This window comes from Halobiforma nitratireducens JCM 10879, from assembly GCF_000337895.1.
Taxonomy (GTDB): Archaea; Halobacteriota; Halobacteria; order Halobacteriales; family Natrialbaceae; genus Natronobacterium; species Natronobacterium nitratireducens.
Map to the genome: position 1 here is coordinate 1 of NZ_AOMA01000183.1, position 47,406 is coordinate 47,406.

At 64.8% G+C, this 47,406-nt stretch carries 44 protein-coding genes, 1 tRNA gene and 2 pseudogenes; 20 read left to right on the plus strand and 27 right to left on the minus strand.

The features are described from left to right. The 4 genes and pseudogenes from C446_RS16580 to C446_RS16595 all read right to left on the minus strand — a co-directional run. Positions 1 to 509, minus strand: a pseudogene (locus C446_RS16580) (minichromosome maintenance protein MCM); the annotation flags it as partial. 279 nt (positions 510 to 788) lie between these two features. Next, the gene (locus C446_RS16585) at positions 789 to 1,331 is read right to left on the minus strand and encodes a hypothetical protein (protein WP_006674283.1); all 543 of its coding nucleotides are present in this window, start codon (positions 1,329 to 1,331) and stop codon (positions 789 to 791) included. A 265-nt stretch (positions 1,332 to 1,596) separates the two neighbouring features. Next, positions 1,597 to 1,670 (minus strand) — tRNA-Thr (locus C446_RS16590). 22 nt (positions 1,671 to 1,692) lie between these two features. Next, positions 1,693 to 2,205 (minus strand): GNAT family N-acetyltransferase, encoded by a 513-nt coding sequence (locus tag C446_RS16595; RefSeq protein WP_006674284.1) that lies wholly within the window; start codon positions 2,203 to 2,205, stop codon positions 1,693 to 1,695. A gap of 742 nt (positions 2,206 to 2,947) precedes the next feature. On the opposite strand from C446_RS16595, the gene C446_RS16600 reads away from it, so the two are divergent. Both C446_RS16600 and C446_RS16605 read left to right on the plus strand, forming a co-directional pair. After that, positions 2,948 to 3,193, plus strand: a complete 246-nt coding sequence (locus tag C446_RS16600) for an AbrB/MazE/SpoVT family DNA-binding domain-containing protein (protein WP_049920317.1) — start codon at positions 2,948 to 2,950, stop codon at positions 3,191 to 3,193. Beyond that, positions 3,190 to 3,572 (plus strand): annotated as a pseudogene (locus C446_RS16605) (PIN domain-containing protein). The gene C446_RS16600 and the pseudogene C446_RS16605 overlap by 4 nt, the downstream one beginning before the upstream one ends. A 23-nt stretch (positions 3,573 to 3,595) precedes the next feature. Here the strand turns inward: C446_RS16605 and C446_RS16610 are convergent. Beyond that, the gene (locus C446_RS16610) at positions 3,596 to 3,922 is read right to left on the minus strand and encodes a chorismate mutase (RefSeq protein WP_006674287.1); all 327 of its coding nucleotides are present in this window, start codon (positions 3,920 to 3,922) and stop codon (positions 3,596 to 3,598) included. Further along, positions 3,919 to 4,815 (minus strand): shikimate kinase, encoded by an 897-nt coding sequence (locus C446_RS16615; protein WP_006674288.1) that lies wholly within the window; start codon positions 4,813 to 4,815, stop codon positions 3,919 to 3,921. Before C446_RS16615 ends, C446_RS16610 begins: the two co-directional genes overlap by 4 nt. Positions 4,816 to 4,960: 145 nt before the next feature. Between C446_RS16615 and C446_RS16620 the strand changes: the two genes are divergently transcribed. Then, complete coding sequence (locus tag C446_RS16620) at positions 4,961 to 5,482, plus strand: DUF5796 family protein (protein ID WP_006674289.1); 522 nt, start codon at positions 4,961 to 4,963, stop codon at positions 5,480 to 5,482. 2 nt (positions 5,483 to 5,484) lie between these two features. Further along, entirely contained in the window at positions 5,485 to 5,730 is a 246-nt protein-coding gene (locus tag C446_RS16625; RefSeq protein ID WP_049920319.1) for a DUF7508 domain-containing protein, read from the plus strand. Between the two features lie 54 nt (positions 5,731 to 5,784). Here the strand turns inward: C446_RS16625 and C446_RS20330 are convergent, their stop codons facing one another. Next, complete coding sequence (locus C446_RS20330; protein ID WP_006674291.1) at positions 5,785 to 5,919, minus strand: DUF7128 family protein; 135 nt, start codon at positions 5,917 to 5,919, stop codon at positions 5,785 to 5,787. 125 nt (positions 5,920 to 6,044) lie between these two features. Between C446_RS20330 and C446_RS16635 the strand changes: the two genes are divergently transcribed. Then, positions 6,045 to 8,336: an AAA family ATPase gene (locus C446_RS16635; protein WP_006674292.1), complete on the plus strand. Its 2,292-nt coding sequence runs from the start codon at positions 6,045 to 6,047 to the stop codon at positions 8,334 to 8,336. A gap of 174 nt (positions 8,337 to 8,510) precedes the next feature. Here C446_RS16635 and C446_RS16640 read toward each other — a convergent pair whose 3' ends face one another. The 5 genes from C446_RS16640 to C446_RS16660 form a co-directional block, all read right to left on the minus strand. Next, positions 8,511 to 9,200, minus strand: coding sequence for a protein sorting system archaetidylserine decarboxylase (locus tag C446_RS16640; RefSeq protein WP_006674293.1), 690 nt, complete (start codon positions 9,198 to 9,200; stop codon positions 8,511 to 8,513). 84 nt (positions 9,201 to 9,284) lie between these two features. Then, positions 9,285 to 9,677 carry a response regulator gene (locus C446_RS16645; protein ID WP_006674294.1) on the minus strand — a complete coding sequence of 131 codons (393 nt, stop codon included), beginning with the start codon at positions 9,675 to 9,677 and terminating at the stop codon, positions 9,285 to 9,287. Between the two features lie 129 nt (positions 9,678 to 9,806). Continuing rightward, positions 9,807 to 11,894, minus strand: a complete 2,088-nt coding sequence (locus tag C446_RS16650; RefSeq protein ID WP_006674295.1) for a PAS domain-containing sensor histidine kinase — start codon at positions 11,892 to 11,894, stop codon at positions 9,807 to 9,809. A gap of 155 nt (positions 11,895 to 12,049) precedes the next feature. Further along, positions 12,050 to 14,899: a DEAD/DEAH box helicase gene (locus tag C446_RS16655; RefSeq protein ID WP_006674296.1), complete on the minus strand. Its 2,850-nt coding sequence runs from the start codon at positions 14,897 to 14,899 to the stop codon at positions 12,050 to 12,052. A gap of 107 nt (positions 14,900 to 15,006) precedes the next feature. Next, entirely contained in the window at positions 15,007 to 15,600 is a 594-nt protein-coding gene (locus C446_RS16660) for a hypothetical protein (protein ID WP_006674297.1), read from the minus strand. Positions 15,601 to 15,867: 267 nt separating this feature from the next. Here C446_RS16660 and C446_RS16665 point away from each other — a divergent pair, with 267 nt between their 5' ends. Further along, entirely contained in the window at positions 15,868 to 16,908 is a 1,041-nt protein-coding gene (locus C446_RS16665) for a hypothetical protein (RefSeq protein WP_006674298.1), read from the plus strand. A gap of 95 nt (positions 16,909 to 17,003) precedes the next feature. Beyond that, positions 17,004 to 17,237, plus strand: a complete 234-nt coding sequence (locus C446_RS16670) for a hypothetical protein (protein ID WP_006674299.1) — start codon at positions 17,004 to 17,006, stop codon at positions 17,235 to 17,237. Positions 17,238 to 17,261: 24 nt separating this feature from the next. Here C446_RS16670 and C446_RS19170 read toward each other — a convergent pair whose 3' ends face one another. Further along, on the minus strand, positions 17,262 to 17,405 hold the full coding sequence (locus C446_RS19170) for a hypothetical protein (RefSeq protein WP_160162984.1): 144 nt from the start codon (positions 17,403 to 17,405) through the stop codon (positions 17,262 to 17,264). 118 nt (positions 17,406 to 17,523) lie between these two features. Between C446_RS19170 and C446_RS19425 the strand changes: the two genes are divergently transcribed. Together C446_RS19425 and C446_RS16675 are read left to right on the plus strand one after the other, a co-directional pair. After that, positions 17,524 to 17,688: a hypothetical protein gene (locus C446_RS19425; protein WP_169331375.1), complete on the plus strand. Its 165-nt coding sequence runs from the start codon at positions 17,524 to 17,526 to the stop codon at positions 17,686 to 17,688. Positions 17,689 to 17,742: 54 nt separating this feature from the next. Continuing rightward, positions 17,743 to 18,114, plus strand: a complete 372-nt coding sequence (locus tag C446_RS16675; RefSeq protein ID WP_006674300.1) for a hypothetical protein — start codon at positions 17,743 to 17,745, stop codon at positions 18,112 to 18,114. Positions 18,115 to 18,229: 115 nt separating this feature from the next. Here C446_RS16675 and C446_RS16680 read toward each other — a convergent pair whose 3' ends face one another. The 3 genes from C446_RS16680 to C446_RS16690 are packed head-to-tail and all read right to left on the minus strand — an operon-like array spanning position 18,230 to position 22,657. After that, positions 18,230 to 20,701, minus strand: coding sequence for a DEAD/DEAH box helicase (locus C446_RS16680; RefSeq protein WP_006674301.1), 2,472 nt, complete (start codon positions 20,699 to 20,701; stop codon positions 18,230 to 18,232). 10 nt (positions 20,702 to 20,711) lie between these two features. Further along, the gene (locus tag C446_RS16685; protein WP_006674302.1) at positions 20,712 to 22,220 is read right to left on the minus strand and encodes a ribonuclease H-like domain-containing protein; all 1,509 of its coding nucleotides are present in this window, start codon (positions 22,218 to 22,220) and stop codon (positions 20,712 to 20,714) included. Positions 22,221 to 22,273: 53 nt separating this feature from the next. Continuing rightward, positions 22,274 to 22,657, minus strand: coding sequence for a thioredoxin family protein (locus C446_RS16690; protein ID WP_006674303.1), 384 nt, complete (start codon positions 22,655 to 22,657; stop codon positions 22,274 to 22,276). A gap of 189 nt (positions 22,658 to 22,846) precedes the next feature. Here C446_RS16690 and C446_RS16695 point away from each other — a divergent pair, with 189 nt between their 5' ends. Next, entirely contained in the window at positions 22,847 to 23,095 is a 249-nt protein-coding gene (locus C446_RS16695) for a hypothetical protein (RefSeq protein WP_006674304.1), read from the plus strand. Positions 23,096 to 23,289: 194 nt separating this feature from the next. Continuing rightward, complete coding sequence (gene glnA / locus C446_RS16700) at positions 23,290 to 24,645, plus strand: type I glutamate--ammonia ligase (protein WP_006674305.1); 1,356 nt, start codon at positions 23,290 to 23,292, stop codon at positions 24,643 to 24,645. A gap of 125 nt (positions 24,646 to 24,770) precedes the next feature. Here glnA and C446_RS16705 read toward each other — a convergent pair whose 3' ends face one another. After that, positions 24,771 to 25,004, minus strand: coding sequence for a hypothetical protein (locus tag C446_RS16705; RefSeq protein ID WP_006674306.1), 234 nt, complete (start codon positions 25,002 to 25,004; stop codon positions 24,771 to 24,773). A 231-nt stretch (positions 25,005 to 25,235) separates the two neighbouring features. On the opposite strand from C446_RS16705, the gene C446_RS16710 reads away from it, so the two are divergent. Both C446_RS16710 and C446_RS16715 read left to right on the plus strand, forming a co-directional pair. Then, the gene (locus tag C446_RS16710) at positions 25,236 to 25,526 is read left to right on the plus strand and encodes a hypothetical protein (RefSeq protein WP_006674307.1); all 291 of its coding nucleotides are present in this window, start codon (positions 25,236 to 25,238) and stop codon (positions 25,524 to 25,526) included. Positions 25,527 to 25,656: 130 nt separating this feature from the next. Beyond that, on the plus strand, positions 25,657 to 26,028 hold the full coding sequence (locus tag C446_RS16715; protein WP_006674308.1) for a hypothetical protein: 372 nt from the start codon (positions 25,657 to 25,659) through the stop codon (positions 26,026 to 26,028). 208 nt (positions 26,029 to 26,236) lie between these two features. On the opposite strand, the gene C446_RS16720 is transcribed toward C446_RS16715, so the two are convergent. Next, a complete protein-coding gene (locus C446_RS16720) occupies positions 26,237 to 26,956 on the minus strand; it encodes an SDR family oxidoreductase (protein WP_049920320.1) in 720 nt (239 codons plus the stop codon). A 127-nt stretch (positions 26,957 to 27,083) separates the two neighbouring features. Continuing rightward, positions 27,084 to 27,536, minus strand: a complete 453-nt coding sequence (locus tag C446_RS16725) for a response regulator (RefSeq protein ID WP_049920318.1) — start codon at positions 27,534 to 27,536, stop codon at positions 27,084 to 27,086. Positions 27,537 to 27,759: 223 nt separating this feature from the next. On the opposite strand from C446_RS16725, the gene C446_RS16730 reads away from it, so the two are divergent. Continuing rightward, positions 27,760 to 28,425, plus strand: a complete 666-nt coding sequence (locus C446_RS16730; protein WP_006674311.1) for a glycerophosphodiester phosphodiesterase — start codon at positions 27,760 to 27,762, stop codon at positions 28,423 to 28,425. Between the two features lie 146 nt (positions 28,426 to 28,571). Here the strand turns inward: C446_RS16730 and C446_RS16735 are convergent, their stop codons facing one another. The 6 genes from C446_RS16735 to C446_RS16760 all read right to left on the minus strand — a co-directional run bounded on the left by C446_RS16735 (position 28,572) and on the right by C446_RS16760 (position 37,900). Beyond that, the gene (locus C446_RS16735; RefSeq protein WP_006674312.1) at positions 28,572 to 28,991 is read right to left on the minus strand and encodes a secondary thiamine-phosphate synthase enzyme YjbQ; all 420 of its coding nucleotides are present in this window, start codon (positions 28,989 to 28,991) and stop codon (positions 28,572 to 28,574) included. A gap of 124 nt (positions 28,992 to 29,115) precedes the next feature. Further along, positions 29,116 to 30,063 carry a HEAT repeat domain-containing protein gene (locus C446_RS16740; protein ID WP_006674313.1) on the minus strand — a complete coding sequence of 316 codons (948 nt, stop codon included), beginning with the start codon at positions 30,061 to 30,063 and terminating at the stop codon, positions 29,116 to 29,118. 76 nt (positions 30,064 to 30,139) lie between these two features. Then, the gene (locus C446_RS16745) at positions 30,140 to 32,167 is read right to left on the minus strand and encodes a SpoVR family protein (protein WP_006674314.1); all 2,028 of its coding nucleotides are present in this window, start codon (positions 32,165 to 32,167) and stop codon (positions 30,140 to 30,142) included. Then, positions 32,160 to 33,491, minus strand: coding sequence for a DUF444 family protein (locus C446_RS16750; RefSeq protein ID WP_006674315.1), 1,332 nt, complete (start codon positions 33,489 to 33,491; stop codon positions 32,160 to 32,162). Before C446_RS16750 ends, C446_RS16745 begins: the two co-directional genes overlap by 8 nt. A 49-nt stretch (positions 33,492 to 33,540) precedes the next feature. Further along, positions 33,541 to 35,826 (minus strand): PrkA family serine protein kinase, encoded by a 2,286-nt coding sequence (locus C446_RS16755; protein WP_006674316.1) that lies wholly within the window; start codon positions 35,824 to 35,826, stop codon positions 33,541 to 33,543. Between the two features lies 1 nt (position 35,827). After that, entirely contained in the window at positions 35,828 to 37,900 is a 2,073-nt protein-coding gene (locus tag C446_RS16760) for a PrkA family serine protein kinase (RefSeq protein ID WP_006674317.1), read from the minus strand. A 706-nt stretch (positions 37,901 to 38,606) separates the two neighbouring features. Between C446_RS16760 and C446_RS16770 the strand changes: the two genes are divergently transcribed. After that, a complete protein-coding gene (locus C446_RS16770) occupies positions 38,607 to 39,020 on the plus strand; it encodes a DUF5820 family protein (RefSeq protein ID WP_006674319.1) in 414 nt (137 codons plus the stop codon). A gap of 68 nt (positions 39,021 to 39,088) precedes the next feature. Continuing rightward, the gene (locus tag C446_RS16775; protein WP_006674320.1) at positions 39,089 to 39,535 is read left to right on the plus strand and encodes a UPF0179 family protein; all 447 of its coding nucleotides are present in this window, start codon (positions 39,089 to 39,091) and stop codon (positions 39,533 to 39,535) included. Positions 39,536 to 39,575: 40 nt separating this feature from the next. Here C446_RS16775 and C446_RS16780 read toward each other — a convergent pair whose 3' ends face one another. Both C446_RS16780 and C446_RS16785 read right to left on the minus strand, forming a co-directional pair. Further along, the gene (locus C446_RS16780) at positions 39,576 to 39,959 is read right to left on the minus strand and encodes a winged helix-turn-helix transcriptional regulator (RefSeq protein ID WP_006674321.1); all 384 of its coding nucleotides are present in this window, start codon (positions 39,957 to 39,959) and stop codon (positions 39,576 to 39,578) included. Positions 39,960 to 40,034: 75 nt separating this feature from the next. Then, complete coding sequence (locus C446_RS16785; protein ID WP_006674322.1) at positions 40,035 to 40,484, minus strand: SRPBCC family protein; 450 nt, start codon at positions 40,482 to 40,484, stop codon at positions 40,035 to 40,037. Between the two features lie 140 nt (positions 40,485 to 40,624). Here C446_RS16785 and C446_RS16790 point away from each other — a divergent pair, with 140 nt between their 5' ends. The 4 genes from C446_RS16790 to C446_RS16805 all read left to right on the plus strand — a co-directional run. Continuing rightward, a complete protein-coding gene (locus C446_RS16790; protein ID WP_006674323.1) occupies positions 40,625 to 41,650 on the plus strand; it encodes an ABC transporter ATP-binding protein in 1,026 nt (341 codons plus the stop codon). After that, the gene (locus C446_RS16795; RefSeq protein ID WP_006674324.1) at positions 41,647 to 43,629 is read left to right on the plus strand and encodes an ABC transporter permease family protein; all 1,983 of its coding nucleotides are present in this window, start codon (positions 41,647 to 41,649) and stop codon (positions 43,627 to 43,629) included. Before C446_RS16790 ends, C446_RS16795 begins: the two co-directional genes overlap by 4 nt. Further along, complete coding sequence (locus tag C446_RS16800; RefSeq protein ID WP_006674325.1) at positions 43,619 to 44,812, plus strand: ABC transporter permease; 1,194 nt, start codon at positions 43,619 to 43,621, stop codon at positions 44,810 to 44,812. Before C446_RS16795 ends, C446_RS16800 begins: the two co-directional genes overlap by 11 nt. A gap of 142 nt (positions 44,813 to 44,954) precedes the next feature. Beyond that, positions 44,955 to 47,406: penicillin acylase family protein (locus C446_RS16805; RefSeq protein ID WP_006674326.1), on the plus strand; the 2,452-nt coding region annotated here is incomplete at its 3' end.

A 47,406-nucleotide genomic window follows, 5' to 3' on the forward strand; every position in this document is an offset into this window, starting at 1 on the left:
CCCTGCCGCTCGCAACCCTTGCACTCGTGCGGCTCGTCGAACCCGTTCGCGGCCGGGACGCGGTTGATCGTCCCGCACAGCTGGCACTCGTAGGCGATCTCGGTCGGGATCGGGGCGACCTTCGTCTTCTTCGCGATCTGGCCCTGAAGGGCGATCAGGTTGCCATCTTTCCGGGACGGGGAGAGCTCCCCGATGTTGTAGCTCTCCGCGTCGGGGAGGTTCGTGAACCGGACGTGTGCGTTCTCGAGGCTGATGTCGATCGGGAGATAGTACTGCCGGAGCGCTTCCTCGAAGTACCGCTGCATCTGCTCGGGATTCTCGAGGATGTCTTCGGCGAGCGTGTTGATGTCGCGCTCGCGGTCGTTGTACTGGTAGATGTCGTCCCAGTCGACATACAACGACCGTTGCTCGTTTGGATACTTCTGGGCAAGCTGCTTGATCTCCTTGTCGTAGTACCGACGAAGGAACTTGCCGATCGAGTCGACGAGTTCGGCGGTACTGGCGCTCATCAGGACCACCCCGACCGAGCGGCTGTTTCCGTGACCGGTGTAAGATTCTTACAACACCAATCTTGCAGTGTTTCGGCAGCGACAGCCGAGCGAGACGAGCGATTGACGAACGCACTCCACGCTAATCGTACAATTGCTTTCATTATCTTCTGTTTCGTTATTTTGTTGAGTCCGTGTGTGGTTGGAGTCAGTACAACCGAGCTTTCACACACGGCCGTCGTGGAGGGGGCTTCCCCGCAACCCGGTGTTGTAAGAATCTTACACCCGATCGGCCGGTGTTCATCGTGACCCCTTCTGTTCGTAGGTTGGACAGCGGATGTCGTAGCCAGCGATCGTCGACGGGAGGTCGCCTACCTCGAGGTCGAGGATCAGCCGCGACTTCTTCGGCGACGAGCGGTCCTCCTTGCGGTACTCGAGGACATCGTCGTCGCCAACAAGCTCGACTGCGCGGTCGAACGTGGGGTAGATCGTCGGCCGGCTGACATCACCGCCGAGGCACTTCATCGCCTCACGGGCGGTCATCGTTGCGTGCTCCTCCTGGCCAGCCTGGCCGTTCGTGACCGCTTCGTTGTTGAGTGTCTGGATCAACCGAACGGCACGCTTGGTCGGCGTGTCGGCGGCGTTCCGGTGAACCTCCTGCATGAGGCGATCGCGGTCCTCGAGCGACTCGACGGTCTGCTTGAGTTCGCGGATGCGCTGGTCCTTCTCGGTGAGTTCCTCCTCGAGCTCGTCGACGCGATCGCCGAGGTGATCGATCAGGAACCGGGCATCGTCAATGGACGCCTCGAGGTCTTTCACCTTCCCCTCGAGGTCTTCAGACATGGTTGACCACCACGTAGCCGCCGGTGCAGCCGTCGCAGACGACGAGATACCCGTGTTTAGGATGGCGGACCACGAGATCGGCATCCTCGGTGCACCCGGGCGCTCCGCATGTCGGTCCGGACTTGGTTGTCACGGAGCTCACGCTGAACACCCCTGTTGACCGCTGGTAGAATAAGCTTTGAACGTGAGGTTCGGTGAACTACCACCGTCTGAATTGATGGCTATTCGGATACCTGCTGGTAGAGGCTTTGAACCTAAGGATTTAAGCCAGGGGTGGGATTTGAACCCACGAAGTCTCGATTACAAGTCGAGTGCATGAACCGCCCATGCTCCCCTGGCACGCGAACCAGGCAGGCGGTAGTTAGCCGTCCTCCTTTGAATGTGTGTCGTTTTCCGACCGGTCCTCGAGCGGCCGGCGCATCGTCACGCGGAACGGATTGTAGCCACGTTCCCGGTAGAACCTGCGTGCAGCGTCGTTTGCGGCCATCACTTCGAGCATCAGCACGTCGATGCCCCGCTCGGCGAGCGTTCGCTCCGCGGCCTCGAGCAACGCCGTGCCGACCCCCCGATCGCGACGTGCGGGGTCGACGTAGAGGTTCGACAGCGTTCCGCGAGTGGTATCGAGCTCGAGGGCACCGCGTTCGATCGAAAACGAGGCGAACCCGACCAGATCACCGTCGACGCGGGCGACGAGCAGCCCGCCACCGGCACAGTGGGCCGCGAGCGTCTCCCGCATCGCGTCGCGGTTTGGCTCGGGCAACACCGCGGAGTCGTGGCTGCGCTGGTCGCGTGCGAGCCGCACCCACAGCTCCGTGATCGCGTCGATTTCGTCGGTCGTCGCAGGCTCGATGTCGATCGTCGGTGTCTCGGTCATCGTAGTCGAACGGCAAGGAGGGCGGACCCAGGAGCGGGCCTCGATTCACTCGCTGGCAGCGGTGCTGTCGTCCTCAAGGAGGAGTACCGACGACGCCCGTCGTGGGGACCCGACCACCCGGGCTCGCCTCGAGGGCGCTCTGTGTCGGGGCGACCGAGACGAGGCCGGCTCGAGCGCGTCGCCGGACCGGCAGCGAGGTCGCCGCTCTCGTTCGAGCCGGTGACGGTGGGCCGGACGCCAGTATCGATCCCGTCGATGTCCAGTGCCTCGAGAGCGTCGGGCATTGTGATCTGAATCCACCGTCGCACCGATAGCTCTTTTCATCGGATCGGGCGTGTTCGGTGGCCTCGGCGCTTTCGGATCGGGAGTACGTGTTCCGCGAGGGAACGTCCGTGCACAGCAGTAGAAACGACCGAAAGAGGGAGAGCGCGTCGGTGAAGTGGTCAGTCCTCGTTCGAGATATTTTGGATGACACAGACGCACACTGCTCCCGCTATCGTCGAAAAAGAGCCACGACCACAAAACATGTCTTCGGTGGCGGTTTTGGAACGCTGCGAGGGTGGTCCTCGGTCTCGAACACCGGAGACGAACGACATCGATCGTGTGAGTGTTACCTGTTCTCTCGCTGTTTGATCTTGTTCAGTAGACGATATCCAATATGCGGACAGATGAAAAGTGATGTCTTACCATCAATTCCTTACTGGTGGTAAGATTCTCTGTCTATGGTACCGTAGCCGTATCTGTGTCAGCAGAAACGGACGGGCAGGGGCGGTTGTACATTCCCAAAGACGTACGAGAAAAATACGGCGAGAAGTATCACATCGTCACGTACGAGGACAGAATCGAACTCGTTCCGGTTGCGGACGACCACTTCGCTGCAGTCCGTGAAGCGGCAGGCGAGTTACGTGATGCGTCTGTCGACGATATTGGGGCGGACATCGAAGCAGAAGCGAAAGCTGCGGCCCGTGAGAACGGAGACGATAGATGACGGTCTACGTCGAAACCGACTTTTTACTCGCGCTCGCCAGAGATTCGGACTGGTTGCAACAATCAGCAGAAAAAGCACTCGACGAATACGACGTAGAAACGTCGGTCTTCTCCTATCTCGAACTCCTTCTCGCCCGAGAACGGTACGAGCTTGAGTATGTCCCACTCGTGGCAAATCTGCTCGAACTCGTCCCTGTCCGAGACGAGGAAGAACGACAAATCGTTCTGAAGGCGGTGAACTACTACGACGAGGGAATGACGGTGTTCGATGCGTTCCACGCCGCGACTGCAGAAACACGGACACTAAACGTGCTCTCATCGGAGAAAGATACGAGGACATCGAGGTGAAACGAGTTCCGCTAGAACCGGCCGATGAATGACGTAGCAATACCGCTGCCGCGTGCTACCGGTTCTCGCGCTGCTCTACCTTGTTCAGTTCGATCAGCAGCCGAAAGATCGCCTTCACGAGGTTCGCGTCCACGTCGAACCGCTGTGCGTTTTCCCCTGCCCGGTCCATCACCTGCTGTTCTTGTTCCTCGTCGGTCGTCGGCAACCCCTTCTCGTCTTTGACCTGTGCGATCGTGTCTGCGACGTAGGTCCGTTGGGCGATCAGCTCGACGATCTCGCGGTCGATGGTCTCGATCTCCTCGCGGAGTTCGTCGAGACTCATCTCTTCGGGCGTTCGCCGTGCTGTTTCGTCGTTCTCGTCCGCAGTAGCATCTCGAGTCATGGGTGATCGTTCGTCGGTCGCGTACGCGTTCCGTCCGTCCGCGTCGCCAGTAACCGTGTCGTTCCGTCGCGCTCGTTCCACCTGTCCCGGACCGCCTCGAGCGTCGGTCGCTCGCCGAGGGCGACGTAACTCGGTCCCGTGCCGGACAGCGAGACGCCAGCGACGTCCGGCAGGGCATCGACCAGCGGTCCGGTCGGGAACTCGAGTGCACCACAGAACGCGAAGCCGTTGGCGGTCATCGCCTCGCCGTAGCGGCCCTCGAGTGCGAGTTCCGCGACGAGTTCGGCCATCGGCGCGATTCGTTCGCAGGCGTCGGTGTCGGCGTCCGCGCTGAACGACTGCTCCGGTGGCGTGTACACCAGCGCGTCCCAGTCGGGGTCGAGCTCGTCTCGAGCGAGCAGTTCGTCGGTCGCGTTGTCCGTGACGGTGACGCCTCCGAGCATACTGGCGCTGGCGTCGTCGAACGCGCCTGTCACGGTAACTCCCGCGTCGCGGGCGGCCCGGACACCGAGTCGACAGGCGTCGATCCGTTCGACGGAGTCGGCGACGCCGAGCGCATCGAGCGTCGCGAGCACCGTCGCGTTGGCCGCGGCGCTCGAACTCTTGAGCCCGGACGCCATCGGGACCTCGCTTTCCGTGCGGACGCGAGCGCCGACGTCGGCGTCGGAAAGGCCTGCCTGGGTCCCGAACTCGTCGACCGTCAGCGCAACGCAACGTTCGATGAGCGTGGCGTCTGCCTCGGGCCGGCCGTCGATCTCGCCGACGATATCACCGTCGTCGATGAGTTCGACCGTCGCTGTCGTCTCGAGGTCGATCGCGAACGCGGAACCGACTCCGGTCGCGAGCGCGTTGAGTACCGTCCCAGCTGCAGGCGCAACGGCGCGGCCGTCCATATCCGTACACTGGTGGACGGATACTTACGGCTGACGATCCGAGTGAGCACTGCACACGGTGGTTCGACCGCACGTTCCGAGAACCACGACAGCGAGGCGGGCGAGAACGTACCCCTTTTCCCCGCTGCAGCCGAATCCTCGTGCAATGACCACGCCCACGCGCAGCAACGTCGCTCCGAGCACGATCGGCGTCGACTTCGTCGACGGCGGCGTCGTCGTCCAGTATCTCGACGATCGCGAGGTGTTCTACCACGGGCCGCCGAAACCCGTCGAGAGTGCGATCACTACGCCGCCGGGGAAAGACGTGCACGTCCTCGTGACCGACCCCGACGGCATCGAGGGCGTTATGACCTACGTCAACGATCGTGACACCCACGACGAAATCCTCGAGACGACCGGCGTCGGCCGGGTCATGCTCGAGAGCGACGACGAGGAGGTCCTGTTTCCGGGAGTGACGGTGTCGACCGAAGCGTACTCGATCCGCGTCGAGGCGGATCTCTCGGCGGTCGACGGCCGGGTCTTCGTCTTCGCGGAGGACGAGTTGAGCGAGCACGCCTACGAGATCGTCGGCGAAGAGTACGATGGCGCAAGCGGAGACCGAACGGACGAGGAGGCCGCCGAGCGGACGGAAGACACCGACGACGGAGACGACGCTTCGGAGGAGTGAACGTGCCCCTGCAAAAACCCTGGAACGACCTCGACCGCGAGACCGTCTCGAGTGCACCCGATCGGCCCGGCGTCTACGAGCTCGGGGACGCCGACGGGACCGTCCACTCGGTCGATCACGGCGTGTTGCGGGACGAGCTCAAGACCGCGCTGGCCTACGGCGACGCCGAACGGGTCCGCTGGAGCGAAGCCCACACGCTCGAGCGCGCCCGCGAACTCGCCGAAGAGCACCGTGACCGTCTCGAGTGAGTTGGTTTCGGGCTCTCGAGGGGTGTCTTCGCCGGCCGCTACCGACTGTCCTGGTCACTGGATGTAGGACGGGTCCGTATCGTCACAGTGTCTCTCGTGTTCCGACGCGTCGGACTGCTCGTCGAAGAGCAGCCCGCAGTTTTCGCATTCGTACCACGTCGCGTCGTCCCGCTCGGTCTGGACGACCATACCTGGGCCACCACACGGATACGCAAAGGCGTTTCTCCGGATCGAGATCGATCCGGACTCGACCCTGAACGCGAGCGCGAACGGCAGGGCAATCCTCAAGGCAGCCCGGACGGAACGTACGCCCCATGAGTGGGTCGGACCCGGACCCGGAGCCGAGTGCGAACGCGAGCGACGATGGTGTGCAGCTGACGGTACGGGCCGCCGAGAAACGGGACGCCGGCCGCGGCGTTGCGCGGATTCCCGAGTTCGCGCGGCGACAACTGGGCGTCTTGAGCGGTGACACGGTCGTTATCGGCGGCAAGTCCCGAACCGTCGCGAAGATGTGGCCGGCCGATCCGTCGGTTCCCGAAAACGTCGTCCAGATCGACGGCGATACCCGTGCGAACGCGGGCGTCCACGTCGGCGATACGGTCACCGTCCGTGCGAAAGACAAGTCGGCGATCCGCGAGGCCGACCGCGTGACACTCGTCGCGCCGCCGTCGGTGTCCGACGGCCAACGGCAGGTCGCCGAGCGCAAGGCGACCAAGAAGCTTCGAAATCGGCCGGTCCGGGCCGGCGAACAGATCCGCGTCGAGGGGTTCGGCCAGGAGCCGTTCACCGTCGCCGACACGGACCCGGACGGCGACGTGCGTATCTCGAGTACGACGACGATCCGGATCGTCGACGCGGACGGGAGTTCGTCACAATCGAAACGGAAACCGGGGACTTCGGCGTCGGAAACCGGGTCCGGGGGCCGATCCCCGACCTCCTCGGAAGCAGGCACCGACGACGCCGGCCTCGAGACCGAACTCGAGGGCACCGAGAGCGGCGACACCGCCGGCGGATCGGGACCGAGCTCCGGCGTCACCTACGAGGACATCGGCGGTTTAGACGAGGAACTCGAGTTGGTTCGGGAGATGATCGAGCTTCCCTTGTCGGAGCCGGAGCTGTTCCAGCGACTCGGCGTCGAGCCGCCGTCGGGGGTTTTGCTGTACGGACCGCCGGGCACTGGGAAGACGTTGATCGCCCGTGCGGTCGCCAACGAGGTCGACGCTCACTTCGAGACGATCTCCGGCCCGGAGATCATGTCGAAGTACAAGGGCGAAAGCGAGGAGCAACTGCGCCGGACGTTCGAACGGGCCCGTGAGGAAGCGCCGACGATCGTCTTCTTCGACGAAATCGACTCCATTGCGGGTGCACGAGACGACGAAGGCGACGCCGAGAACCGGATCGTCGGCCAGTTGCTGACGCTGATGGACGGCCTCGACGCCCGTGGCGAAGTGATCGTCATCGGTGCGACAAACCGGGTCGACACGATCGATCCCGCGCTCCGGCGGGGCGGTCGTTTCGACCGCGAGATTCAGATCGGCGTCCCCGACGAGAAAGGGCGCAAGGAAATCCTCGAGGTCCACACCCGCGGGATGCCCCTGGCCGACGACGTCAGCGTCGACGCGATCGCCCGCCGCACGCACGGGTTCGTCGGCGCGGACCTCGATGCGGTCGCCAGCGAAGCCGCGATGGCGGCGATCCGCGGTCGGCCGACCGACGCCGACGGTCGCACCGAGTGGAACCGCGACCCGGTCGTCGAGAAGCACCACTTCGATCAGGCGCTCGCGTCGGTCGAACCCTCCGCGATGCGGGAGTACGTCGCCGAGTCGCCCGACACCGACTTCACGGACGTGGGCGGCCTCGAGGATGCGAAAGGAACTCTGCGGGAGTCCGTCGAGTGGCCCCTGACGTACGACCGACTCTTCGAGGAGACGAACACCGATCCTCCGTCGGGAGTTCTGCTGTACGGGCCGCCGGGAACGGGGAAAACGCTTCTCGCACGCGCGCTTGCAGGGGAGACCGACGTCAACTTCGTCCGCGTCGACGGGCCGGAGATCGTCGACCGCTACGTCGGCGAGAGCGAGAAAGCGATCCGCGAGGTGTTCGAGCGGGCTCGCCAGGCCGCGCCGTCGATCGTCTTCTTCGACGAGATCGACGCCATCACGGCCGCCCGAGGCGAGGGCCACGAGGTCACCGAGCGGGTGGTCTCACAACTGCTGACGGAACTGGACGGAATGCGGGAGAATCCAAACCTCGTCGTGTTGGCCGCGACGAACCGCAAGGACCAGATCGATCCCGCACTCCTCCGGCCAGGGCGGCTCGATACACACGTTCTCGTCGGCGAACCCGGTCGCGAGGCCCGCGAGAAAATCCTCGAGGTCCACACGCGCGGGAAGCCACTGGGAGAAGACGTCGACCTTCGGGACCTCGCCGCCGAACTCGAGGGATATACGGGTGCTGATCTCGAGGCGCTGGTCCGGGACGCATCGATGAAGGCGATCCGGGAGGTCGCAACGGCGTACGATCCCGACGAGGCCAACGACCGGGCCGACGAGGTCGTCATCGAGCGCCGGCATCTCGAGGAGGCGCGAGAGGCTGTCGACCTCTAAGCTACGTTCGAGCGCCGACACGTTTGCGTTCCCGGTCGTGCTCGTGCTACCCCGGACACCCAGGACAGATATTTTATATTGACCTGTCGGGCTGTCTGGCCGGGGAACACCGACGGGTTGGCTGTCGACCGGACCGACTGCTCTGTCGCAACCGCTTCACTCGCATCGGAGCGGTCACTCACGCACCGGGTGTGAGTCGAAAACTACCGTCTCGCCGGCGGTCACCGAATCGCCGGGTTCGACCGCGATATCGTCGGGATCGACCGACGGCGGAAAGACCAGATCGACCCGGCTCCCGAAGGCGATGTGACCGAGTCGATCGCCTCGCTCGAGGTCGTCGCCGGGTTCGACGTAGGGGAAGATACGCCGGGCGAAGGCACCGGCCACGAGGGTGACGGTGGCGTCGGAGTCCCGTTCGGGCTGTGGGTCCTGCGTCTCGTCTCTCTCGGCAGCCTGGAGTGGATCGATCGACGACACCGCCGACGAGTCGGTCTCGAGACGGAGGTGAACGCGTTCGTTCCGATCGGACTCCTTGGAGAACGCGGGACGGTTCGCGCCGGAGACGTGCTCGAGGCCGTCGACTGTGGCCGAAAACGGCGAGCGAACGACGTGGACGTGCCAGACGTTCATGAAGACGCCGAGACGAACGCGGTCACCTTCGGTCCGGAGCACCGAGACCGTCCCGTCGGCCGGCGAGACGACGCCGGTCGGCGGTGGCGTACGGTCGGGATCGCGGAAAAAAGCGAGCGTTCCGACGCCGACGGCCAGCGCGAGTAGGCTGGCAGCGACGCTGTACAGGAGTGCAAACGGGGCGGCGAGCAGCGGGATGATCGCGTACTTCCAGCCGCCCGGCGCGACGTTCATGTGGGAGACGACGAGGGCGATTCGTATGGTCGTTACGGACCCGTTCCCCCGACCACCGTCGTCACCGGTTTCTGTCCGTGACTGTCACTGTGCGGCCTTGATCGCCAGCCGAATCCGGTTCGCGAAGACGTTCATGTCCCCCGTCGCGTGATTGCTCTTGCTGACGAACGCGGAGACGCCCGCCTCGAGAGCTTCCTCGACCAGTGGCTCGAGCGGGTTCCCGGTAAAGAGAATAAACGGGACGTTGGCCTCGTCGGCCGCCTCTTCGAGGGACGCGGCGAGTTCGATTCCGCTCTCGTTGAGCAGCTCGTAACTCGAGATAACACAGTCGAACGTCGACGCGTCGAAGACGGCGCGGGCCTCGTCGGCCGTCGCGACGGCCTCGACCTCGAACCCGTGTTCCGACTCCAGCGTGTGGCTGACGTGCTGGGTCATGAAGTGACTGTCTTCGACGAAGAGGACGGAGTACGATGGCATTGCAAAGATAACTCTGCCGATATCTCATAAATCGTATGGCGGATCGGTTTTCGGTCCGACGGCACGCCAGCGGACGACGTACCAGTCGTTCCGTGTGTGATGACGAAGCCGGCGGCCGACTTCGACTGATCACTCCGCCCGTTGACATCCTGACTCGAGTTGCTCCGACTCGGTCGCTGGCAGCGTCACGGTAAACGCCGTCCACTCGCCGGGGTCCGAGTCGACGGCGATATCGCCGCCGTGACGACGAGCGATGCGCCGACAGATCGCGAGCCCGATTCCGACCCCGTCCGGGTCGACGTCGTGGCCGCGTTGAAACATCTGGAACAGTCGCTCCTGGGTATCCAGGTCGATCCCGAGCCCGTCGTCGCGGACGGTGATCGCCCAGCGGTCGGCCTCACGGTCGGCCGTCACCTCGATCGAGGGAGGGTCGTCACCACTGTACTTGATCGCGTTGCTCACTAGATTCTGGAACAGTTGCCGGAGTTGTCCGGCGTCGCCCTCGACGACCGGCAGGTCCCCGACGACGACCCTGGCGTTGCTGTCCTCGATCGAGACCTGGAGATCGGTCGTCACGTCTTCGAGGACGGCCCCGAGATCGACTGGTTCGAACGGCTGGCCCTGCGTGTCGATTCGCGAGTACGCGAGCAACCCGTCGATCATCTGTCGCAGACGCCGGGCTCCGTCGACGGCGTACTCGATGAACTCCCGGCCGTCCTCGTCGAGATCGTCACCGTACCGGTTCTCGACGAGTTGCAGGTAACTCGAGATCATCCGCAGCGGTTCCTGCAGGTCGTGAGACACCGCGTACGCGAACTGTTCGAGGCGTTCGTTCGACGCCTCGAGTTCGTCGACGGTCTCGCTGAGTCGCCGCTCGTACTCCTGGCGTTGGATGCCGGTCGCCAGGATAGACGAGACGCTCTCGAGAAAGTCCAGGTCGTGATCCTGGAACTTGCGGGGCTCGGTAGCGTAGGTTTCGAGGACGCCCCACGGGTCGGACGAGGGACCGATCGCGACGGCGACGGCCTCGTGAATCGACACACCGTCCGCTGTCGCGACCCCCTCCTCGAAGTCGTCGACCACGGCGTCGGTTGCCTCGAGTGCATCCGACACGAGCGAGGATCGGATGTCGCCCGCGTCAGTGTCGTCGCCCGTCCGGCCGTCCGACCCGTCGACCGATGCGGTACCGAACACCGTCTCGCAACCGATGCTCGCTCGCGTGTCGATCCGCCGGCCTCCGCCCGCGTCCCTTTCGGAGACGCGTTCCGAGACCGCACAACAGTCTACGTCCAGCCCCGCCGCGACGAGCGCCGTCGTCTTCTCGAGGAGGTCGTCGGCGTCGGTGGAATCTAGCGCGTGCTCGCCGAGATAGGCTACCGACTGGAGTTGAGCGACGTTCTCCGTGAGCGTCCGTTCGGCTTCCTTACGTGGCGTGATATCCCGGAAGAGGCCGACGAAGTACCGGTCGCCGTCGTGGACGAAGTCGTTGAGCGACACGCCCAGCGGAACCTCGTGACCGTCGCTGTGTTGGCCCGGTAACTCGACGTAGGTCCAGTTGAGGTTCCGGTCGCCCGTCTCGAGGTACCGCTGCAGGGCGTCGAGGTGGGCCTGTCGCAGCCGCGGCGGAATGATCCGAACTTTGCTCGAGCCGACGAGCTCTTCGGGTTGGTGACCGAGGATACGCTCGACGGCGGGATTGGCGTACCGAACGTCGCTGTCCGTATCGAGCACGATGATCCCGTCGGGCAACGCGTCGGCCAGCGCGCGGAACGTCCGTCCGTACGAGAGGTCGGCGTCGGCCGCCGCGTTCGCTTCGGCGTCCGACTTGTGATCGAGGAGGCCACCGACCCATGGATCGCCGTCGCCGCGACGGAACACCTCGAGGTGGACGTCGCAGGCGACCGTCGTCCCCGCCACCGTGTGCACCGAGAGCGGTCGCGACGTGGGCGGGTTACAGTCGTCGTGCTCGAGCAGCGCCGACAGCGCGAGGTCACCCTCCGCGACGATCGAATCGATCGGCTCCCCGACGAGAGTGGATCGGTCGTCTCCAATCAGGGACGCGAAGGCGTCGTTGACACCCAGAATCGTCCCGTCCGGGTCGACGCGGAACCCGGCGATGTCAGCCGCCGAGAGCAAGCCCCCGAGTCGGGAGAGGCGATCCAGCTCGGCTCGGTCGCTCGCCGAATCCGTTCGTCTCGAGGGAGGTCCGGAACCCATTCGGGCGCTGTTGGGAGTCGACGGGGGAAAAGAACAGGTGTGATATAGCGGGGTATGTGATCCGTCTCCCGTGTCTTCGAGAGGACCGATCCGAAGCGGGTCGATCGTGGCCAAAGAAAGGTGGTCCTCGCGTTCGAAGCCGGGGGCCAGCGGTTTCAGTCCCAGAACGACTGGGTCCGCGCGTACTCCCGTTCTTTCGAGAGGATGTCCCGGTAGAACGCCGACTCGTCCTCGCGGAGTTTGTTGATGATCCGCGCGGCGTTGTGCGGCCCGACGCCGCGGGCGGCCATCGCGATCACTGCCTGCTTGCCGTGGCTCTGGACCAGACTCGCGGCCCGGTAGGCACGTTCGGTCATCTCCTCCTGTTCCTCGTCTTTTTCCGCCGCCCGAACCGCCTGGACGACCTCGTCGGCCCACGGGTTCAGGGATGCGATGCGAGTCGACCCACACTCGGGACACTCCGGCTGGTCACGGACGCGTTTGACCTTCGTCTTCACCTTCCAGTCTTTGCAGTGGGTACACAGGAGGATGACCCGGTCGCTTCGAATCCGTTCCCGGACCGTTTCGATGACGCTCGCGTCGGCGTTTTCGGGCGCGAGCAGCTCTTTGCCGCCCGAAGAGCGGCCGCCCTGACCGACCGGGGTCCGACCGCGATGGGTCACGAGATCGATCTCGCCGGACTGAATCCCCGACAGCACCGCGCTCGCACGCTCGGCGTCCAGGTCCTCGTGGAACACCTCGCGGATCGCCTCGTCGTACATCGGGGTGTCCTCGAGCGCCGCCAGTAGCCGTTCGTTGGAGAGCCGACCCGATCCCTGGCCCTGGCCCTGCCAGCGTTTGAGCGCACCGAACTTCGCAGAGACCTGCGCGAGCCGAAAGGCCAGCGCGTCCGAGTTCTTCAGCCCGAGTTCGACGATCGTCTCGACGTGATCGGGATCGGTCTCTTCCAGAATCTCCACCACGTCGCTGGTCGCAACCGAGGTGGGAACCTCGAGTTCGATCCGGTACGGGTCCGTCTCGAGGCCGACCGACGACCCCGACTGCTGGCCCAGCAGCGACGAGAGGACACGGCCCAGCGTCTCGTTTGCCGTGTGGCCGTACGGGGCATTTACGACGATCGTCCGCCCCTGGCGCTCGAGGACGATCCGCTCTGCCGTCGGCATCGGTGACCCGCTTTCGACCTGTCGCTCGAGTTGCTCGCAGGCCTCGGCGAGCGTGTACTCGTCGGCCGGATACCGACCCGACAGTTCGCGACCCACGGCGGCCGCGTCCGCACCGACTTCGAACTGCGGCCGTGTGACCTCGCGGATCTCGCCGACTTCGCCCGCGACGGGGGCGGGAACCGGAATCTCCTGGCCGATCCAGGAGGGGACTTCTCCCGCAGGGTCTTCGATCGGACTGACCTTCACCCGCCCTTCCTCGTCGTCGATCTCGCTGATCCGCCACATCTCGCCGCGCTGGACGAAGATTTCGCCCGGCTCTGCGAAGTTGACCACGAACCGCTCGTCCAAGGTACCGATCTGTCCCCCGGAGGCGATGTCGTGAACGTCGTAGGTCTCCTCGTCCGGGATCATCGAGAGGTTCGCGTAGACGTACTGCCAGGTGCCACCGGTCGTCTCGATGCGGTCCTCGCCCTCGTCGAACCAGACGATCCGGTTGCGGTCGAGTTCGGAGACGACCTCGCGGAACGTCTCCGCCCGGAGGTCACGGAACGGGTACGCCCGGGAGACGGTATCGTAGGCCTCTCGAACGTGCGTATCCCCGCGGCTCTGGACGATACCCGGCACCTGATTGGCGACCACGTCGAGGCTGCCCTCGTGAATCGCCGCCGGCTCGACCTCGCCTTCGCGGGCACGGCGCGCGATCGACAGCGCCTCGAAGGTGTCGTCCGGTCGGGTCGTGACGACGGTCCCGCTCGAGACCTCGTCCTGACGGTGGCCGGCACGTCCGATCCGCTGGAGGAGCCGCGTGACCTGCCGTGGGCTCTTGTACTGGATCACGTGATCGACGCTCCCGACGTCGATTCCCAGCTCCATCGAGGACGTACACAGCAACCCGTCCAGGGCCCCCGATTTGAATCTGTCTTCCACGTCGATGCGGGCCTCCTTCGAGAGCGACCCGTGGTGGACGCCGATCGGCAGGTCGAGTTCTTTAAATCGCGAGCCGAGCGCCTCCGCTGTCTGACGTGTGTTGACGAAGATCAGCGTCGATTCGTGGTCCGCGACCAGGTCCCGGATCAGCCGGACGTGGCTCGCCGTGTCGGGCTCGGTCATCAACTTCCCGGCGAGTTCCTCGTCCTCGTCGGTGATTTCGGGTTTGCGAACTGTCACGTCGACGTTGCTCCCGACGTCGATCTCCCTGATCTCGCATGGTCGACCGCCGGTGAGAAAGCCAGCCACGTCTTCGGGATCGCCGACCGTCGCCGAGAGCCCGATACGTTGCATCTCGCCTGCGAGATTCCGCAGGCGCTCGAGCCCGATCGCCAACTGCGCGCCGCGTTTCGAGGCCGCGAGTTCGTGGACTTCGTCGATCACGACGTGGGAAACGTCTTGCAGCCCCTCGCGTAGCCGTTCGCCCGTCAGCATCGCCTGCAGCGTTTCGGGGGTCGTGATGAGGACGTCCGGCGGGTCCTCGGCCTGCTTGCTCCGCTGGTAGTCGGTCGTATCGCCGTGGCGGACATCGACCTCGAGATCGAGGTACTCGCCCCACCACTCGAGACGCTCGAGCATGTCGCGGTTCAGGGCCCGCAGCGGCGTGATGTAGAGCGCCCCGAACCCGTCCGGTCGGCCCCCGTCTTCGGCGACGAGATGGTCGAAGACGGGGAGCATGGCGGTTTCGGTCTTGCCGCTCCCGGTGGGCGCGATCACGAGCGTGTTCTGTCCAGCGGCAAGCGGCGGGATCGCTAGCCGCTGTGGTGCCGTCGGCGTCGAGAAGCCGCGTTCGGAGAGCGCCCCGCGAACCGTCGCTCCGAGATGGGTAAAGGCCGCGACGTCCCCGTCAGTCATCGATTTCGGCTAGGGACGAGCGGCGCATAAGGGCCACGCTCTCTGAACCGTTCGGAGTCGGCCCGATACGCGGGAGAGGTATCGGGGGTGTGTACGAGCGTTGCCGATTACGTCTCGTCACCGTCGTTGTCGTCGTTGTCGTCGTCGTCATCGTCGTCGTCGTCGTTGGCCGTCCCCGACTCCGTCTCGTCGTCGGCCCCTTCTTCGTCGCGGATTTCGTCCTCGAGTTCCTCGCCGACCGCCATCTCTCCGGGATCGGGTACCCCTTCGTCTGCACGCTCGGCGATCTCCTCCGCCGATCGCGCCTCGTCCGTCAGATCGACGTTCGTCTCCGCATCCTCGATCACCTCGCTGACCGCTTCGGTCGTTTCGCTCCCGGTTTCGACTTCGTCTCCGTCTCTGTCTTCGTCTTCGCCCCCGCCGTCTCCGCTCCGGCCACCGATCGGAATCGGCTGGAAGTCGCTGGGAACCGCGTCGGTCGTTCGCTCACGGACCGACTCCGTCGAGGGGGCTCGTTCCTCCAGCGTTTCGACCGTCGGTATCCCCACCTTTTCGGTCCAGCCGTAGCGTCGAACGAGATACAGGACCGCGAGGACGACGCCCGCGAGGACGGCCAGCTTTCCGATGGGGCCCGTTCGCGACGTCGAGCCTGCGTCGGTCGTCTCCCGGTTTCGCTTCCGTCTCGTGGATCGAATGTGCATCGGGCCCCGTACACCCTCGAGCGGGAAGTCGGTTCGCGTGGGTACGCAAGCGCTGTCTCGTACTCCCGTCGGTTCGGGGAGGTATGGGGCCCTTACCCCGAGTTACGGAGGTCATATATACAACCGGATACGTCCGATGGTCGACTGTATGACAGGTACGAACCGACGACTGTCACGATTGCCGAACGATCAGCGGCCCCTCGCCAGGACCGCGACGCCGTTCGGCGAGGTCTCGCGATCGGCCGTCTGCTCGGAGGTGAGCCGAACGTGAGTTCGTCCGGCCGCTCGCGACCGGCCGTCGAGACGCTGTGTCTGATCGGACTAATCGCGGTCGTCTTCGCCGGCGTCGTCGCGGCCGGGGCCGCGGCGAACGCATCTGCGACTGGCGGTACTGCTGGGTCGGGGATCGCGACGGAATCGGTCGATCCGATCGACTCGAGCAGCGACGGACCGTCGCCGGTCGGCGCGACGATCCCGGCTCGAGCCGAACGTGGGGTCAGCGAAGAGGAGTACGTCCAGGAGGTTCCCGGAGAAGACGACCCGTTTTTCGAAGCCGCAGCCGACGACGGCAGCTGGATCAGCTACGTGAACCCCCGTGACGCGTACCGTACGCCGTATCTCGGCGACGGCTCCGGAAAGCTCTGTGTCACGCTGTTGAACGAGAACGGCGACCCCGTCGTCGGCGAGAGCGTCCCGAACACGACGGTGACGGTCCCGACCGGCGACGAACTCGAGTGGCACACCGACGCAGACCCCTTCGTCGTCGAGTATCCAGTGACTGAACACTACGACCGGCCGCTCGACGCCGACCAGTTCGGCACGACCGACGACCTGCCCCAGGGCGACGGCTACCTCGATTCCCACTGCCTCGAGTGGCACGGGCTCCCCGAGGACGAGACGGTCGATTACGGCGAGGCCCAGATCGCAGGCGACGACGCAGACGACGTCGAACTCGTCGGCTACGTCCAGCAGGCCCACGATAGCTGGGACTCCGATGTCGACCCACTCGAGGCTGCAGTCCCCTACGAATCGGCGGGCGGCTGGACCTACCACGAGGACGGATCGCACGGCCAGGCGGTCGTGGTGTTGCAACTCGACGGTGACGGCGACGCCGGCTCGGGTGGTGACTCTGACTCTGACTCTGACTCTGACTCTGACTCCGACTCCGGACCAACCAGCCAGAATGGAGCCGACTCGAGTGACGATGCGGACCGTGACGACACCGACAGTACGCCCGGGTTCGGTCCGATCGTCGCGTTCGTTGGACTGGCCGTGGCCGTCCTCGGACGGCGGCTACGAGCGGGCTGACCGACGTGACCTCGAGTTGCGGGCCGACCGCCGTGCCGTTCTCCGACCAGCCCGGACCAATTAGATTTTGATCGTCGCCGTGAGATATCCGCCGAATGCCTCCCACAGATTCCGACGGGGACGACCCCCGCGTCCCGATCGTCTGTCCCGAGTGCGAGACGACCTCCCGCGTCCCGCTCTCGGACCTGGCCGAGTCGATCGAGCGACACAACGACCAACTGCACGACGGCGAGGACATCGCAGAGGTCGACCCCGACATCGCCGACAGCATCGCCGACCTGATCGCGACCGATCTCGGGTTGCTCGAGGAGTCGGACCGACCGGACTGAGCCCGAAGCCGAACGAAACGGTCGCTACTCCCGGCGCAGGACGGACGCGAGCCGCGAGAACAGCGCCCGAACCCGTCCGCCGTCCTCTCGGTTCCGGTCGCGGCCGGTGACGACCCCGTCCTCGTCCGGCTTGTCCTCCATTCTGACATCGGGGCGTTTCGGGTCCATACACTCGCTTCCTCGAGCAGGCTGGACAAGCGTGTGCTTGCAGACGCGTGCGGGGACCGTCGGGTCGGTCGCTACACCACGGGGACATATTTATCGGCTCGCGACCGTACCGCCTGATATGGCCCGTTCGACCCACCGCTGTGTCTGCGGTGCCGTCCTCCAGTTCAGGCAAGACATGGAGAAAGAGCGGGGGACGGTCTCCCCGACGTGGAAGTGCAAGGACTGTGGCACGCCGGTCCCCGGAACCGTTGCGGAGAAGATCAGCCACCAACACCCTAGCTGAAGACGGCCGCGCCGATCCCGACCCTTCTTGACTGGCCGTCGCCAACGAAGGCGTATGAACCCGGACGCGAACGATCACGACTCGGACGCTCCCGTCGATTCGGGAGCCGACGCGTCGGACCCCACGGGAACCGCCACCCCGACCGGCTTCCTGAGCTTCGAGGAGGACACGCCGGGCCCCGACTGGTTCGAGCCCGACGACGAGGAGATTCTCGCGGTGCTCCGGGAGAACCACAACTTCGCCCCGAGTCACGTCGACGAACACGGCGTCCGTCGGGGTCGCGACGCCGCCCACCGCTGTCGCGTACTGGCTGACCACGGCCTCCTGACGAAACTGATGGATGGCATGTACGAGATCACTGACCTGGGCGAACGGCTGCTCGAGGGCGAGATTTCGCCAGAGGAGTTGCCCGAGGAAGCCGAGTGAACGGGTCATACTGCCGGACAAACGACTGCACACACCGACCCGTCTCGAGACGCCGTCGCCTTCCGCGACGGGCCTCGAGACGGATCGGGTGTGTCCTGACTGCTGTCCAGTCGTCTCAGGAGACCGATGCCGGCGGTCGACGCCGCTCCGGTTCGGTCTCGTCGCCAGCGTCGTCGCTTCCCTGACTCTGACTCTGACTCTGACTCGAGTTGACCGTCCGAACCACGCGCTCACTCGTGTCCTCTCCCTCACCGAGTAGCGCGTCGATCACGTCGGTCGCCGCGGGACCGTACAGCGGCCGGTTGTCGTTGCCACAGCGATCGCTCATGAGACAGGCCGGACACCCTTCGTCGCGACCGCAGTCACAGTCGACGATCAGCTCCCTGGCACGACGGGCGACGGCCTCGTACTCCTCGTAGATTCGCCGGGAGAAGCCGACGCCACCCTCGACGCCGTCGTAGATGAACCAGCCGCTCGTCTCCGGAGCGTCGGGAAGCCGGTTCGTCGCCAGCCCGCCGAGGTCGTCCGAGTCGACGGTCAACTCCAGCGGGGCGACGCCGATCATCGCGTGTTCGATGGCGTGGATGCCGCCCAGGTAGCCGTGGAGCCGCGGCGGCAGGTCCACACACTCCTCGTTGCGGTAGTCGGCGTGGGCGTCGGTCACGGCGCGTTCGATCGCCGTCGGAACTTCCGCCCAGCAGAGCTGCGTTCGCATCTCGACCGGTGGCACGCCGGTCTCGAGTCCGGTCTCGAGCACCTCGCCCGTCTCGACGTCGCGTTTCGTGTAGGTGGGATACCGAACCGTCACGGTACCATACCCCCAGTTCAGTCGGAACCCTGCCCCGTCCTCGACCTCCCGGGACCTGCGGACCTCGGTGTCGTGAATCGCCACCTGGCGCTGGGACTGGGTGTAGTAGTCAACGTCTGCCGGCTCGAGTTCGACGAACGGTTGCGGTCGGTCGTCCCGGAGTGCCCGTACTTCGTACCGATCTCCCTGGTAGAGCACCGTCGCGCCCTCGTGGTAGTCCCGAAACGCCCGGGCCTCGCCGATCGGTTCGTGGTCGATCGACTCGTCGCCGGCCACGCGCACGTCGAAACCCCGCCCGCCGGCCGCGTAGATGCTGTCTCTTATACACATCTCTGAGCGGGCTGGCAANAGACGCTCGCGTCCGCCGAATCTGTCGGCGTCCTCGCGGGTCACCGGCAACTCCTGGGCCGCACAGCGGAGATGCTGCAGGAAGACCGGCTGGTTCTCGAGGTCGACGACCGCGTCTTCGGGGTCCTGCTCGAGGAGGTACTCCGGGTGCTGGCTGACGTACCCGTCGAGGGTCGCGTGATCGGGGACGAAAACCGAGAGCGATTCGCGTGTTCCACGCCCAGCGCGGCCGAGCCGCTGCCAGAACGAACTCCGCGAGCCGGGGTACCCCACGAGGACGGTGCCATCGATCCCGCCGACGTCGATCCCGACCTCGAGGGCGCTGGTGGTCGCGACGCCGTCGAGATCGCCAGCTTTGAGCCGCGATTCGGTCTCGCGGCGCGAGCGTTTGCCGTGGCCGGCGTTGTACGGCTCGAGGGCGACGCTACCCTGATAGGGCGACGCCGCACTGGTGACAAACGCCGTCGCGCGGTCCACCGCGAGTTCAGTGCCTTTCCGCGAGTCACAAAACAGCAGCGAGGGGACGCCGTGATAACAGCAGTGTGCCCACAGTTCCGGAGCCTCGACGGTCGCGGGGCGCTTGCTGGGACGGGCGTCGCCGTCGCTTCCCTCGTCTTCCGGCGGCTCCCAGAACACGAGGTGTCGACGACCACTCGGGGAGCCGTCGTCGTCGATCACGGTCGCCGGCTCGCCGGTCAACGCTTGCGCGTGCTCCCCAGGGTTGCCGATCGTCGCGCTCGTCAGGACGTACTGGGGATCGCCGCCGTACCAGTCGATCACGCGACGGGCCCGCCGGAGGACCCAGGCCGCGTGCATACCGCTGATACCCGTCCACGAGTGGGCTTCGTCGACGACGACCAGCTCACAGTTCGCGTGAACGTCGGCCCAGCGGTGGTGTCCCTCGAGGTACTGATTCAGCCCCGCGACGTTCGTGATGACGACGTTGGCCTCCTCGCGGATTCGAGCCTTGTCACTGGGGTCGGTGTCGCCGTCGTAGACGCCGACGGTCAGGTCGAGCCCGAGGTCCGCGAACAGCTCCGCGAGCTCCCGCTCCTGGTCGCGGCTGAGTGCCTTGGTGGGATAGACCAGTAGCGCACGAACCTCGTCTGTACGTTCGGAGCGACCGAGCGCCCTGCGTGCGATCTCGAGCCCGTAGACGTAGGTCTTCCCCGAGGACGTCGAGGTGGAGACACAGACGTTCTCGCCGTCGGCGAGGGCCTCGAGAGCCGCGGCCTGGTGGCTCCAGAGGTCAACGGGGAGCCTCGAGGCGAGTTTCGCCGGCAGGACCTCTCCCGGAGGGACATAGTCCGCCGACTGCGCGGGGAGTGTGATCCGTTCGCGGAGCTGGCCGTGGTAGCGATTGGTCGGGTAGCTGTCCCGAAGTTCGTCGGGGGTGAGCGAGAGGTCGTCGGTAGGCCTGTCTTCGTCCATGCGTGTCCACTCAGAAGTCGGTGAGGCCGGTCTGTGTCGTCGGCTGTTCGTCGCTCGGTTCCGCCGTCGTTCCCGTCGGCTCGGGAGCCGACGCGAGCGCGTCGTAGACCGCCGCTACCTCCCGCACGTCGGCCTCGCAGTAGCGACGGGCTCGCTCCCAGTCCACGCCGGCGGGGACGGCGTCGTCGGTCGGCATCTCACGTTCACACTCGTCTTCGCCGTCGGAACGCTCGAGCAGTCGCCGCACCCGAGTGGCGAACGTCCGTCCGTCCATCGCCGCGGCGTCGGGACCGCGTTCGCAGCCAAGCGCGGCGGCGATGTCCGCGAGGCGGTTCGTCCGTCCGGGGAGGATGGCGTTGTCCTGCCGGACCGCCCAGTCGTAGGGATCGTACCGGGAGACGTGCTCGCGCCAGTAGTCGTGGTACGCGGGCGCGTGCGCTGTGACGAATCGCTCGAGGTGGACGTAGTCGAACTCCCGGCCGTTCCAGGCGACCAGGGCGGGCCGATCGTACTCGGCGGCGAGCCAGTCGACGAACGCTCGAGTCGCGCGGCCGGCGTCGTTCCGGGTCGGTTCCTCGTCGACGAAGTCGACGTACGCGTCGCGGCCGGGATCGTAGACGCCGATCAACGGGATCACAGTCGGGTGGAGGCCGTCGGTCTCGATATCGACGAACAGCAGCGATCCGTCCACGGGTGGGACTGGGGCATCGGTTCGGCGAACGACTCGCCCCTCGGCAATGGCACGTGCGCTCCCGCGGATCGTCTCGGCGGTAGCAGTTCCGATCCCACGCACCGAGCGCAGCGCCTCGAGGGAGGCGTCGGCGACCGCGGCCCGGTCGTCGAACCCGGCCGCGCGGAGCCTGTCGGCCGTCTCGGGACCGACCCCTTCAAGGGCCGCGAGACCGAACCGATCCGCAGGAACCGAAGTGACGGCGATCGAGCCGTCGGGAGCGCAGGTGAGACAGGGAAGTTCGTCGGCTCCCGGCCGTCGACGCGGGCCGCAGCCGCGAATGGGGAGGCGAACGCGGGTCCCGTCGGCCATCGCCGTCCAGACGTAGTCGTAGCCCGCCTCGAGCGCGCCGGTGAGAAACGTCGGGCCGGTGTCGCCGCTCCGTGCCCGGAGCCGATAGTCAGCGATCGCCGCTCGGCCAGCGAGGTCGACCTCAAGCGAGACGGCGTCGGTTCTCGTCTCGAGGCCATCACAGACGACGTAGTCGATGTCCGTCCGCGGAGCATCGCCTGCATCGGCTCCCAACGCGTCGGGTGTGTCGACGAACAGGAACCGAACGCCGGCGGCCGTCACCACCTGTGGGCCGTCGCGGGTCGGATCGACGGCCCTGACGACCGGCCCGTCGAATGCACGCCGAAGCCGGCTCGCGATTCTGGGGTCGAAGCCGTCCCGAGTAACGTAGACGAGGTCCGGATCGAAGTACTCGAGGAGATCGGCCGTCGCGGGATCGCCTCGCTCGGCGAGGGTCTCACAGTGTACGGCAAGCAGGGTCGCACCCTCGGTCGTCACGTCCGATGGGTACGACCGATCGGTCTTAAGCGTTCGTAGACCGGACGGCGCGTCTACGTGCCACCGGTGGACACACTGGACACAGCGCCGTCGTCGATCGCGTCAGGTGCGTGCTCCTCGAGGAACGAGACGAGGTCGTCGCCGCCGACGAAGCCATCGGCGAGGCCTGCAACGCGCTCGCCGTCGCGGAAGAGAACGAGGGCGGGAACCGACTGGACCTCGAACCGCTCGATCAGCCGCGGATCGTCCCCGAGGTCGACCAGTCCGACGGGAACGCCCGTCGACCTGGCGACGTTTCCCAGCACCGGTTCCATCGCCTGGCACGTCGGACAGCCGGTCGTGAACAGGTCGACGAGCGCGAGGTCGCGCTCGGCGACGAACGCCTCGAGGTCGTCGGCGTCCTCGAGGCGCTCCGGTTTCGGTGAGGAATCGGCCATGCAGTGGGTACGGTTTGAGGGCTGATACAGTTGATGGGCCGATAGTAGCGACTGCTAGTCAGTGCGCACCTGACAGACGGATCGGCGATCAGTGTGCAAATCGTTGCAGTTGGTACTGTAGCGGCGAGCGTCGCTCCGAATTAACCGTTATAAAAAGGCCCTATACTCTTGGAGCCCCTACCGCATTCGATGACCCGTTTCGACCCCACCACCGGCGACGAACGCGACGAACGCGTCGACGCGTCGATTCGTCGGAAATCTCTCCTCTACTGTTGGTCGTGTTCCCACACGAGCCCAGCCGACGAGGACGGGGACTGGACCCGTCACACTCGAGCGAACGCGGTCGCGTACGTCTGTCCCGACTGTGGGACGACGATCGCGAAGCGTCCTCGATGGGACGGCTCCGCTTCGTCGCGCCGTCCCGTCGTTTCCCGGTAGACGATCACCCCACTCGGATCGCCCCTTCGAAAACGTTTCTCGAATATCGCCCTCCGTTTCCGAACGCATCTCAACTCGACTCGCAGATATTGCGAGGCACAGATACAATCGTCCACTATTGAGACAGAGAGCGCATATTCGCCCAGAACAGTAGAGCTTTAATAGTGGAAGTTGATGGATTAGTCGAGCAAAAGATGGCAAACGGAAAGCTGACTTCCGCAGAACAGGACGTGCTGGACGAGATCGAAGAACGCGACGTCGACTTCCTGCGCCTGCAGTTCACCGACATCCTGGGAACTGTCAAGAACGTCGCCGTTCCCGCCCGTCAGGCGGAGAAAGCGTTCACCGAGGGAATCTACTTCGACGGGTCGTCGATCGAGGGCTTCGTCCGTATTCAGGAATCGGACATGCGTTTGGTTCCGGACCCCGAGACGTTCGCCGTCCTCCCGTGGCGCAAGGACGACGAGACCGCGGCGGCCCGGATGATCTGTGACGTCTACGACACCTCGACGGGCGAGCCGTTCGAGGGCGACCCCCGGCACGTGCTGAAACAGGCCCTCGACCGCGCCAAGGAGATGGGATACGAGGTCAACTTCGCTCCCGAACCCGAGTTCTTCATGTTCGAGGAAGACGAGGACGGCCGTGCGACGACCGAAACCGCCGATCACGGCGGTTACTTCGACCTCGCTCCGAAAGACCTCGCCAGCGACGTTCGCCGTGACATCATCTACGGGCTCGAGGACATGGGCTTCGAGATCGAAGCCAGCCACCACGAAGTCGCCCGCGGCCAGTACGAGATCAACTTCGAGTACGACGACGCGCTCGCGACGGCCGACAACGTCGCTACCTTCCGTACCGTCGTCAGGGCGATCGCCGCCCAGCACGACCTCCATGCAACCTTCATGCCAAAGCCGATCCCGAAGATCAACGGCTCGGGGATGCACACCCACATGTCGCTGATGGAGGAAAGCGGCGAGAACGCCTTCCACGACGAGGACGACGAGTTCAACCTCTCGGATACCGCGCGATCGTACCTCGCGGGCATTCTCGAGCACGCCCCCGCGATCACGGCGGTCGCGAACCCGACGGTCAACAGCTACAAGCGCCTGGTGCCCGGTTACGAAGCACCGGTCTACGTCGCCTGGTCCGACCGGAACCGTTCCGCACTGGTTCGTAAGCCGGCAGCCCGCGTGCCCGCCGCGAGCCGAATCGAACTCCGTTCGCCCGATCCGTCGTGTAACCCCTATCTCGCGTTCGCGGTCATGATCCACGCCGGTCTCGACGGCATCGAGAACGACCTCGAGTGTCCCGAGCCGATCCGTGAGAACATCTACGAGTTCGACGAAGCGACTCGCGAAGAGTACGGCATCGAGACGCTGCCGTCGAACCTCGGTCAGGCGGTACGCGCGCTCGAGGAAGACGAAATCATCTACGAGGCGCTGGGCGATCACGTCGCACCGAAGTTCGTCGAAGCGAAGAGCCAGGAGTTCGAGGAGTACCTCGTCGACGTCTCCGAGTGGGAGATCGACCGCTACCTCGAGACGTTCTAGGTCGGCTCTCGTTCACTCTCCGCGGGTATTTTGGCGGTGACCGTACCGCCACACGCTTCTTTCGACACACCAACTGCTACCGAGTGGCTCCGACGGGACTGCATCGACGGCATCGAGCAGGGGCCCTACGGGACGACGGCGTACTCCTCGCCGCGTTTCTCGACGAGACCGCGACTCGAGAGTGAGTGCAACACGCTCAGAATATCGATCTTCTTCATCGCCAGTGCGTCGCCGAGATCGTCGACGGTCGCTCCGTCGGTCGCCTCGAGATAGAGGTACACGAGTTTCGCCTGTGCGGACTCGAGGTGACCGGGAACCGACACGACTCGTTCCGTTGAACGGTGTTTCTGTGAGTCCATTGTCATTCTACCGGACCACGTTCTGATACAAAAAGGATGCTCCGATCGTGGTTATATCAGCCGCGGGGCCGTATAGTAGCCACTGCACGTCAGTGCGCACCTGATCGCCAGACAGACCGGCGATTAGTGTGCAAATGGGTGCAGTTGTTACTATCGTATGCGTACCGTCCCCAGCCACCGCGACCGTCGAGAGACGGCTTTACGGTCGTCGCCGTGCGACGGCACACACGAATGACCGACTCCGGTAGTGAGAGACCGACGCCGCCAGCGGGCCTCGACGACGACCTCCGGGAGACGCTCGAGGGGCTTTCGGAGCGTGATCCGGAGACGATCGACGCGGTCGCGACCTACGCCGCCGAACTGGCCGACTGGGTCGAGTCGACCGAACGCGACACCGTGTCTCCCGAGGGCGTCCCGGAGCGAGCGACCGTCTCGGAGACCGAAATCGCGGGGACGGCCTACCGCTACTACCAGTGGCGCGAGGGCGACGAGATCAGGTCGAAGACGGTCGAACTCGAGTGACGGCTTCGTGGGACCGTTGTCCGCCGATTCCGGTGTAACTGTAGTCGAAAAGAGACAGCGATCCGAGCGGGGCAGGGTTTCGTATACTGATGGAAAATACTAACTAGTATGTCAGCTAATCACTTTCCGAATGGCCGACACGATCGATGTGGAGACAGTGGGCTTCGTAGCTCTCTCCGTCGTTACAGTAGCCCTGGCGCTCTTTCTGCTCTCACGGTTGGTGGGAGACATAAAACAAGAGACAACCACGACACAGAAAGAGAAAGCCCTCATCACGATGGGGGGAGCGTCGCTTTTCGGTAACGGTCTCGTCGTCTCACAACCTGCCTACGTACTCTCGGGTGGGCTCTTTGCGATCGTCGGAATGGCACGGATGACATCCGACCGTTTCGACCAGTGGGCTGAGAATCGACATCTGTTCGTGCTTCTCGCTGCCGCGTTCGTCACTGGAGCTTTCTTTTATGACACGTGGGAGGGGGCCGTGCCCGCGTGGTTTCCGTAACCTGTAACACTCCGTCGCCTTTTCAGTGGTCTACTCCGTCACACGATAGTAGCCACTGCAAGTCAGTGTCCACCTGATCGACAGACGGATCGGCGATCAGTGTGCAAATCGGTGCAGTTGTTACGGCAGTGGCGAGGCGAAAGCCCCCCGTGAACGGGTGAGAGGAGGTCGTACCCGTTGTCCCCGAAGACCAGCGAACGTCCCCGTCTCAGGCCTCCCCGTAGACCGGGACCGCCGCGCCGCTGGTCACCGCCGCGCCGTCACTACAGAGAAACGCCATCACGTCGGCGATTTCGGTCGGCTCGACCCACGACTCGTGATCCGCGTCGGGCATCATCTCCCGGTTCATCGGCGTGTCGATCACGCTCGGCATCACGCAGTTGGCCCGGACCGTCCCCTCGTTTTCCTCCGCGAGGGTCTCGGTCAACAGCCTGATGCCGGCCTTCGAGATACGGTACGGGCCGTCCCCCGTACCGCCCTCGAGCGAGGACCGGGCGCTGACGCTGACGATCGCTCCTTCCTGCTCCTCGAGGTGGGGCAGGGCGTGTTTCGAAGCGAGGAAGGCGGTCTTCAGGTTGACGTCCAGCAGGAACTCGAACGTCTCGAGATCGGTCTCCGCGATCGGGTCCCCGCCGCGCCACGTGCCGGCGACGTTGAGCAGGTGATCGACTCGGCCGTGGTCGTCGACGACCGCTTCTATCAGGTCGCTGACCTCGCTTTCGTTCGTGAGATTGGCCTCGTAGAAGTGCGTCCCCTCGTCGGGGTCGAGACGGCTGTCGTCTTCGTCCGGTGTGACGACGTCGACGGCACAGACCGTCGCGCCGGCGTCGCGAAATCGTTCCACGATCGCGCTTCCCAGGGTACCGCTTGCACCGGTGACGATCGCGACCGTTCCGTCGAAATCGACCTCGAAGGCTGTCGAAGACATACGGACCGGTATGATCCCTTGGATCATAATAGCGCGGTCGTCCCCTCCTCACTTCTCTTCTGTTCCCCCTCTCGAGAGCCGATTCCGACCGCTCGAGCGACCCGACAGCCACCGGTGACCGGCCAGCCTACGCTTGCATCGGTGTCGTCGGTAGCGCCGCTTGCTCGAACCAGAACTCCCCGACGGCCGCGACCATCGACGCGTACTCGTCGGGATCGGTCGGCTTCGTCAGGTAGGCGTTCGCGGCGCGCTCGTAGCTCTCGAGCACGTCGTCTTTGGCTTCGGAACTGGTCAACACGAGGATCGGAACACACGTGAGGTCCGGGTTCGAGCGAACCAGTTCGAGGAATTCGAACCCGTCCGTTCGCGGCAGATTGAGATCGAGGAGCACCACGTCGGGAAGCGTCGCCGACTCGTCGGCTGCCCGGTCGGTGAGAAACTCGAGGCCCTCGTCACCGTCGGGAACCGACGCCAGCGAAACGTCCATCGATAGCTCCTTGAACGCCTCCTGGATCAGTCGCACGTCGCCCGGGTTGTCCTCCACGAGGAGGACTTCCACTCCCGTTTTCCCGGCCGTCATCGATCCCTCACCACAGGCCCCCACAGTGTCGGTAGTCGAAACGCGAACATCAGCGAGCGAAATCGTATCGGTATACCCATCGAACCGGTATAAGGGTACGTGCTAGGATTTTTGGGCCGTAAAACTGAAACACGGGACGGCGACACCCCAACCGGTCTCGGCGACGAGCAACGACTGCGATCGGCGAGCAATATTTGATCGCCGCGCTCGTTCACTCGTTCGAATGCGACTGATCGCTCACCGCGGCTTCGCGGCCGCGGCCCCGGAGAATACGATCGGTGCGATCCGGGCTGCCGCCGATCGTGCGGACGCAGTCGAGTTCGACGTTCGCCGCTGTGGATCGGGCGAACTCGTCGTCGTCCACGACGAGACCATCGACCGCGTCACGGACGGCTCCGGACTCGTTGCCGAACTACCGCTGTCGACGCTCAAACGCTATACGGTTCTCGACTCCGACGAATCGATCCCGACCCTCTCCGAGATGCTCGCAGCCGTGCCCCCAACCGTCGAGATCAACCTCGAGATGAAATCGCCCGGGATCGCTCGCGACGTGCTCGATGCTCTCGCGGACGCCGGCGTCGACAACCACGTCGTGACGACATCGTTTCTCGCGTCCGAACTGCGTGCCATCCGCGACCACGACCGCGAGCAGCCGACCGGACTGCTGGTTAGCCGGCGACTCGAGACGCCCGTGACGACCGCCGTCGAGCTCGACTGTGACGTGATCGGGGCGAACTACGGCCGTTGCCTGACTACGCGACTCGTCCCGCGAGCGAAGCGGCTCGGGCTCGAAGTCCACGCCTGGTCGCTCGAGCGACGGGCGACGGCGGCGGTGCTCGGACTGTGTGGCGTCGACTGTATTTCCGCGGACCGACCGCTTCGAATCTGATACGCCGACGGTGTCGGATTCGAGGTCACCTCGCCTTGCCCTCGACCCGAGCATCCGATCGAGCACCACAGCGAAACTGCACCGCTCCACCAGCCACCGACCCGTCGTGATCGGGGACGACCCGGACCCGCTACGCTACCGCCAGTTCAGCGTCCCGACGCCGACTCGAGCCGATTTCCGACCGTCGTCACGGAAACGGTCCGCGTCCGCGGGCCGTCACACTCGACCAGCAGGATCGACTGCCAGGTTCCGAGCCCGAGGTCGCCGTCCCGTATCGGAACCGTCACCGACGGTCCGAACACCGTCGCTCGGAGGTGGGAGTCGGCGTTGCCGTCCAGTTGATCGTGGGAGTGGCCGTCGTCCGGCACCAGGTCGGCGAAAAACGACTCGAGGTCCTCCCGGAGCCGCGGTTCGTTCTCCTGGACGACGAGGCCGGCCGTCGTGTGCTCGACGAAAACGGTGCAGGTTCCGGACGAAACGTCGTCCGGAACGGCCGCCGCGATGCGGTCGGTCACATCGACCGTGGTCAACCGTGCGTCCGTCTCGACCGAAAGCGTGGCGTCCATGCTGGTGGGTACGATCGCGACGGACCCGTTTCTTGTGGTCGCGCGGTCGTAGTGCTCAAACCACTGCAGACACCGATCGCACTCGAGACGCGATGGGGTGTGTCCTGACTGTTGTCCAGGAGTATCAGGAGAGTCGATCGACAGCCCACTCGGCCTGCTCCCGGACCGCCGGCACGGAGTCCTCGTTCGCGAGCGACGACAGCCGGTCGGATGCCGTGTCGACCCCGACCCCGACCCCGGCCCCGGCCCCGGCCCCGGTCCCCACCCCACCGTAACCGAGCACACGACAGACGTTGCGCCTGACTCGCGGATCGTCGTCCTCGAGCAACGCGAGCAGGCGGTCGGCCGGGATCGCCTCGAGATCGAGGAGCGTCGATCGGTCGGCTTCGTGTCCCACCTCGTCCCGTTCGGCTCCGGGTCCGTTCGATCCGCTCGCGTCGTCCCCGTCATCGCGCTCCCCGGAACGCGAATCGCGAGCGAGTGCGGCGAGCGTGACCGCAGCGTCGGCCCGCACGTCCGACTGTCCGTGCTCGAGTCCGACCGCGATCGCCTTGAGGCAGTCGTTCGGGTCGACCGCGGCCGGCCGTTCGGTCGCAACGGCCGCCAGACAGCGAAGCAGGTCCGGCGTCGCCGGGTGCGAGCCGTGGGACGCGACGAACCCGGCGATCGCGTCGACCGACGGTGCGACATCTGCGGGCGACTCGGAGGCGAGTTCGGCGAGACAGTACGCTACCTCCTCGTGGAGTTCGATGTCCGGGTCGGATTCAGCTTCGAATTCTGACTCGGATTCGGACTCGGACTCGGACTCGGATTCGGACTGGGATTCGGATTCCATCTCCGACTCCTCGAGCAGCGCCCGCAGCTTCGGGACCGTCGGGAGGCAGCGTTCGGGTCGACCCCCCGCGTCGATCGTCTCTCGTATCTGCGCGACTGCCTCACGACGCGCTGCAGCCGACCCCTCGTCGAGACGAACGAGCAACGATGGCAGATCGAGTTCGAATCCGAACTCGTCCGCGGATGTCCCCCCCGAATTGCGCTGCGTTTCGACGGCGTTTCCCCCATCCCCGTCCATAGTGTCCCTTCAATGAGCTATCGTCAAGAAAAACCTTCCGTCAGTTTAATCCGCACTTTCCCAAGAGAAAGATAGTTCAGGCGAGCCACTCGTCGGGTTTCGTGTCGTAATCGACGTCGTCCGCAGCCAGGTGTTCGACGTCGTCCCAGGGGACGTCTTCGATCGTCACCTCGTCGCCGTCGTACCGGATCAACTTGCCACGTTCCTCGGCTTCGGGTTCGCGATTACGGCGCTTTGCGACCTCGACGTCGTGTTCGTCGACCTCCTTGACGATCGTCAGGAGATTCACGGGACGGCCCCAGAGTTCGAAGATACGTTTGAGCGTCTCCTTGGCCTGCGCGATATCGAGCATGACGCCGTTGTACTGGTGACCCAGCAGGAGCTCGTTGGCGTTGTTGTAGTTCCCGTCGTAGACGGCGATCGTCGGTTTCCCGAAGTTGGTAAACTGCAAGAGGAGCTTCTTCTTGACGTCCTCGGCGGCGTCGCTGGCGACGTGGAACTGGCCGGTCGCCTTCGAGTGCTCGTAGGTGAAGTAGTTGTTCTCCGTGATGAACTCCTCCGTGAGAAACTCGTCCAAGAACGTCACGTCGTTGTGACTCTCACGGACGTCGAACATACGGTTCCAGCCCGCGGCGTAGTCGACGTCTTCGAGGGCCTCCTCGACCGACGAGTAGCGGGCGTCGTCGAACAGATAGCGCCCGATTCGCTCGAGTTCGTTCTGACTGACCCGAGAGAGGAACCCGCGGTGCTGGCGCTTGACCAGCGAGTAGTGACGGCGGGCCAGTCCCTCGTCGGTCAGGACCTTCCAGGGATAGCGGTCGACATCGATCTCGCCTTCGCGGGCCGCTTCGAGTGCCTCGCCGTCGATCCACTCGTCGGGGAGGTCCGAGAGATCGGCGAGCGTCTCGGAAGCGATGCTATCGAGCGCCTCGGGTGGCTCGAGCGTCTCGAGGACGTCGTCGAAATCGACGACCTCGCTGAGGTTGCGCCAGGAGATGCCCTCGACGCGCAATAGACGCTCGAGGACTTCCTGGCGATTCGTCGTGTTCTCGACGTACTCCCACAGCTCCATGCCGAGACTGTAGGGGTTGAGCCCGCCGGACGCGAGCACCTTCGCCATGTGATCGGCGTAGTTCATGAACTCGTCGTCGCCGGCGAACCGCTCGTCGGTCATCATCGTCGACTCCCAGTAGGCGGCCCACCCCTCGTTCATCACCTTCGTCATCTTCTGGGCGGCGAAGTAGTACGCCTCCGCTCGCATCATATCGAGCACGTCGCGTTGCCACTCCGCCATCTCGACGGCGCGTTCGGCCTCCTCGTCGTACTGTTTGCCGTACTCGCGAACGAACGCCAGCACGTCTTTCTGGGGCTCTTCGGGGAACGTGAGTTGGCCGTCCTCGTCCTCGAGTTTCTCGATCCACTCCTCGTCGAACACCTCGCCTTTGATCTCGTCGGAGAGATCGAGTTCGTCTAACTTCTCGGCGAGGTCCTCGTCGATCTCGTCCGGCGGCCCGTCGACGTCGAGTCGACGTTCGAACACCATGTGCTGGTCGATGTTGTCCTCGAGCGAGAGGCAGTGGTCGATCCACTTCTCGACCTCGGCGCGGTCGATATCCGGGTCCGACATGTAGTCGTCGACCGCCCGTGCGTGGCGCTCGAGCATCGCGGCGGCGTTGACCTGTTCTTCGTCGGAGCGGCCGCTGGTAAAGAGGCCGAACCACTCGTTGTTCGCGAAGAAGTCCGAGTGGGCCTCGACGTGGGTGATGACGGCCTTCTGGTCGGCTAACGTGTTCGACTCCTGGAGGAAGGCGTGAGCGGGGTTGTCGTTGTTGACGATCTCGAAGGCCTTCCCGCCGCCGTACTGGCCCTGCTTTCGCTGCTTGTCGTACTGCATCCCCCATCGCCAGTGTGGGTAGCGACTCTGGAAGCCGCCGTAGGCGATGAGTTCGTTCATCTCGTCGTAGTCGATGATCCAGTACTTGACGGGGTACGGCTCGAGGCCGAGTTTCTCCGCGAGGTTGCGGGCCTCCTCGACCGGCTCTTTCAGATCGCTGGCGATCGCCTGTTTGCGGAACCTGTCCGCGTTGGAGTTGCGTTTACTCATCCGTGTCACCCTCCGTAGAGAGGATCTCGTAGATCGCGTCGGTGACGTCGGCCTTGCTGTTGACGTACGCCACCGCGACATCGTCCGAGTCCGCACCGAAGTGACGCTCGAGTTCCTCGGCGTGGGTGGCGTTGATCGCGTTGCCGCTCGGCTGGGTCTCCACGTAGGCGTGGAGGTTCGCCGGAATCTCCTCCATCAGCGGAATGACCCGCTCTTCGGTGTCGTTCGAGGAGTTCTCGGAGTCGCCTGCGGCGAAGACGTAGCGGTTCCAGTCGCTCCAGGGGTACTCCTCTAGCAACTGCTCGGCGAGTTCGTACGCACTCGAGATTTTGGTGCCGCCGCCGCTGCGGATACCGAAGAAGTCGTCGCGTTCGACCCGCCAGGCGTCGGCGTCGTGAGCGATATAGACGAACTCGGCGTTGTCGTATTTCCCTTGCAGGTACCAGTCCAGCGGAGTGAACGTCCGCTCGACGAGTTCGCGTTTCTTCTCCCGCATCGATCCCGAAACGTCGCGGATGTTGACGACGACGACGTTCTTCTCTTTTTCCTCGATGATTTCGGGATAGCGGTACCGCTCGTCTTCGCGACGGAACGGGACGTGTTCGATCCCTTCCCGACGGATCTGCTGTTGGACGGACTCGCGTTCGACTTCCGACTCGAGTTCCGCCACCGAGGACCACTCGCTTCGCTCGTCCTCGGGGATTTCGTCGTAGGCCTCTTCGATCCAGGCCATCGAGACGGGGATGCTCTCGCCACGGGCCCACTCGAAGACGTCGCGTGGGCCAAAACCCTCGACCTTGCAGACTTCCTTCAGGAACTCCTCGTCGAAATCCATCGCGAGCTTGCGCTTGAGCCCCTCTTTGAACATCCGCTCGAAGTCGAGCGTGCTGTCCGGGCCCGTGCGCGTGAGGTCGGTGAACGGCCCTTCCTTCTCTTCGATGACCTTCTTGCCCTTCGGATCGAGATCCAGCCCGAGTTCCTCGTCGAGTTCCTCGGCGAACTCCTCGGGGTCCATCTCGTAGTACTCGTGCTCGCCGCCCTCTTCACCCGGCTCGCCGTCGTCGTCCCCGTCGTCGTCGCCCGGCTGTGGTTGGGGCTGGCCCACGGGCTGGCCGGTGTCGGGTGTATCGCCGTCGCCCTGGCCGACGCCGCCCTGATCGCGCTGATCGTACTCGAACTCCGGCAGGGAGACGATCTTGACGGGGATGTTGATCTGGTTCGCCCCGCTCCCGCCGAGGTCACCGTACTGGATGAAGTCTGCCAGGTCTTCGCGGCGCTTCTCTCCGACTTCGCGGAATCGCTCGAGGTCGTCTCTCAGTCCCATGGTGGTCCCTCGCTGTCGGCGCTGTCGGTGCGATCGGTATCGGTCGTGTTCAGTCCCATCTGTAGCTCACCTGTCCCATGACGTGTCTGCTTGTCAACTCGGCCGACGCCTCGGAGTAGTCGAACTCCTCGACGAGCGTCTCGATCGTGTCCTCCTTGACGGTCTCCGTCTCGGTCTCGCTTGGCGGATCGTCCCACTGGCGCGGGTCGAAGTCCTCGAACGTCCGTCGGACGTCGTCCCAGTCGTGGCTCTCGAGGACGCTCTTGATGACCGGGATCGCCGTGAGGTCGACGTCCTGGACCGAGAAGTCCTCGTCGCGGTGTTCCCAGGCGTGGCGATTGAGCGAGGTGATGACCTTCTCTCTGCGGAAGTTCCGGACGCTCTCTCTGGGGAGGTTCCCGTCGTACTCTTCCTCGGAGAACCGTCCGAGGTGTTCGACCTCGAACAGCTTCATCTTCAGCGGGTCCGGCTCGACGCGTTCCCCGCGGTCGTTGTACAGCGGCTCGTCAGTCTCCCAGGCGTAGACGTGTTCGACGTACTCGGCGACGGTCTCCTCGTCGACGCGTTTGTCGTGCATGATCGCTTCGATGACGTCGGCCTCCTGGCGGTCGTAGACGTAGTTTTTCACCGGGACCACACGGTTCTCGAACTCGGAGCGCTCGCCCGTCGAGAAGACCGGAGCGTCGCCGAGACCCTCCGCCATCGCGTTCAGCACGTCGCGGGGCATGACCACGTTCTCGACGGGGAGATCGGGGTGGTGGCGGTCACGGTCGGTCTGGAGCAGTTCGGCGAGGGTGTCACGCGTATACGTGACCGGGATGCCGTGCTCGCCGTCCTCGCCGTCGTCGTCGAAGTCGAACTCCTCTTTCTCGCGGCGGGAGTCTCCCTCCTGGAGGTAGCCCTGATCGTAGATTTTGGCCTTGTCGACCAGGTCGAGCCCATTGGGGAGGTCCTCTTCGTCGAGTCTGGTAACGACGGCGTACAGAGCGGCGGCCTCGATCGCGTGAGGGGCGAACTCCTGGGTCCGTACCTCGCCGTCCTGATCTTTGATCGTTACCGACACCGGTTCCCGGATACGCTCCTCGAGTTCGTCGTAGCCATTGGCCTCCCAGACCTCGGTCTCGTTCGTCAACTCGCGCCGGATGAGTTCCGACTCGAGACTGAGGTTGGTCAGGTAGCCAAAGCGGTGTTTGTCGAGTCGGCGTTTCAGCGCCTTCAGCGGGTCCATCCCGTTGCGATCCGAGTGTTGGTTCAGTTGGGCCTCGAGATCGGGGTTCGAGATGATCAGCATCTGGGTGTCGACGTCCATCCCGATCCCCTTGTCCAGTTTCACGGACTGTTCGTCGGGGACGTTCAGTAGCTTCTGGAGCAGGTCGGCGTGCTGGGCGGCGTCCTCGACGATCGTGAGGACGCTGTTGCCCTGCGAAAGCACGCCGTCGTAGCTAAACGCCTGTGGATTCTTTCGTCCGCGCGAGTCCAGTTCCTGGAGCATCCCGTGCATCCAGGAGCCGACGAGTCGCTCTTTGGGCCGGCCTTCGTCTTCCGAGTGGAGGACACCGACCCCCTGACCGACGTCGACGACGTAGTTTTTCACGCGCAAGTGGTTCTCGTCGGTAATCGCCGAGAACAGGTCCTCCTCGCCGTCCCTGCGGTACCGCTCCTCGAGGTACTCGTAGGCTTCCCGCGAGAACGGGTCGAGTTCGGCGTCGACCCGGACGGGGACGTGATCCTCGAGTCCGGCGTTCAGATCCTCGAGGATGCGTTCACGGATCGTCTCCGGGAACACCGAGAGGGGGTGGATCTGGACGGGGCTCTCGTACCAGTTTTGCTCGTCCCCGGCCGTCGGATCGCCGCCGTAACTCAGCCCACGTTCGCCCGAGTCGGCGGTCGCGACGTTCCACTCGAGGGTGTAGCGTCGCCCGTCGGGCGTCTTCGAGTACTCGCGCAGCCCGTTGACCAGGCACCGTTTGAGTTCCGACTTGCCAGTCGCGGTCGGTCCCTCGAACCAGATGATCTTCTCGTCTTTCGCTCGCCCGGCGGCGATCGACCGGAGGTCGTCGACGAACCCGTTCAGGACCTCGGTGTTGCCGAGGATGGCGTGTTCGCCGCCGTTGTGCGGATCGTCGAAGAAGCGGTAGCGCTCCTTCTCCTCGCCCTCTTCGACGACGGTCCGGGTGCCTGCGGCCTCGATCGCCTCGAGCAGGTACTTCGAGGCGTGTGAGGCGATCGTCGGGTTCTCGAAAATCCGGTCGACGTACGCCGCGAGGCACATCGGCTCCTCGTAGGTCGCCTCGAGTTCGCGGTCGGCCTCGGTGACGTAGTCGTTGCCGGTCATGTTACTCTTCGATCTCCGCCTTGGCGACCTCCGCGCCGGCGAACTCGAGCACTTCCTTCGCGCCGCCCTCGGAGTAGCCCTGTTCGATCAGGGCGTCGATCCACGAGGAGCGTTCGTCGTCGTCGAACTCGTTTGCCGACACCAGCGCGGAGAAGTTGATGTTGTGTTTCTTGTCCTCCCAGAGCTTGCGTTCCAGCGCACGGCGCAGGCGCTCGTTGTCCTGGGGGTTGAAGGCTTCTCCCTCGCGGGCGCGACGACTGACCCAGTTCGACACTTCCTGGCGGAAGTCGTCTTTGCGGTCTTCCGGGATGTCGAGTTTCTCCTCGACCGACCGCAGGAACGTCTCGTCGGGCTCCTGCTCACGCCCCGTGAGCTCGTCTTCGATCGTGTCGTCGTCGATGTAGGCCATGACGTGGTCCATGTACTTCTCGCCCTGGCGCTGAATCTCGTCGACGTCGTAGGCAAGCGCGTGGCGGACGTCCTCGATCGCACGCTCTTTGTACTCCTCGCGGACCGTCTCGAGATAGCGGTAGTAGGTCTGGAACTGGTCTTCCGGAATGGAGCCGTGGTGCTCTAAGTTCTCCTCGAAGAAGTTGAACACCGTCAGCGGCGAGAGGAAGCCCCGAGAGCGATGTTTCGAGTCCATGATCGCCTCGGCGATCTCGTCGCCGATGAACCGTGGTGAGATACCGACCATTCCCTCGCCGATCTCGGCTTTCTGTTCGGCCTCCTCACGGAGCTTCTTGACGTCGATGTCGTCGCCCTCGTCGATCTCGCCGTTGTAAGCTTTGGCCTTCGAGAGCAGATCGACCGTCTCGGCGTCGGGCTCTTCGACTCGCGTCAGGACGCCGAACAGCCCCGCCATCTCGAGGGTGTGTGGCTCGACGTTGATGTCGGGAACGTCGGCGTTGTTGAGCATCTTCCGGTAGATCTCGGCCTCGTCCTCGTAGGAGAGGACGTACGGGAAGTCGATCCGCTTGGTGCGGTCGTTGAAGGCTTCCATCTTCTCGTCGCCCTTCTTGTCCTTGTACTCGGGCATGTTGGTGCGGCCGACGATCACCTGGTCGATATCGATGCGGGGGTTGTTCTTCGGCTTGATCGTCTGCTCCTGGGTTGCATGCAGGAAGTCATAGAGGAACTCCCGCTGGAGTTTGAGCAGTTCCTCACCGCTGAAGACGCCCCTGTTCGCGTTACAGAACGCTCCGGAGTAGTCGAACGCGCGCGGGTCGCTCTCGCCGTAGATGGCGATCTTCGAGTAGTTGACGTCGCCCGTCAGCTCGGTCTCGTCCTGGTTCTTCTTGTCTTTCGGCTCGAACGTCTCGAGGGCCTGGCGCTTGTTCTCGTCGGCGACCAGTCGGACGATCTCGACGTGGTTCTCGAGCACCTGCTTGAGATCGTCGTCGTAGTACGCAAGCAGCTTGTCCATGTAGAACTCGCTTTCCGGGTCCAGCGCCTGCTCGTTTTGGATCGTGTACGGCGCGTCCAGGCGCTCGTTGAGGTCGTCGATGACCTGCTGGCGCTGTGCCAGCGGGAGCAAGACGAGCGGGTCCTGGTTCATCGGGGACCGGACGGTGTCGTCGGCAGGGTCCTGATCCTGGACCACGTCACAGAGGTTGGTCCACTCGAAGGTGTACATCCGACCCTCCTCCCGCATCGTGTAGTCCTCGAAGTACTGGCGGACCTGCTTGTCGAAGTGGGACTTCCCGGAGCCGACGGGCCCGAGCAGTAGCTTGATACGGCGTTCGGGTCCGAGTCGCCTCGCTCCCGATTTCACCTTGTTGACGAACTCGTGAATCGACTGGTGGATCACCCGTCCGTAGAAGGTGTTCTCGCCGTCGTTGAGCGGGTCCTCGCTGGCCAGCTGGTACTCGACGACCCCTTCCGTTTCGTCGTAGGTCGTCCCGTAGTAGTCGAACATGTCCGCGACGCGCTGGTGGGCGTTGCGGGCGACCTTCGGGTCCTCGTACACCTCCTCGAGGTACCAGTCGAAGGACTTGGTTTCCCGCAGGTCCGCGGGCATCGATTCCTTGTATTCAGTGCTCAGCTCTTCGAGCGTCTCGATGTCACCGGTCATGGTATCGTTGAAGTTGATTTCCCCGCCGTCGGCCGTCCGCGGTCGGGTTCGCGTCAGCGGTCGTCTCGTCGCTCACGTCGCCCCGGTCGCGGGGGGCGTTCGCAGAGTCCATCGTCGATCGACCGTCCCATCTCCTGGAGGTTGCTGTCGGGGCGTTCGATGCAACCACGGAGCGGGCGCGGTTGTACCGGGTTTCGGCGACCCGTCTCAGTGCCGGAGCGATCTCGACGGCTCCGTCGCGAGCAACGCGTCCGCGCCTCTCGGCGCGCGGTTCTCGTCGGTTTGCGTCGGCCTTTCCCGTCATGTGTGAACTTGTACCACCCATCGTTGCGCGACGACCCTGTCGTCGGTCTTGCGCAGTTGCGCCGGGGACGGGCGCTGAGTGGATCGGTCCGGCGATCGGATACCGATAGTATTTAATGAGTGAGTAATCCAGGCACTTAACCTTGGCCCCAAAAAATATTTATCAGGAGTTAATTGCAGGCGTTTCCTGCCAGAAGGACGGATTGTCAATTGCTATCTCACCTCACTTTTGGCGACCGACGGCATAAACGAGCGGCCTGCAATGACGGGGGTCGCTCGCGCGCGCTCGGTCGTCGGAGCTTACAGGTTCGAGACGTTATACGCTGGGAGAATCTGCACTGCGTGAGAGCGCGGTTGGACCGCGGACGACGCTGCTTTACGCTCGCCGACCCAACCGAAGCGTATGAGCGATTCGACGGCGTTTCCAGACGCCTGGACGGTCTGGTCTCGCGAAGAAGACGGCCGGCTCGTCCTCGCGTACCGGCCCGACATCTTCGACGGCGACGCGTTTCCCGCCGCCTGTCTACCGACGCTGTATCTCACTCACGGAAAGCGAACGCGCCGCCCCGGAACGAACCCGACCACGACCGGTTCGGACGACTGGTTCGTCACGCTCTATCTCGAGCCGGAGGTCACCCTCGAGGGTGCCCGACGCTTTTCGAGCAGAACGGCGGCACTCGAGTGCTGTCACGACCTCGCACGATCGTTCGACGACGGCGAGGTGGATTTCCGGGGCTGTTACCAGGTACCCCGAGAGCGATACGTTCAGAAGTTGGACGACCTCACGGGGGATAGCGGGAGCGAAAGCGAGGAGTGAGACTGGTCGTCCCAATCTCCGGCAGCCGCGACGTGAGGCTTAACCCCGCGTGGTGAGTACCGGTTTCCATGTCGACCGTTACGCTCGTCGGGACCCGGCTGGCCGAATCGGGAACCGAGTTCGTCTACGAGGGGGAAGCCGACGGCTGCGCCGGCTGTCCTTACCGCAGTCAGTGTCTCAATCTCTCGCGTGGCACGAAGTACCGGGTGACCGCCGTCCGGGAAAACGCCCAGACCCTCGAGTGTGCGATGCACGACGGGGGCGTTCGCGCCGTCGAGGTCGAACCCGTCACCGTGGCGGCAAACGTCACTTCCAAGGGAGCGTATGCCGGGAGCAAGACGAGCCTCCCGGGTCCCTGCCCGTACGTCGAGTGTCCGAGCCACGAGTACTGTGAACCCGACGGCCTCGAGTTCGACGAGGAGTACCGCATTCGGGACATCCTCGGCGAACCTCCCCACGAGGTCTGTCATCTGGACCGATCGCTGGAACTGGTCGAACTCGAGGGTGAGGAGTAGTCTCCCTGCCAATAGCCGTTTTGTTCCCGATTCCGTCCCTTCAGTTGCCGTTCTCGGTTCGTTCGAGGTGCTCCTCTTCGAGCCAGCTACTCGCCCAGCACTCGATCTCGTCGAACACCGGCTCGAGCGACTCGCCTTTCGCGGTGAGGCTGTAGTAGGTCGCGATCGGGGCGTCCTCCTCCATGCGCCGTTCCACGAACCCCATCTCCCCGAGATCGTCGAGCACGCGCGAGAGGGTTCGTGCGTTCGCGCCGGTCGATCGCTTGAGTTCGTTGAATCGTTGTTCGCCTGCGAGCAGTTCGTGTAGCACGGCCAGTCGCCACTGGGAGCCGATCTGTTCTAGGGATTCGATGACGGGGCAGGCGTTGGGCTCGTCCTCGTCCCCCTCCTCGTTGGAGTGAGACTGTGACTCGGTTCGGGACATCGGTGCTCTCGTCTCCGGTTTGCACTCGAGTCGGATAGCAGTTCGGAAACGAACCTGGTGCGCATTCGAATCAGTTCAGGTCGCGCTCGCGTCCGGCTCCGTCCCATCCACGTCCGATCGGTCGCTCGTCAGCAACTCGTCCATCCGTTCGAGTGCCTCCAGACAGATCGGGACGTATCCCGCGGCGCTGGGCGGGAGTTCGAACGCGACTCGACACCGATCGGCCTCGAGATCGTCGACGCGGTGAGTGGCACCGGCGACGCCGGCGACGCGCCAGTCCCAGCGTCGACCGGCGACTCGCGTTACCCGAAACGGCAGCCAGACGCCGGGAACTCGGATTCGGCCCCGCGTTCCCTCTCGGAGCCGACGGTCGGTGGCTTCGACGTCGGAGACGACTGGCGACCACGCCGGCCATCGGGTAACGTCGACGAGGAGGTCCCAGGCGTCGGCGGCCGGCGCGGCGATCACGTGCGAGGCCTCGAGTCGGCGGCCGTCGGGGGTGTGTGCGGGGCGAAGTCGAGTCATCGTCGGGAGTACGTGCCGAGCAACAATGGGGGTTTGGCCGCCGTCGCGTGCGAGCCGTCGGGCTTCAGGCGAGGTTCCGCTCGTGGGACTGTCACCGGTCGCTAGACTTTACTGGGGGGGCTCCTACCTTGGAGCAACGAATGGCGATACTCGAAGTGGAGGGGGTCCGCAAGGAGTACGACGGGTTCACCGCGGTCGAGGGCAGCAGCTTCGCGATCGAACGCGGCGAGGTCTTCGGCGTCGTCGGCCCCAACGGTGCGGGCAAGACGACCACCCTGAAGATGCTCGCCGGTCTCGTCGAGCCGACCGCTGGAACCGCCGTCGTCGCTGGCTACACGCCGGGTGAGCGTGCGATGCAGCGAACGCTCGGTTTTCTCCCCGAGGAATCCCCGCTGTACGAGGAGATGACCGCCGTCGACTATCTCGAGTTCTTCGCCGACCTCTACGACGTGCCCGACGCCGTCGCGGCCGAGCGGATCGAGTCGTCGCTGGATCGACTCGAGCTAGAGCACCGCGAGCGCCGGATCGGCAACATGTCCAAGGGGATGAAACGCAAGGTCGCGATCGCTCGCGCGTTGATCAACGACCCCGAAGTACTCATCTTCGACGAACCGGCGTCGGGACTCGATCCGCTGACGACGAACCACGTCATCGAGTTCACCGAAGAGCTCAGCGAGGAGGGGAAGACAGTCGTCTTCAGCGCACACAACCTCTTTCACGTCGAGAGCGTCTGCGACCGGGTCGTCATTATGAACGACGGCCGGATCGTCGCTCGTGGGAGCCTCGACGAGATCCGCGACGAACACGGTGGAACCGAGTACCACGTGTACGCGACCGTCGACGGGAGCGACGGGCTCGAGGACGGCCACGACGGCCGGGTCGAAACCGACGTCGACGAGACCGGAAGCGTCCGCCACGTCGTCGCGGATATGGACGCGGTGGACGCGATCCGTGAAACCGTCGAGGCGCGGGACGGTCGAGTGACGGACATCCAGACCGAGACGCCGAGTCTCGAGGACATCTTCCTCGAGGTCGCGGGCGGCACGGAGCCGGACGCGGAGCGCAGACGAGACGACGGAGACGGAACGGGCAGGTCCGAGAGCGAGCCCGACGGGGGCGACGATGAGACCGACTCGTCCGAATCCGAGCGGGTGGTCGATGCGTGAGCGGCGAGCCAGACCCGTCGAGCTCACACGGCGAGGTAGACTCGAGCGATGGACGGCCGTCCCGACGGGCAGGCGACGAAACTGAGAGTACGCAACGAAGCCGAGCCGCCGAACTCCGGGATTCCTGCTCGAGAATCGTCCGCGTCGCCCGCTGGGAAATCTCGCGGACGACCGGAACCGTCGATCGGAAGACCGTCTTCGTCCTGCTCGCGGTCGCCATCGCGGTCGGCATCGTCGGTTTCGCCGCCGCGGACGACGGAATCGGTCTCGAGGACGAGATCTACGTCGTCGGCGTCGACGAGGAGAACCCGTACCACGACGTCGCGACCGCCAGCGACCAGTTCAGGACGGTGCCACTCGAGGCGGTGCGGATCGACGACGGCGGCGCGTCGGGTAACGTCGACGTGGTGATCGAGGACCGGCGGATCGGGTACGTCGGCGAGAACGGGGTGGCTGCCTACGACGCGTTCCGTGACGCTGTCGAGGCGTACAACGAAGCGCTGATGGCCGGGGAGGACGACGAGACGGCGGCGTACCCGGTGCTCGTCGAGATCGAGTACCAGGACCGGAGCTTCGACGGCGACCTCGAGCCGCCAGTCGAGAGCGAAGCGGACGAGAGTGACGGCTCGGGAGTCGAGGACAGCGAGGACAGCGCCGAAGGCGAAGCGCCGGAGGAAACCGACGGCGAAGATAGTGCCAGCGACGAGGACACTGTCGACCTCGAGGGCGACGAAGACGAGCCAACGGACGGCGACGAACCGCCGCTCGAAAGCGACGAGGACACCGACGCCGGCGGCGACGCGAACGTGACCGTCACCGGGTCCCCTGGCGATCTCGAGCCTCCCTTCCCCTTCCAGTCGCTGATCCTCGCGTTCCTGTTCGTCGTCCCGATGAACTTCGTCATCCAGGCTTACGGGAGCACGATCATGGACGAACGGATCAAGCGCCGGGGCGAACTCCTGTTGGTTTCGCCGGCCTCGAGCCGCGAGATCGTCGCGGGCAAGACGCTGCCGTATCTGGCGGGGCTCGTCGGGATCGTCGTCGCGATCACGCTCGCGATCGGTGGTGGGTTCCTCTCGGTCGCGGCGACCGTACCGATCGCCTTGCTCTTTCTCGCAGCCACGTTCGCCGGCGCGATGTTCGCCCGGTCGTTCAAGGAACTGACCTTCGTCACGGTGACGATCAGCGTCGTCCTGACGACGTACGTCTTCATCCCGGCGATTTTCACCGACGTAACGCCGATCGCGCTGATCTCGCCGCTGACGCTCGTCGTGATGGATCTGCAGGGCGAAAGCGTGACGCTGGGTGCGTACCTGGTTTCGACCATCCCCGTCTACCTCACCGCTGCCGTCGTCTTCCTGCTCGGGCTCGGGACCTACCGCGAGGAGGATATGTTCGCCCAGAAGCCGGTGCCGACGAAAGTGATCGACGCGATCGCGGTCCGGGTTCACGGCAAGCGTAGCGTCCCTGTCCTCTCGATCGTCTTCGTCCCGTTCGTCTTCGTGGCACAACTGCTGGCGATCGCCCTTCTGTTTGCGGCCCCGCCGTTGCTGACGTTCACGATCATCTTCTTCTTCGCGGCGGCCGTCGAGGAGGTGGCAAAGAGCGTGCACGTCTACGCCGGGTTCAGTCGTGCCCGGTTCGAGCCGACGCTGGCGGCCGCCATCGTCCTCGGTACCCTCTCGGGGGCGGCCTTCTTCCTCGCCGAGAAGGGGACTCAGATCGTCCAGCTCGTGGGCCTCCACGAGTTCGAGAGTGCGATCGCGGCTTTCGGTCCCGAAACCATGGCGGGTGAGGTCGCCGACGGGCCGGTCGTCTTCGCTGGACTCCTGCTCGCGCCGCTGATACTTCACGTCGTGACGGCGATCATCTCCGCCGTCGGCGCGACGCGCGGACGGACCAGCTACGTCGTCGCGCTGGGACTCGCGACCGCCGTTCACGCGTTGTACAACATCGGGGTGATTCTCCTTGTCACGTGACGAACCGACTCGAGAGCGCCGGATCGACGGTGGAAGCGACGAGCAGACACAGGAGTCCGTACAGCGAGGGCCGAACCCGCCGGCTCCCGCGGGGGCGAGTGCAAACGGCGACGGCGACGCCCGCGAGTCGCGGTTCGGGCCCCGGTGGGCCGTCGCCTGCCGAGAGCTCCGGTCGCTGCGCTCGGAGAAGACCATCATCCTCGCGATCGCGATTCAACTGTTCATCGCGGCGTTCTCCTCGTTTCTGGTCGTCGGCTTCGTCTCGATGTACGATCCCGACGGGCTCGGCGGCCAGGACATCGACGTTGCAATCGTCGGCGAGGACCCAGCCACCCTCGAGGCCGCGGCCGACGACCAGGCCGGGCTGAATACGGTCAGGTACGACGATCGTGCGGCGGCCTACGGAACCTTCGAGAACGGACAGGTGGCAGCCGTCCTCGAGACCAGCAGGAACGAACACGACCAGCTCGTCGTGGACGTGACCGCGCCCGAGGAGGGAATCGAGACCACCCTGCTGGTCGTCCAGCTCCGGGAGACCCTCGAGGCCGTCGAACACGACGAGCGGCTCGCGAACGCCGACCGGCTCGCGTCGACGCCGCTTACGATCCCCGACGAGGTCGAGGCGAGCCCGTACGTCGGCTTCACGTACACGATCCTGGTGCCGCTGTTGTTGTTCCTGCCGGCGTTTATCAGCGGCTCGATCGTCGTCGACTCCCTGATCGAGGAACGAGAGCGTGGCACCCTCGAGTTGCTCCGGGTGACGCCGCTGTCGCTCGCCGACGTGGTCGACGCGAAACTCGCGGCGACGGCCGTGCTCGCGCCGATGCAGGCCGCGGCGTGGCTGGCGCTGCTCGCGGTCAACGGGACGACCGTCGCGCGGCCGGGCGTGCTGATTCTCGTCGTCGCGGCACTGTCGCTGCTGGTCGTCGGACTGGGCACCGTCGTCGCGTTGGTCGCGCCCGACCGACGACAGGCGCAACTGCTGTACTCGGTTGCGATCGTCGGCGCGCTGGTGGTGTCGACGCTGCTGCCCGAGCATCCCGCGAACACGGTCGCGAAAGTCTCACTCGGGTCCGCGACGGCGACGACGTGGCTGCTGGTCGCACTCTACTGTCTGCTCGGGGCGGGCGCGTTCCTCGCCGCTCGAGCGACGGTCGAACGCATCGATCCGGCCGAGCTGTAGCCTCCGGTTTCGGAACGGTGCGTCGGACGGTCCCGTTTCGGTGCGGCACGTAAGACGAGCCTCCGTCCGTATTCCCGAGGCTACCGTCGGCCGCCTGACAGCAAGGTTATAGTGGCCCGGGGAGACGTAGGGAACGACAATCGTGACCAGTGAAACCACACGACGTGGCCTCCTCGCGGGAGCCCTCGCAGCCGGCGTAGGGGGACTCACCGTCAGCGGGGCCGGCTCGCTTCTCGAGTCGTTCGCGCCGCTGTCGGGGCGCGCCTGGGACGCCGCAGGCAGGGACCGGCCGGACTCGGTCGAGAGCCCGTACGGCGAGGCAGTCGTCCGGTACGACGAGTACGGGGTGCCGACGGTCGAAGCCGACGACGAGGACGCCGCGTACTTCGCGGTCGGCTACGTCCAGGCGTTCGACCGGCTGTTTCAGCTCGACCTGCAGCGACGGGTCATGCGCGGGCAGGTGTCCGAACTCGTCGGCGAGGCGACCCTCGAAGACGACGAGTTCCACGTCGCGATGGACTTCGCGGGCGCGGCAGAGGCGACCTGGGAGCACGTCGCCGACACGCCTGCCGGACCGCTGGTCGAGGCCTACGTGGACGGGGTCAACGCCGTCATCGACGGGACACAGCTTCCCCTGGAGTTCGAACTCCTCGAGTACGAGCCCCGCGAGTGGACGCCCGTCGACACGATTCTGATGGAGAAACAGATATCGTGGGATCTGACCGGAAGCTTCGGCGAGCTCCGCCGGGCAGTAGTCGCCGACAGACTCGGCGACGACGCTCTCGAGGAGCTGTATCCGGAGCGGCTGGATCACGACGTGCCGATTCTTCGGGAGACTGTCGACGCCGAAAACGACGAGGACGAGACTGACGACGGGGCCGGCAACACCTCGCCGTTCGTCGCGTTCGAGAGCGACGAGAACGGTGCCGACGACCCAGGCGGCGAATTGGCAGACTGGCTCTCCCGGTTCGAGTCACCCACTGGGATCGGCTCGAACAGCTGGGTCGTCTCCGGGGACCACACCGAGAGCGGGAGCCCAATCGTCGCCTACGATCCACACCTCTCGTTGATGACACCGCCGCTGTGGTACGAACAGGCCGTCGAGACGCCCGAGACATCGGTCCGAGGGGCGACGTTCCCCGGTGTTCCGTTCATCATCACCGGCGCGAACGAGACGGGAACCTGGTCGTTTACCAACGTCGGCGCGGACGTACTGGACTGTTACGAGTACGAGTTGCGGGAGTCCAGCGAGGGGGCCGACGACGGAGACGAAACCGACGACCACCACATCTCGAGTACCGACGCCGACGAGTACCGGTACGGCGAGGAGTGGCGCGAGTTCGAGACCGAAGCACGGACGATTCCCGTCGCCGACGGCCCCGACCGAACGATCACGATCAAGAAGACCGTCCACGGCCCCGTCCTCGAGCGGGAAGGACAGACCGTCGGCGTCGCCTGGACCGGCCACACAGCTACCAGGACGACCGAGGCGATCTACGAGTACGAGCGCAGCGACGGGGTAGAGGACGTGCTCGAGTCGACCGAGAAGTTCGACCTGCCGACCCAGAACCTCGTTTACGCCGACGCCGACGGCCGAACGATGTACTTCGTCACCGGCAAACTCCCCGTCCGAACGATCGACGGCGAGGTCGTCACCGGCAACCGGATATTCGACGGCTCCGACGGCGAGGGCGAGTGGGACGGCTTTACCCCCTTCGGCGAGTCCTCGTGGGATGGATTCGTTCCCTTCGCGGAGAAACCCCACGCGATCGATCCCGACGTGCTCGCGACCGCGAACCAGCGCGTGACCGACGAGTCGACCTACTACGTCGGCGTCGACTACGCGGCCCCGTACCGCGGCGCGCGGATCTACGACCGACTCGACGAGCGTCTCGAGACCGACGAGCCGACCGACCTCGCGTTCCATCGCGACCTCCAGAACGACACCTACGACGGCCGTGCCGCGCAACTGGTACCGGCACTGATCGATGCCGTCGCGGACCACGACGCGATCTCGGATCGACTCGACGCCGCCGCCGCCGCGCTCGTGGACTGGGACTACCGCATGGATCGAGACTCGTACCCGGCGTTGCTGTTCGCCCGCTGGCTCGAGCACTTCCGGCGGGAGGTCTTCGAGCCAGCGTTCGAGACCGCCGATCTCGACGACTCTTACTACCCCAGCGACTGGGTGCTCGCGACCCTCCTCGACGACAGCGACTGGTTCGACGGCTCCCGGACCGACCGGATGCTCGAGGCCCTTGACGCTACACTCGAGGAGATCGACGCCGAAGGCTGGCAGCGGTACGGCGACTGGAACACGACCGACGTGATCGAACACCCGTTCGGCGTCGAAGCACCGTTTCTCGACTACGAGGCGCGGCCGGCCGACGGCTCGGAGGCGACAGTCAAGAACTATCGCGTCGACTCCGCGATCGGCGCGAGCTGGCGGATGGTCGTCGAACCGGGCGGCGAGGCGACGGCGATTCTCCCCGGCGGGAACTCTGGGGATTACTTTTCCGACCACTACGACGACCAGTTTCAGGCCTGGGTCGACGGCGAACAGAAGCCGATGGATCGAACGCTCGAGGGCGATC

What these genes read in the sequence shown, in the direction of transcription:
- C446_RS16585 (WP_006674283.1), bottom strand. Translation starts at nt 1,331, where the DNA reads ATGTCTGAAGACCTCGAGGGGAAGGTGAAAGACCTCGAGGCGTCCATT.
- C446_RS16595 (WP_006674284.1), bottom strand. Translation starts at nt 2,205, where the DNA reads ATGACCGAGACACCGACGATCGACATCGAGCCTGCGACGACCGACGAA.
- C446_RS16610 (WP_006674287.1), bottom strand. Translation starts at nt 3,922, where the DNA reads ATGACTCGAGATGCTACTGCGGACGAGAACGACGAAACAGCACGGCGA.
- C446_RS16615 (WP_006674288.1), bottom strand. Translation starts at nt 4,815, where the DNA reads ATGGACGGCCGCGCCGTTGCGCCTGCAGCTGGGACGGTACTCAACGCG.
- C446_RS16620 (WP_006674289.1), top strand. Translation starts at nt 4,961, where the DNA reads ATGACCACGCCCACGCGCAGCAACGTCGCTCCGAGCACGATCGGCGTC.
- C446_RS20330 (WP_006674291.1), bottom strand. Translation starts at nt 5,919, where the DNA reads ATGGTCGTCCAGACCGAGCGGGACGACGCGACGTGGTACGAATGCGAA.
- C446_RS16635 (WP_006674292.1), top strand. Translation starts at nt 6,045, where the DNA reads ATGAGTGGGTCGGACCCGGACCCGGAGCCGAGTGCGAACGCGAGCGAC.
- C446_RS16640 (WP_006674293.1), bottom strand. Translation starts at nt 9,200, where the DNA reads ATGAACGTCGCGCCGGGCGGCTGGAAGTACGCGATCATCCCGCTGCTC.
- C446_RS16645 (WP_006674294.1), bottom strand. Translation starts at nt 9,677, where the DNA reads ATGCCATCGTACTCCGTCCTCTTCGTCGAAGACAGTCACTTCATGACC.
- C446_RS16650 (WP_006674295.1), bottom strand. Translation starts at nt 11,894, where the DNA reads ATGGGTTCCGGACCTCCCTCGAGACGAACGGATTCGGCGAGCGACCGA.
- C446_RS16655 (WP_006674296.1), bottom strand. Translation starts at nt 14,899, where the DNA reads ATGACTGACGGGGACGTCGCGGCCTTTACCCATCTCGGAGCGACGGTT.
- C446_RS16660 (WP_006674297.1), bottom strand. Translation starts at nt 15,600, where the DNA reads ATGCACATTCGATCCACGAGACGGAAGCGAAACCGGGAGACGACCGAC.
- C446_RS16670 (WP_006674299.1), top strand. Translation starts at nt 17,004, where the DNA reads ATGCCTCCCACAGATTCCGACGGGGACGACCCCCGCGTCCCGATCGTC.
- C446_RS19170 (WP_160162984.1), bottom strand. Translation starts at nt 17,405, where the DNA reads ATGGACCCGAAACGCCCCGATGTCAGAATGGAGGACAAGCCGGACGAG.
- C446_RS19425 (WP_169331375.1), top strand. Translation starts at nt 17,524, where the DNA reads ATGGCCCGTTCGACCCACCGCTGTGTCTGCGGTGCCGTCCTCCAGTTC.
- C446_RS16675 (WP_006674300.1), top strand. Translation starts at nt 17,743, where the DNA reads ATGAACCCGGACGCGAACGATCACGACTCGGACGCTCCCGTCGATTCG.
- C446_RS16690 (WP_006674303.1), bottom strand. Translation starts at nt 22,657, where the DNA reads ATGGCCGATTCCTCACCGAAACCGGAGCGCCTCGAGGACGCCGACGAC.
- C446_RS16695 (WP_006674304.1), top strand. Translation starts at nt 22,847, where the DNA reads ATGACCCGTTTCGACCCCACCACCGGCGACGAACGCGACGAACGCGTC.
- glnA (WP_006674305.1), top strand. Translation starts at nt 23,290, where the DNA reads ATGGCAAACGGAAAGCTGACTTCCGCAGAACAGGACGTGCTGGACGAG.
- C446_RS16705 (WP_006674306.1), bottom strand. Translation starts at nt 25,004, where the DNA reads ATGGACTCACAGAAACACCGTTCAACGGAACGAGTCGTGTCGGTTCCC.
- C446_RS16710 (WP_006674307.1), top strand. Translation starts at nt 25,236, where the DNA reads ATGACCGACTCCGGTAGTGAGAGACCGACGCCGCCAGCGGGCCTCGAC.
- C446_RS16715 (WP_006674308.1), top strand. Translation starts at nt 25,657, where the DNA reads ATGGCCGACACGATCGATGTGGAGACAGTGGGCTTCGTAGCTCTCTCC.
- C446_RS16720 (WP_049920320.1), bottom strand. Translation starts at nt 26,956, where the DNA reads ATGTCTTCGACAGCCTTCGAGGTCGATTTCGACGGAACGGTCGCGATC.
- C446_RS16725 (WP_049920318.1), bottom strand. Translation starts at nt 27,536, where the DNA reads ATGACGGCCGGGAAAACGGGAGTGGAAGTCCTCCTCGTGGAGGACAAC.
- C446_RS16730 (WP_006674311.1), top strand. Translation starts at nt 27,760, where the DNA reads ATGCGACTGATCGCTCACCGCGGCTTCGCGGCCGCGGCCCCGGAGAAT.
- C446_RS16735 (WP_006674312.1), bottom strand. Translation starts at nt 28,991, where the DNA reads ATGGACGCCACGCTTTCGGTCGAGACGGACGCACGGTTGACCACGGTC.
- C446_RS16740 (WP_006674313.1), bottom strand. Translation starts at nt 30,063, where the DNA reads ATGGACGGGGATGGGGGAAACGCCGTCGAAACGCAGCGCAATTCGGGG.
- C446_RS16745 (WP_006674314.1), bottom strand. Translation starts at nt 32,167, where the DNA reads ATGAGTAAACGCAACTCCAACGCGGACAGGTTCCGCAAACAGGCGATC.
- C446_RS16750 (WP_006674315.1), bottom strand. Translation starts at nt 33,491, where the DNA reads ATGGGACTGAGAGACGACCTCGAGCGATTCCGCGAAGTCGGAGAGAAG.
- C446_RS16755 (WP_006674316.1), bottom strand. Translation starts at nt 35,826, where the DNA reads ATGACCGGCAACGACTACGTCACCGAGGCCGACCGCGAACTCGAGGCG.
- C446_RS16760 (WP_006674317.1), bottom strand. Translation starts at nt 37,900, where the DNA reads ATGACCGGTGACATCGAGACGCTCGAAGAGCTGAGCACTGAATACAAG.
- C446_RS16770 (WP_006674319.1), top strand. Translation starts at nt 38,607, where the DNA reads ATGAGCGATTCGACGGCGTTTCCAGACGCCTGGACGGTCTGGTCTCGC.
- C446_RS16775 (WP_006674320.1), top strand. Translation starts at nt 39,089, where the DNA reads ATGTCGACCGTTACGCTCGTCGGGACCCGGCTGGCCGAATCGGGAACC.
- C446_RS16780 (WP_006674321.1), bottom strand. Translation starts at nt 39,959, where the DNA reads ATGTCCCGAACCGAGTCACAGTCTCACTCCAACGAGGAGGGGGACGAG.
- C446_RS16785 (WP_006674322.1), bottom strand. Translation starts at nt 40,484, where the DNA reads ATGACTCGACTTCGCCCCGCACACACCCCCGACGGCCGCCGACTCGAG.
- C446_RS16790 (WP_006674323.1), top strand. Translation starts at nt 40,625, where the DNA reads ATGGCGATACTCGAAGTGGAGGGGGTCCGCAAGGAGTACGACGGGTTC.